General features: G+C 59.6%; 55 protein-coding genes. 37 read left to right on the top strand and 18 right to left on the bottom strand.

What is annotated here, in order from left to right; translation table 11 throughout:
- The first annotated feature begins 32 nt into the window (after window positions 1–32).
- On the top strand, window positions 33–896 hold the full coding sequence (locus ACNA0I_RS22980) for a LysR family transcriptional regulator (RefSeq protein WP_415808352.1): 864 nt from the start codon (window positions 33–35) through the stop codon (window positions 894–896).
- A gap of 24 nt (window positions 897–920) precedes the next feature.
- On the opposite strand, the gene ACNA0I_RS22975 is transcribed toward ACNA0I_RS22980, so the two are convergent.
- Both ACNA0I_RS22975 and ACNA0I_RS22970 read right to left on the bottom strand, forming a co-directional pair.
- Complete coding sequence (locus ACNA0I_RS22975) at window positions 921–1,796, bottom strand: sulfurtransferase (protein WP_415808351.1); 876 nt, start codon at window positions 1,794–1,796, stop codon at window positions 921–923.
- Between the two features lie 93 nt (window positions 1,797–1,889).
- Window positions 1,890–2,744 (bottom strand): DMT family transporter, encoded by an 855-nt coding sequence (locus tag ACNA0I_RS22970; RefSeq protein ID WP_415808350.1) that lies wholly within the window; start codon window positions 2,742–2,744, stop codon window positions 1,890–1,892.
- A 145-nt stretch (window positions 2,745–2,889) separates the two neighbouring features.
- On the opposite strand from ACNA0I_RS22970, the gene htpX reads away from it, so the two are divergent.
- Window positions 2,890–3,771: a protease HtpX gene (gene htpX, locus ACNA0I_RS22965; protein ID WP_415808349.1), complete on the top strand. Its 882-nt coding sequence runs from the start codon at window positions 2,890–2,892 to the stop codon at window positions 3,769–3,771.
- 163 nt (window positions 3,772–3,934) lie between these two features.
- Here htpX and ACNA0I_RS22960 read toward each other — a convergent pair whose 3' ends face one another.
- Both ACNA0I_RS22960 and ACNA0I_RS22955 read right to left on the bottom strand, forming a co-directional pair.
- A complete protein-coding gene (locus tag ACNA0I_RS22960; RefSeq protein ID WP_415808348.1) occupies window positions 3,935–4,924 on the bottom strand; it encodes a quinone oxidoreductase family protein in 990 nt (329 codons plus the stop codon).
- A 55-nt stretch (window positions 4,925–4,979) separates the two neighbouring features.
- Window positions 4,980–5,930, bottom strand: coding sequence for a DMT family transporter (locus ACNA0I_RS22955; RefSeq protein WP_415808347.1), 951 nt, complete (start codon window positions 5,928–5,930; stop codon window positions 4,980–4,982).
- A gap of 154 nt (window positions 5,931–6,084) precedes the next feature.
- On the opposite strand from ACNA0I_RS22955, the gene ACNA0I_RS22950 reads away from it, so the two are divergent.
- From ACNA0I_RS22950 to ACNA0I_RS22925, 6 genes are all read left to right on the top strand, one after another.
- On the top strand, window positions 6,085–6,942 hold the full coding sequence (locus ACNA0I_RS22950) for a DMT family transporter (RefSeq protein ID WP_415808346.1): 858 nt from the start codon (window positions 6,085–6,087) through the stop codon (window positions 6,940–6,942).
- Between the two features lie 77 nt (window positions 6,943–7,019).
- On the top strand, window positions 7,020–7,523 hold the full coding sequence (locus ACNA0I_RS22945) for a MarR family winged helix-turn-helix transcriptional regulator (protein WP_415808345.1): 504 nt from the start codon (window positions 7,020–7,022) through the stop codon (window positions 7,521–7,523).
- Window positions 7,524–7,664: 141 nt separating this feature from the next.
- On the top strand, window positions 7,665–9,083 hold the full coding sequence (locus ACNA0I_RS22940) for an efflux transporter outer membrane subunit (RefSeq protein WP_415808344.1): 1,419 nt from the start codon (window positions 7,665–7,667) through the stop codon (window positions 9,081–9,083).
- Window positions 9,084–9,103: 20 nt separating this feature from the next.
- Window positions 9,104–10,297, top strand: a complete 1,194-nt coding sequence (locus ACNA0I_RS22935) for an HlyD family secretion protein (protein WP_415808342.1) — start codon at window positions 9,104–9,106, stop codon at window positions 10,295–10,297.
- Window positions 10,294–11,883 carry a DHA2 family efflux MFS transporter permease subunit gene (locus tag ACNA0I_RS22930; protein ID WP_415808341.1) on the top strand — a complete coding sequence of 530 codons (1,590 nt, stop codon included), beginning with the start codon at window positions 10,294–10,296 and terminating at the stop codon, window positions 11,881–11,883. Before ACNA0I_RS22935 ends, ACNA0I_RS22930 begins: the two co-directional genes overlap by 4 nt.
- A gap of 153 nt (window positions 11,884–12,036) precedes the next feature.
- On the top strand, window positions 12,037–13,110 hold the full coding sequence (locus tag ACNA0I_RS22925; RefSeq protein WP_415808340.1) for a tartrate dehydrogenase: 1,074 nt from the start codon (window positions 12,037–12,039) through the stop codon (window positions 13,108–13,110).
- 180 nt (window positions 13,111–13,290) lie between these two features.
- Here the strand turns inward: ACNA0I_RS22925 and ACNA0I_RS22920 are convergent, their stop codons facing one another.
- On the bottom strand, window positions 13,291–14,223 hold the full coding sequence (locus ACNA0I_RS22920) for a 2-hydroxyacid dehydrogenase (RefSeq protein WP_415808339.1): 933 nt from the start codon (window positions 14,221–14,223) through the stop codon (window positions 13,291–13,293).
- A 187-nt stretch (window positions 14,224–14,410) separates the two neighbouring features.
- Window positions 14,411–15,940 (bottom strand): helicase HerA-like C-terminal domain-containing protein, encoded by a 1,530-nt coding sequence (locus tag ACNA0I_RS22915; protein WP_415808338.1) that lies wholly within the window; start codon window positions 15,938–15,940, stop codon window positions 14,411–14,413.
- Window positions 15,941–16,207: 267 nt separating this feature from the next.
- Between ACNA0I_RS22915 and ACNA0I_RS22910 the strand changes: the two genes are divergently transcribed.
- The 7 genes from ACNA0I_RS22910 to ACNA0I_RS22880 all read left to right on the top strand — a co-directional run bounded on the left by ACNA0I_RS22910 (window position 16,208) and on the right by ACNA0I_RS22880 (window position 21,834).
- On the top strand, window positions 16,208–16,939 hold the full coding sequence (locus tag ACNA0I_RS22910; RefSeq protein WP_415808337.1) for a YebC/PmpR family DNA-binding transcriptional regulator: 732 nt from the start codon (window positions 16,208–16,210) through the stop codon (window positions 16,937–16,939).
- 139 nt (window positions 16,940–17,078) lie between these two features.
- Window positions 17,079–18,380 carry a phosphoribosylamine--glycine ligase gene (purD, locus tag ACNA0I_RS22905; protein ID WP_415808336.1) on the top strand — a complete coding sequence of 434 codons (1,302 nt, stop codon included), beginning with the start codon at window positions 17,079–17,081 and terminating at the stop codon, window positions 18,378–18,380.
- Window positions 18,381–18,501: 121 nt separating this feature from the next.
- Window positions 18,502–19,413, top strand: coding sequence for an oxygen-dependent coproporphyrinogen oxidase (gene hemF, locus ACNA0I_RS22900; protein ID WP_415808335.1), 912 nt, complete (start codon window positions 18,502–18,504; stop codon window positions 19,411–19,413).
- A gap of 20 nt (window positions 19,414–19,433) precedes the next feature.
- Window positions 19,434–20,060, top strand: coding sequence for a nicotinate (nicotinamide) nucleotide adenylyltransferase (nadD, locus tag ACNA0I_RS22895; protein WP_415808334.1), 627 nt, complete (start codon window positions 19,434–19,436; stop codon window positions 20,058–20,060).
- Between the two features lie 84 nt (window positions 20,061–20,144).
- Window positions 20,145–20,549, top strand: coding sequence for a ribosome silencing factor (gene rsfS / locus ACNA0I_RS22890; RefSeq protein ID WP_415808333.1), 405 nt, complete (start codon window positions 20,145–20,147; stop codon window positions 20,547–20,549).
- A gap of 152 nt (window positions 20,550–20,701) precedes the next feature.
- Window positions 20,702–21,172 (top strand): 23S rRNA (pseudouridine(1915)-N(3))-methyltransferase RlmH, encoded by a 471-nt coding sequence (rlmH, locus tag ACNA0I_RS22885; protein ID WP_415808332.1) that lies wholly within the window; start codon window positions 20,702–20,704, stop codon window positions 21,170–21,172.
- Window positions 21,173–21,204: 32 nt separating this feature from the next.
- Complete coding sequence (locus ACNA0I_RS22880) at window positions 21,205–21,834, top strand: Maf family protein (RefSeq protein WP_415808331.1); 630 nt, start codon at window positions 21,205–21,207, stop codon at window positions 21,832–21,834.
- Between the two features lie 85 nt (window positions 21,835–21,919).
- Here the strand turns inward: ACNA0I_RS22880 and ACNA0I_RS22875 are convergent, their stop codons facing one another.
- On the bottom strand, window positions 21,920–22,909 hold the full coding sequence (locus ACNA0I_RS22875) for a Bug family tripartite tricarboxylate transporter substrate binding protein (protein ID WP_415808330.1): 990 nt from the start codon (window positions 22,907–22,909) through the stop codon (window positions 21,920–21,922).
- A gap of 227 nt (window positions 22,910–23,136) precedes the next feature.
- A complete protein-coding gene (locus ACNA0I_RS22870; protein WP_415808329.1) occupies window positions 23,137–23,790 on the bottom strand; it encodes a DsbA family oxidoreductase in 654 nt (217 codons plus the stop codon).
- 263 nt (window positions 23,791–24,053) lie between these two features.
- On the opposite strand from ACNA0I_RS22870, the gene ACNA0I_RS22865 reads away from it, so the two are divergent.
- From ACNA0I_RS22865 to ACNA0I_RS22830, 8 genes are all read left to right on the top strand, one after another.
- Window positions 24,054–24,971, top strand: coding sequence for a LysR family transcriptional regulator (locus ACNA0I_RS22865; RefSeq protein ID WP_415808328.1), 918 nt, complete (start codon window positions 24,054–24,056; stop codon window positions 24,969–24,971).
- A 114-nt stretch (window positions 24,972–25,085) separates the two neighbouring features.
- The gene (locus ACNA0I_RS22860; protein WP_415808327.1) at window positions 25,086–26,429 is read left to right on the top strand and encodes a 3-isopropylmalate dehydratase large subunit; all 1,344 of its coding nucleotides are present in this window, start codon (window positions 25,086–25,088) and stop codon (window positions 26,427–26,429) included.
- Between the two features lies 1 nt (window position 26,430).
- On the top strand, window positions 26,431–26,949 hold the full coding sequence (locus ACNA0I_RS22855; protein WP_415808326.1) for a 3-isopropylmalate dehydratase small subunit: 519 nt from the start codon (window positions 26,431–26,433) through the stop codon (window positions 26,947–26,949).
- Window positions 26,950–27,002: 53 nt separating this feature from the next.
- A complete protein-coding gene (locus ACNA0I_RS22850) occupies window positions 27,003–28,007 on the top strand; it encodes a Bug family tripartite tricarboxylate transporter substrate binding protein (protein WP_415808325.1) in 1,005 nt (334 codons plus the stop codon).
- 2 nt (window positions 28,008–28,009) lie between these two features.
- Window positions 28,010–29,029, top strand: a complete 1,020-nt coding sequence (locus ACNA0I_RS22845) for a phosphoglycerate dehydrogenase (protein ID WP_415808324.1) — start codon at window positions 28,010–28,012, stop codon at window positions 29,027–29,029.
- A gap of 37 nt (window positions 29,030–29,066) precedes the next feature.
- Window positions 29,067–29,936: a fumarate hydratase gene (locus ACNA0I_RS22840; protein ID WP_415808323.1), complete on the top strand. Its 870-nt coding sequence runs from the start codon at window positions 29,067–29,069 to the stop codon at window positions 29,934–29,936.
- Window positions 29,933–30,574, top strand: coding sequence for a fumarate hydratase C-terminal domain-containing protein (locus tag ACNA0I_RS22835; protein WP_415808322.1), 642 nt, complete (start codon window positions 29,933–29,935; stop codon window positions 30,572–30,574). The genes ACNA0I_RS22840 and ACNA0I_RS22835 overlap by 4 nt, the downstream gene beginning before the upstream one ends.
- 71 nt (window positions 30,575–30,645) lie before the next feature.
- A complete protein-coding gene (locus ACNA0I_RS22830) occupies window positions 30,646–30,972 on the top strand; it encodes a putative signal transducing protein (RefSeq protein WP_415808321.1) in 327 nt (108 codons plus the stop codon).
- Between the two features lie 46 nt (window positions 30,973–31,018).
- Here ACNA0I_RS22830 and ACNA0I_RS22825 read toward each other — a convergent pair whose 3' ends face one another.
- The 4 genes from ACNA0I_RS22825 to ACNA0I_RS22810 all read right to left on the bottom strand — a co-directional run bounded on the left by ACNA0I_RS22825 (window position 31,019) and on the right by ACNA0I_RS22810 (window position 34,685).
- A complete protein-coding gene (locus ACNA0I_RS22825) occupies window positions 31,019–31,642 on the bottom strand; it encodes a dihydroxyacetone kinase subunit L (protein ID WP_415808320.1) in 624 nt (207 codons plus the stop codon).
- Window positions 31,642–32,640 (bottom strand): dihydroxyacetone kinase subunit DhaK, encoded by a 999-nt coding sequence (locus ACNA0I_RS22820; protein ID WP_415808319.1) that lies wholly within the window; start codon window positions 32,638–32,640, stop codon window positions 31,642–31,644. The genes ACNA0I_RS22825 and ACNA0I_RS22820 overlap by 1 nt, the downstream gene beginning before the upstream one ends.
- A gap of 140 nt (window positions 32,641–32,780) precedes the next feature.
- On the bottom strand, window positions 32,781–33,761 hold the full coding sequence (locus tag ACNA0I_RS22815; protein ID WP_415808318.1) for a Bug family tripartite tricarboxylate transporter substrate binding protein: 981 nt from the start codon (window positions 33,759–33,761) through the stop codon (window positions 32,781–32,783).
- A 33-nt stretch (window positions 33,762–33,794) separates the two neighbouring features.
- On the bottom strand, window positions 33,795–34,685 hold the full coding sequence (locus ACNA0I_RS22810; protein ID WP_415808317.1) for a dihydrodipicolinate synthase family protein: 891 nt from the start codon (window positions 34,683–34,685) through the stop codon (window positions 33,795–33,797).
- 148 nt (window positions 34,686–34,833) lie between these two features.
- Here ACNA0I_RS22810 and ACNA0I_RS22805 point away from each other — a divergent pair, with 148 nt between their 5' ends.
- The gene (locus tag ACNA0I_RS22805) at window positions 34,834–35,565 is read left to right on the top strand and encodes a GntR family transcriptional regulator (protein ID WP_415808316.1); all 732 of its coding nucleotides are present in this window, start codon (window positions 34,834–34,836) and stop codon (window positions 35,563–35,565) included.
- A 69-nt stretch (window positions 35,566–35,634) separates the two neighbouring features.
- On the opposite strand, the gene ACNA0I_RS22800 is transcribed toward ACNA0I_RS22805, so the two are convergent.
- The gene (locus ACNA0I_RS22800; protein WP_415808315.1) at window positions 35,635–36,399 is read right to left on the bottom strand and encodes an IclR family transcriptional regulator; all 765 of its coding nucleotides are present in this window, start codon (window positions 36,397–36,399) and stop codon (window positions 35,635–35,637) included.
- A gap of 176 nt (window positions 36,400–36,575) precedes the next feature.
- Between ACNA0I_RS22800 and ACNA0I_RS22795 the strand changes: the two genes are divergently transcribed.
- The 5 genes from ACNA0I_RS22795 (at window position 36,576) to ACNA0I_RS22775 (ending at window position 42,879) form a co-directional block, all read left to right on the top strand.
- A complete protein-coding gene (locus ACNA0I_RS22795; protein ID WP_415808314.1) occupies window positions 36,576–37,859 on the top strand; it encodes an NAD(P)/FAD-dependent oxidoreductase in 1,284 nt (427 codons plus the stop codon).
- An 82-nt stretch (window positions 37,860–37,941) separates the two neighbouring features.
- Entirely contained in the window at window positions 37,942–38,964 is a 1,023-nt protein-coding gene (locus tag ACNA0I_RS22790) for a dipeptidase (RefSeq protein ID WP_415808313.1), read from the top strand.
- Between the two features lie 17 nt (window positions 38,965–38,981).
- Window positions 38,982–39,998 (top strand): tripartite tricarboxylate transporter substrate binding protein, encoded by a 1,017-nt coding sequence (locus tag ACNA0I_RS22785; protein WP_415808312.1) that lies wholly within the window; start codon window positions 38,982–38,984, stop codon window positions 39,996–39,998.
- 32 nt (window positions 39,999–40,030) lie between these two features.
- Window positions 40,031–41,050 (top strand): Bug family tripartite tricarboxylate transporter substrate binding protein, encoded by a 1,020-nt coding sequence (locus ACNA0I_RS22780; protein WP_415808311.1) that lies wholly within the window; start codon window positions 40,031–40,033, stop codon window positions 41,048–41,050.
- Window positions 41,051–41,115: 65 nt separating this feature from the next.
- Window positions 41,116–42,879 (top strand): gamma-glutamyltransferase family protein, encoded by a 1,764-nt coding sequence (locus ACNA0I_RS22775; RefSeq protein WP_415808310.1) that lies wholly within the window; start codon window positions 41,116–41,118, stop codon window positions 42,877–42,879.
- A 69-nt stretch (window positions 42,880–42,948) separates the two neighbouring features.
- Here ACNA0I_RS22775 and ACNA0I_RS22770 read toward each other — a convergent pair whose 3' ends face one another.
- Together ACNA0I_RS22770 and ACNA0I_RS22765 are read right to left on the bottom strand one after the other, a co-directional pair.
- A complete protein-coding gene (locus tag ACNA0I_RS22770) occupies window positions 42,949–43,392 on the bottom strand; it encodes an acyl-CoA thioesterase (RefSeq protein ID WP_415808309.1) in 444 nt (147 codons plus the stop codon).
- Window positions 43,393–43,457: 65 nt separating this feature from the next.
- Window positions 43,458–44,342, bottom strand: a complete 885-nt coding sequence (locus ACNA0I_RS22765) for a LysR family transcriptional regulator (RefSeq protein ID WP_415808308.1) — start codon at window positions 44,340–44,342, stop codon at window positions 43,458–43,460.
- 169 nt (window positions 44,343–44,511) lie between these two features.
- Here ACNA0I_RS22765 and ACNA0I_RS22760 point away from each other — a divergent pair, with 169 nt between their 5' ends.
- Together ACNA0I_RS22760 and ACNA0I_RS22755 are read left to right on the top strand one after the other, a co-directional pair.
- Window positions 44,512–45,318 (top strand): class II aldolase/adducin family protein, encoded by an 807-nt coding sequence (locus tag ACNA0I_RS22760; RefSeq protein ID WP_415808307.1) that lies wholly within the window; start codon window positions 44,512–44,514, stop codon window positions 45,316–45,318.
- A gap of 57 nt (window positions 45,319–45,375) precedes the next feature.
- A complete protein-coding gene (locus ACNA0I_RS22755; protein WP_415808306.1) occupies window positions 45,376–46,365 on the top strand; it encodes a Bug family tripartite tricarboxylate transporter substrate binding protein in 990 nt (329 codons plus the stop codon).
- Window positions 46,366–46,486: 121 nt separating this feature from the next.
- Here ACNA0I_RS22755 and ACNA0I_RS22750 read toward each other — a convergent pair whose 3' ends face one another.
- Window positions 46,487–47,497: a 4-hydroxythreonine-4-phosphate dehydrogenase PdxA gene (locus tag ACNA0I_RS22750; RefSeq protein WP_415808305.1), complete on the bottom strand. Its 1,011-nt coding sequence runs from the start codon at window positions 47,495–47,497 to the stop codon at window positions 46,487–46,489.
- Between the two features lie 32 nt (window positions 47,498–47,529).
- Window positions 47,530–48,504, bottom strand: coding sequence for a Bug family tripartite tricarboxylate transporter substrate binding protein (locus ACNA0I_RS22745; protein WP_415808304.1), 975 nt, complete (start codon window positions 48,502–48,504; stop codon window positions 47,530–47,532).
- 110 nt (window positions 48,505–48,614) lie between these two features.
- Here ACNA0I_RS22745 and ACNA0I_RS22740 point away from each other — a divergent pair, with 110 nt between their 5' ends.
- The gene (locus ACNA0I_RS22740; protein WP_415808303.1) at window positions 48,615–49,556 is read left to right on the top strand and encodes a LysR family transcriptional regulator; all 942 of its coding nucleotides are present in this window, start codon (window positions 48,615–48,617) and stop codon (window positions 49,554–49,556) included.
- A gap of 35 nt (window positions 49,557–49,591) precedes the next feature.
- Here ACNA0I_RS22740 and ACNA0I_RS22735 read toward each other — a convergent pair whose 3' ends face one another.
- A complete protein-coding gene (locus ACNA0I_RS22735; RefSeq protein WP_415808302.1) occupies window positions 49,592–50,500 on the bottom strand; it encodes a LysR family transcriptional regulator in 909 nt (302 codons plus the stop codon).
- A 127-nt stretch (window positions 50,501–50,627) separates the two neighbouring features.
- Between ACNA0I_RS22735 and ACNA0I_RS22730 the strand changes: the two genes are divergently transcribed.
- The 5 genes from ACNA0I_RS22730 to ACNA0I_RS22710 are packed head-to-tail and all read left to right on the top strand — an operon-like array spanning window position 50,628 to window position 55,913.
- The gene (locus tag ACNA0I_RS22730) at window positions 50,628–51,593 is read left to right on the top strand and encodes a tripartite tricarboxylate transporter substrate binding protein (RefSeq protein WP_415808301.1); all 966 of its coding nucleotides are present in this window, start codon (window positions 50,628–50,630) and stop codon (window positions 51,591–51,593) included.
- 32 nt (window positions 51,594–51,625) lie between these two features.
- Entirely contained in the window at window positions 51,626–52,849 is a 1,224-nt protein-coding gene (locus ACNA0I_RS22725) for a CaiB/BaiF CoA transferase family protein (RefSeq protein ID WP_415808300.1), read from the top strand.
- A gap of 1 nt (window position 52,850) precedes the next feature.
- Entirely contained in the window at window positions 52,851–53,999 is a 1,149-nt protein-coding gene (locus ACNA0I_RS22720) for an acyl-CoA dehydrogenase family protein (protein ID WP_415808299.1), read from the top strand.
- Window positions 54,000–54,001: 2 nt separating this feature from the next.
- Window positions 54,002–55,096, top strand: coding sequence for an acyl-CoA dehydrogenase family protein (locus ACNA0I_RS22715; protein WP_415808298.1), 1,095 nt, complete (start codon window positions 54,002–54,004; stop codon window positions 55,094–55,096).
- Window positions 55,097–55,109: 13 nt separating this feature from the next.
- Complete coding sequence (locus ACNA0I_RS22710) at window positions 55,110–55,913, top strand: crotonase/enoyl-CoA hydratase family protein (RefSeq protein WP_415808297.1); 804 nt, start codon at window positions 55,110–55,112, stop codon at window positions 55,911–55,913.
- Window positions 55,914–56,041 lie beyond the last annotated feature (128 nt).

Below are 56,041 nucleotides of genomic sequence, written 5' to 3'. Positions count from 1 at the left end.
CGGGCTTTTGCCTCATTGATATTCAGGACACTGTGCTCGTCGCCGAACTCAAATCTTTTTACGCTGTCGCCCGCTGGGGCACTGTCACCAAGGCCGCTGCGCAACTGGGCATCAGCCAGCCTACCGTCACCGGCCAGCTACGCCAGCTGGAGTCCCGCTATGGCATCGAGCTGTTTTATCGCCATGGGCGCAGCATGCACCTGTCCGATGCCGGCCAGCGCCTGATGCCGCTGGCTGAAAAACTGGTTCAACAGGAAACCGAGATCGATTTTTGGCTGCGTGACGCCAGCGAGCTGCGTGAAGGCCACTTGCGCGTCGGCGCCACCGGGCCGTTTTACATCATGGATACGGTGCAACGGTACAGCCAGCGGTACCCGGGTATTGATTTGACGCTCACGATCGGCAACTCGCAGGCCATGTTGCAAGCCCTGCAGGATTACCGTATCGAGGTTGCCACCTCATCGTATCTGAGCGAAGAAAAACACTTCTATCGCCGAATGATCGCCGCCGACCCATTGCGCATCGTGACGCATCGCGAGCATCCCCTTGCCCGCCGCAGCCAGGTCCAGTTATCCGACCTGTCCCACTACGCCCTGCTGCTGCGCGAACCGGGCTCGATGACGCGGAAATTGACAGAGAGCGCGCTGGAGGCCGCCGGCGTCACTGTCGGCCGCATCCTGGAAATCGGCAGCCGCGAATCGATACGCCAGGCCATTCTGTGCGACCTGGGTATCAGCCTGATTCCTTCCCGTGAAGCGCCGACACACCCCGACCTGGTCACGCTGGAAATTACCGACGCGACCATCGTGATGAATGAATACCTCTATTGCCTGCGCGAACGCCAGCCCGTGCAATTGATTGCACGGTTTCTGGAAATGGCGCCCACGGCGGGCTGAGAGACCGCGCCGTTCCCCGAATCGTCACACGTCGCGCGCCACGGGGCGGGCCGAATCACTGCACCACTCGCTCCACGAGCCCGGATACAGACGCGACCCGGTCAATCCCGCGACCTCCATGGCCAGCAGATTGTGGCAAGCCGTAATCCCCGAGCCGCACTGATGCACGATCGTCGCGGCGTCGCGATCGCCTAGCAGCGCTGTGAACTCGGCGCGCAGCTGAGCCGCGTCCTTGAACCGCCCATCTGCCTGCAGGTTTTGGCCATTGGGACGATTCAAGGCTCCCGGAATATGGCCCGCCACGGGGTCCATGGGCTCGACTTCGCCGCGATAGCGGTTCGCCGCCCGGGCATCCAGCACGGTAAAAGCCGGCGCAGCCAGGTTTGCCAGTACCGCATCGGCATCAACCGTATCGGCCAATGGCTGGCCCAACAGCGAGGCATTTTCGGTCTGCTCGGCGTGAGACGACGCGGTGCTGCCGGCGGCTTGACCCTCAGTGCTCGTAGGCAGGCCCGCCGCCGTCCATCCCTGCCAGCCGCCGTCCAGCACGGCTACCCGCTCGTGCCCCAGCCAGCGCAGCATCCACCACAAATGGGCGGCAAACATGCCGCCACTGGCGTCATAGGCGACGACGAAGGTATCCGGCCCCACGCCATGCGCGCTCAGCAACGCGGCCAGCGCCTCGCGCGTAGGCAAAGGATGACGGCCATTTTTGCCCGTGCGCGGCGCGGCGAGTTCCGTTTCGTGATTCAGATAGCGCGCCCCCGGGATATGCCCCTGCTCATATGCGTGCCGCCCCGCGGCATGATCCATCAGGTCGTGGCGCACATCGAACACCCGCAGATCGGAAGAATCCAGGCGAGCAGCGAGCTCGGTCGCGGAAATCAAGGTCGTAGTCATCCGTCTTCGCTCCGGCAAATTAAAAAAATAACAAAGCCCCCACGCTGCGCCTTCGGCTTGTTGCCCGGCGACGAAAAGTCGCCACTGCCCGTCTCACGACCCGGCGGGCATGCGCATGGTACGCCACACTGACAATAGCCCCGCGGCGATGATGAGGCCCATCCCCGCCCATGCCAGACCGTCGGGTTGATCGCCCCAGAACCCCATGCCCAGCAAGGCGGCAAAAATGATCGTGGTGTATTGCAAGGCAGCCGTCAACAGCGCCGAGCCGACACCAAAGGCCCGCGTCATCGTCAGTTGCCCGAACAGGCCCGCCACGCCGATCCCGACCAGCGATGCGTAGCCCTCCCAACCGACTTGCCCCCAACCCTCGAGCGTCAGGCCCAGCGCGCTGCTCAGGCACACCGCCAGCGAGAAAAACAGGACAGTGCGCCATTCGGGCTCACCGACGCGGCCGAGCAGGCGGATCTGCATCATCGCCACGGCAGACGTCGCCCCGGCGCACAAACCAAACAACGCCGCCATCCATTGGTCGGGGTTGATGCTGGGACGCAATATGGAAATCACCCCGGCAAACCCCAGCGCCACGGCCAGGATCCGTACCGGGTCGCGTTGCGATCCGCCCCATCCCAGCATCCAGCAGGCAATAAACAGCGGCGCCGTGTAATTCAGGCTGGTCGCGGTCGCCAACGGCAGATGCGAGATCGCAAAAAAGCCCAGCCACATGGACGCCACCCCAGCCACGTTGCGCCACACGTGCAGGCGCCAACTGGTCGGCACAATGGACTGGCGTCCGGCACGAGCCCAGATCAACAGCAGTACAACCGACGGGAATCCACGGAAAAGGACGATCTGGGGCAGCGACGCGCCGTACTCCGTGGCCATTTTCACAAATGACCCCATGAGGGCAAACATGGCCGACGCCACCAACATCCAAAGAGCCTGCATGGGGGCTACGCGATGAAAATGAAGAAAAATAGGGGAAAGCGCTACTATACTCCGGGTCCGGAAAATCAACGTTGGCCGGACGGGAACTGCCGTGCTTTTTCCCAGTCCAAAAGGCCCTCATCGCTCGCAGAGGAATACCCCAAGCATGAAACGCATTTTTCTGTTTATCGTCACCAACTTAGCCGTCATGGTGGTGCTATCGGCCACGCTCCGCATCCTGGGCGTGGACCGCATGATCACGGCCCAAGGCCTCAACGTCCAGGCGCTGCTGATTTTTTCGGTGGTGGTGGGCTTTACGGGCGCCATCATCTCGCTGCTGATGAGCAAGCCCATGGCCAAATGGAGCACGGGCGCTCAGGTGATCGACCCTAATGCTCCCGGGGGCCCCCGCGAGGCGTGGCTCATCGATACGGTGCACCAGTTGGCCGACCGCGCCGGTATCGGCCGGCCCGAGGTCGCCATCTACGAGGGTGCGCCCAACGCCTTTGCGACGGGCGCCTTTAAAAACGATTCGCTCGTGGCCGTGTCCACCGGGCTGCTCGACAGCATGACCGAAGAAGAAGTCGCCGCCGTCCTCGGCCACGAAGTGGCGCACGTGGCCAACGGCGACATGATCACGCTGACCCTGATCCAGGGCGTGGTCAACACCTTCGTCGTATTCCTGGCGCGCCTGGTCGGCTATTTCATCGACCGCGTGGTGTTCAAAAACGAACGCGGCGTCGGCATCGGCTATTACGTCACCGTCATTGTCTGTGAGATCGTCTTCGGCATCCTGGCCTCGATCATCGTGGCCTGGTTCTCGCGCCAACGCGAATACCGTGCCGATGCGGGTTCCGCTCAACTGATGGGCTCGCGCGAACCCATGATGCGCGCCTTGGCCCGTTTGGGGGGCCTGGAGCCAGGCGAATTGCCCAAGAGCTTCGAGGCCTCGGGTATCGCCGGCAAAGGCGGTCTGGCTGCTATTTTTGCCTCGCACCCGCCCATTCAGGCCCGTATCGCCGCTTTGCAGCAAATGCGCGTGGCCTGAAACGGCTCGTCAAGGTGGTCAGTAACGCTCGCTGACCACCAGCAAAAAACCGGCTTGACGTCAAAATCGTCAAGCCGGTTTTTTATTGATGAGGCACTGCAAGACCCCACGGCCCTCGCGCCAGGCCGCAGGCGCTGCGCGAGGGTCTGTGACTGCCTACCCCTTAATCCAAGGTCAGGACCGTCGCCCCAGTCGTCTTGCGCGCGGCCAACGCCGTCTGCGCCTCGCCTGCATCCTCCAGGCGATAGCGCTGGTCGATGCGTACCTTGATCTTTTTCTTCAAGACCAGGTCGAACATCTCCTTGGCTGCGGCATTCAGTTTCTCGTGCGTATTGACGTGCAGCCCCAGCGACGGACGCGTCACATATAGGCAGCCCTTTTGATTCAGCGTCGCCAGATTCACGCCCGACACGGGTCCCGACGCATTGCCAAAGCTGACCATCAGCCCGCGCGGCTCGATGCAGTCCAGCGAGGTTTCCCAGGTATCCTTGCCCACGCCGTCATACACCACCGGGACTTTCTTGCCGTTGGTCAGCTCCAGCACGCGCTCGGCCACGTTTTCACGCGAATAATCGATGGTTTCCCATGCGCCGTTGGCCCGGGCCAACTCGGCCTTTTCGGGGCTGGACACCGTGCCGATCAGCTTGACGCCCAGCGCCTTGGCCCACTGGCAGGCAATCAGGCCCACGCCGCCCGCTGCCGCGTGGAACAAGATGGTTTCATTACCCTGCAGGCGATAGGTCTGGCGAAACAGGTACTGCACGGTCAGACCCTTGAGCATCAGCGCAGCCGCATCGTCGAAATCAACGCCCTTGGGCAGCTTGACGACCTGTGCCGCCGGCACGTTGCGCGCTTGCGCATAGGCGCCGATCGGGCTCTGGCCATAGGCCACGCGATCGCCGACTTTCAGGTGCTTGACGTCCGCGCCCACGGCCTCGACCACGCCCGCGGCCTCAAAACCCAGGCCATGCGGCAAGGGATGCGGATACAAGCCCGTACGGTAATAGATATCGATGAAATTCAATCCGACCGCATGTTGGCGGATCGTGATCTCGTTGGCAGCGGGCGGCGGGACCTCGACGTCCACGAGTTTCAGGACTTCGGGTCCGCCATGTTGCTCAATACGGATTGCCTTGACGACATTGCTGGTCATACCAGCCTCCTATGTTGTGATGAATTTCCAAACTGCCCTGCGGCGACATACCGCGTCATTGCTTTGGCTCTGGACGGCGGCCGCCCATGAGTACCAATATTCCACATAACACCAGCGCGGTTCCTCCCAGCTGCCATAGCGTAATCGGCTCGTCCAACAACCACGCAGCCAGAAACAAGACCGACACCGGTCCCACCATACCCAACAGCGACGCGGTCGGCGCGCCAATCAGCGCGACCGCCCACATCAGCATGAACACCGGCATCACCGTGTTGAACGTGGCGTGTACAAACGAGTAGCCATATACGCCCAAGGGCTGGATCAACATGGATGGCGGGTGGACGACAAAGAACTGCACGATACAGGCGATGCACGATACCGTCATGGCATAAGCCACCAGCCGCGTTGCCCCCACGCGCTTGACGAGTTCGCCCGAACAAATCAGGTACACAGCATAGCTGAGCGCCGAGCCAAAAATAAACAAAGCCCCAAGCGCCACATGGGAACCGGAGCCATGCGCCAGATCCTGCGCGAACACCAGGATCACGCCCAGATACGAAACCACCATGGCCACCCATTGCCGGGGCGAAACCGGACGCTTGAGCCACCAGGCCGACAACAGCACCACCAGCGTAGGAGACAAAAACAAAATCAGACGCTCCAGGCTGGCCGTCACGTACTGCAAGCCCAGAAAATCCAGAAAGCTGGACAAGTAATACCCCAGCAATCCCAGCAAACACAGCACAACCCGCTCTCGCCCAGTCAAAACGGGCAGTTCGCCCTGGGCGGCCCGACGGGACTCGCGCCACGCCACCGCGGCAAAGAACGGCAAGGAAAACAGCATGCGAAAAGCAATCAATGTGACCGCGTCGATGCCGTAGCGATAGGTGAATTTCACGACGATGGCCTTGGCGGCAAAGAGCACGGCTCCCACCGTCGCCAGGAAGAACCCAAGGACGCGAGGCGAAACAATCGTAGTAAAGCGCAATTGAGGAGGAAGGTTCATCAGAGACTTTAAGAAGCCACGGCATTACGGCGAAGACGAACAGATCCCGCACGGCGCCTGCAGCAAAACGGCCGAAGTCACACCGCTATAATCGTCGGTTCCTAGGAACGGCGACAACCAAGCCAATCCGGTCCCCGCTCCTCACGACTCACGCATGACCCGTCAACGCGCCCTAGTTTATATCCACATTGCCGCTGTGCTGTTCGGCCTGACAGGCGTTTTCGGCGAACTCATCCAGGCCAGCGCTGCCCTCATTACGCTGGGCCGCGCCTTGTTTGCGGTCGTCGCTTTGCTCGGCTTTTCGCGGTTGCAGCGCAAGCCCCTGTTCACGTCGCTGACTCCCGTGCAATTATTCATGTTGATTATCGCCGGCTGCCTGCTGGCGGGCCATTGGGTGACGTTCTTCATCTCGGTCAAGGTCGGCGGTATTGCGGTAGCCACGTTGGGCTTTGCCAGTTTTCCAGCGTTCATCACGCTGTTCGAGGGCCTGCTGTTTCGTGAAAAAGTCCGCTTGGCGGAATGGCTGGTGCTCGGGTTGGTCACGCTCGGGCTCGTCCTGGTGACGCCGTCGTTCGATTTCGCTGACCAGGGCACGGTGGGCTTGGCCTGGGGCATTCTGTCCGGCCTGTCGTTCGCGCTACTGGCGCTCAGCAACCGGCGCTCCACCGTCGGGCTGGACGCCATGCAGGTCGCCTGCGGCCAGAACATCGTCGTGGTGCTGGCCATGTTGCCTTTTGCTGCCAGCCAGTTGCCGCATCTCGCCGGCATAGATCTGTTCTGGATTGTCTTGCTGGGCGTTTTCTGCACCGGCCTGTCGCACTATTTGTTCGTGTCCAGCCTGACAAAGCTCAATGCACGCACTGCGGGCCTCGTGATTGCACTGGAACCGGTGTACGCCATCGCCTTTGCCTGGGTATTGTTCTCGCAACAACCCAGCCTGCGCATGATCGCGGGAGCCATACTGATCGTAACGGCGATCGTGTGGTCGGGGCTGCGCAAGGCGGCGCATTAGACCCTTATACGCCTTGGCCTGTTAACGCCGCCATTTTCTGCATTGACAATTATTGCCTAGGCAATAAAATACGCTCCATGAACGCCCCCCGCTCCGCCCCCGATGACGGCACGCCTGTGCACTACCGCGCTACGTCGCGCTGTACCTCTGACGACAATGTCGGTTTCATGATCAAGCAGGTCTATCACTCGCTGACCCGCCTGCTGGACATGGAAACCGCTCCGTTGGGGCTGACAGCCATCCAATGGCGCCCCATCGCCTTGATTGCGCGCGGCACTGCCGACACGCCGGCCGAGCTGGCGCGCTTGAACGGTGTCGATACCGGCGCAATGACTCGCACCCTGGACCGCCTGGAAAGCAAAGGGCTGCTGCGCCGGATACGCAGTCACGAGGATCGCCGGGTCGTCAAGATCGAGCTCACCGAACTGGGCCATGAAACGGCAAAAGCCATTCCTGCCTGTATTGCCCGCGTGTTGAACCATCATCTGCGAGGCTTTTCCAACGAGGAGCACTCGCAATTGCGGCACTTGCTCTGCCGAATGCTGGCCAACGGCTCGGACGGAAAATCCCCCGAACCCTGATTTCACGCAACACCAAACCCTGGATCGAAATGGGGATATTCCTCTCACCAGGTTTTTTTTACGCCATAATACTTGCCTAGGCAAATACAGTTTAATCAACAATATTCAGCAAAACGTCAGATTGACTACTCCCGACAACTGATGAAACCTCTACTCCCCGTGGCGCTGCTGCTGGTCCTGGCAGGCTGCGCATCAATGGACCCGACCACCGAGCCCGTGGCCCCGCTCGAGGCCACACAGCTCGGCTTGCAGAACGCGTCTGTGTCTTGGCCTGACACCCAGTGGTGGCACCGCTATGGCGATGCGCAATTGAATACGCTGGTTGATGAGGCCTTGGCCAACAGCCCGTCCATGACATCGGCGCAGGCCCGCCTGGCTCAGGCGAATGCAGTCGTGCGCGGCGCACGCGCGCCGTTGATGCCGCGCGTCGATGCGAACTACTCCCTCAGCCGCGAGCACTTACCCGAAAACTACATTTACCAGGCGCCCATGGCGGGATCTGTCGTTTCGGATAACCGGCTTGCGCTGGACTTTAGCTATGAGCTGGATTTCTGGGGCAAAAACCGCGCCCGGCTCAATGCCGCGATTTCACAACGCGCGGCCGCCGAAGCTGACACTCAGGCAGCGCGAAACGTGCTCGCCCGCGCTATGGTGCGCAGCTATTTGAATTTGCAGAATGCATTTGCGCAGCGACAAGTCCTGCAGCGCATCCTGCAGCAACGTACCGATGTTCTGCAACTGACGCGCGATCGCCAACGCGCAGGCCTGGACACACAAGTCGAAGTCAAGCAGGCCGAATCATCGGTCGCCGCAGCCAAGGTCGATCTGACGCAGACAGAAAGCAATCTGGCCCAACTGCGCAACCAGGTCGCCGCGCTGGCCGGCGCTGGTCCGATACGTGGCCAGTCCTTGCAACCTGTCGTCCTGTCGGCTCGTGCGGGTGTCATACCAGAGAACGTACCGCTCGACTTACTGGGCCATCGCCCGGACATCACCGCTGCACGTTGGCGCGCCGAGGCGGCCCAACGCCAGATCGAGGCCGCCCGCGCCGAGTTCTACCCGAACATCAATCTAGTGGCTTTTGCCGGATTTCAAGCCCTCGGGACCGGCAATCTGCTGGACGCCGGCAGCCGCACCGCCGGCATTGGCCCTGCCATCACGTTGCCGATTTTCCATGGCGGCGAACTCAATGCCAACCTGGCGGGCCGCAAGGCAGACGCGGACGTGGCGGTCTCGGATTACAACCAGACCGTGCTGGACGCCGTGCATCAGACCGCCAATGCTATCGATGGCCTGCGCCTGATCGACCGCGAAATCGACCAGCAACACCAGGCCCGCGAAGCCATCGATGCCGCCTATGACCTGGCCGTGCAGCGCTACCGGGCAGGCATGGGCAACTACCTCACGGTGCTGATCGCTCAGACCGGCGTACTCACCCAGACCCGGCTGGATACCGACGTGCGCTTTCGCGCCTACCAGCTCGATGCCGACCTGGCCTATGCCCTGGGTGGGGGCTACGCGCCCACCGCCGACACACCGGCAGCCTCTTCTTCTCATTGACCGACCCGGACCCCGACGTCATGACCGCAACTCCTGTAACTCATCCTGCCCGCAAACGCCTGCTGTTGATCGCCGCTGGCGTGTTCATTGTGCTGGCCGTTCTGTATGCCATCTGGTGGGTCTTGTTTGGCTCTCATGTGGAAAGCACCGACGATGCCTATGTGCACGGCAACCTGGTGCAAATCACCCCGCAGGTTCCGGGAACCGTTATCGCTATCGAGGCGGGCGACACCGAACACGTCTCGGCCGGCCAGGCCGTGATCCGGCTGGACCCGGCCGATGCCGAAATCGCCCTGCAACAAGCCCAGGCCCAACTGGCCCAGACCGTGCGCCAGGTCCGCACCCTGTACGTGCAAAATGACTCCCTGGCGGCCGATGTCAACGTTCAACGCGCCAACATCGAGCGCGCGCAGGCTGACCTGAAACGCGCGCAAAGCGATCTGCAGCGACGCCAGACGCTGGCCAAATCGGGTGGCGTCAGCGGCGAAGAACTGCTGCACGCACAGACCGAACTGAAATCCGCACAATCCGGCCTGGCGCAAGCTCAGGCCACACTGGCCGCCGCTCAGGCCCGATTGGCCACCAACCAAGCGCTGACCAACGGCACGACCGTCACCGATCATCCAGATGTCCGGCAAGCCGCTGCCAAGCTGCGTGACGCATGGCTCGCCCACGCCCGCACGGTCCTGCCTGCCCCCGTCGATGGCCTGATCGCCCGCCGCAGTGTCCAGGTCGGCCAGCGCGTCGCCCCTGGCAATACCCTGATGAATGTCGTCCCCCTCGACCAAGTCTGGGTTGAGGCCAACTTCAAAGAAGGCCAATTGCGCCACATGCACCCAGGCCAAAGCGCCACGCTGATCTCCGATCTGTACGGTGACGACGTCGTCTATCACGGCACCATCGTCGGTCTGGATGCTGGCACGGGCAGCGCGTTCTCGCTGCTGCCCGCACAGAACGCCACGGGCAACTGGATCAAAGTCGTGCAACGCGTACCGGTACGTATCGAACTCGATCCCGAGGAGCTCAAAGCCCATCCCTTGCGCGTCGGACTGTCGATGGACGTAGAGGTGGACATCAGCCAGAAAGAGACGTCATCCGGCGCACAAGCCAAGCCGCGCCACGAACCCGCCTGGTCAACCCATGTATTCACCGATACCCAGGCTGGTGCAGACGCATTGATCGACAAAATCATCAAGGCCAATCTAGAACCATGAGCGCTCCCCGTTCCTCTGGACAGCCCAGCGCGCCGCCCCCTTTGGAGGGGGCTACCCGCATCATTGGCTCCATCGCGCTGTCGACTGCGGTGTTCATGAACGTGCTGGACACCTCGATCGCCAACGTCTCGATCCCGACGATTTCCGGGGATCTGGGGGTCAGCTCCAGCCAGGGCACGTGGGTCATTACCTCGTTCGCAGTCGCCAACGCCATCACGGTACCACTCACAGGTTGGTTGACGCAGCGGTTCGGCCAAGTCCGCTTATTCATCATTTCCACCTTGCTGTTCGTACTCTCGTCATGGCTGTGCGGGTTCTCGCCATCACTGGAGGCATTGATCGCCTTTCGCGTATTGCAAGGCGCGGTCGCCGGGCCCATGATCCCGCTGTCGCAAGCGCTGATGCTGTCCAGTTTCCCGAAATCCAAAGCCGGCATGGCGTTGGCCATCTGGTCTATGACCACCCTCGTCGCCCCTGTCGCGGGGCCACTGTTGGGCGGCTGGATCTCGGATAACTACACGTGGCCGTGGATTTTCTATATCAACGTTCCCGTGGGATTGCTGGCCGCATGGATCAGTTGGCGGATATACCGCGACCGCGAATCCCCCACGAGAAAACTCCCCATCGACAAGCTCGGCCTGGTGTTGCTGGTGATCTGGGTGGGATCCCTGCAAATCATGCTGGACAAGGGCAAAGAGCTCGATTGGTTTGCCAGTCAGACCATCCAGTTGCTTGCCTTAGTGGCAGTTGTCGCATTCGTCTTCTTTTTGATCTGGGAGCTCACCGACGCGCACCCCATTGTCGATTTACGCTTGTTCAAAGAACGCAACTTCACCGTCGGGGCGGTGACGCTGGCGGTGGCCTATGGCGTGTTCTTTGGCAACGTCGTGCTGTTGCCGCTCTGGCTGCAAAGCAATATGGGCTATACCGCGACCTACGCGGGCCTGGTGACCGCTCCCGTCGGTATTCTGGCGATTTTACTGACGCCATTCGTGGGCAAAATGCTGGCGACCCGGGATGCCCGGCTCATCGTCACCGTTGCGTTCATCGTATTCGCGCTCGTGTGCTTCATGCGCTCGAACTTCAACACCGATGTCGACATACGCACCTTGATGATTCCGACGGTCATCCAGGGGGCCGCGATGGCTGCGTTCTTTGTGCCATTGACCTCGATTACCTTGTCAGGCCTGGAACCATGGCGCATTCCTGCTGCATCCGGGCTATCGAATTTCGCCCGGCTGACCGCCGGCGCGTTCGGCACGTCGATCGCCACGACGCTATGGGAAAATCGCGCCACGCAACACCATGCTCGTTTGACCGAAATCGCCAGCCCTGGCCATCAGCCGTTTGACCAAGCGCTCGATACGCTGCAAAACGGCGTAGGGATGTCGCATCAAGCCGCCCTCGCTCGATTGGACGGTCTGATCAATACACAGGCGTTCACCATGTCTGCCGTGGATGTGTTCTACGCCTCGGGCGTGATTTTCATTCTGCTGACCGGACTGGTGTGGTTTGCGCACGGCCGCAAGAAAACCGCGGCAGGTGGCGACGGCGGGGCTGCCGAAGCGGCCGCAGGCGCTCACTGAGGTCCCGAACGACACACAGAAGCCCGACAGCGATAAACTGCCATCTTTGTGTGCATAAAACGTGGAACACAACGGGCGGGGCCAGAAACCTCTGGCCCGCTGTAGACTCCCGCTCGCACACCCCATCAGTCGAACAACATCTGGAGAACAGTGGTGGCAGGAACCAAGCACAAAATCGCAGTCATCGCCGGCGACGGCATCGGCAAAGAAGTCGTTCCTGAGGGATTGCGTGTCCTGGACGCGGTGGCAACGCGCTTTGGCATTGATTTTCAGTGGGATCATTTCGACTGGAGCTGCGACTACTACGCCAAGCACGGCAAAATGATGCCTGACGACTGGGCGACCCAGATCGGCGGGCACGAAGCGATTTTCTTTGGCGCCATTGGCTGGCCCGCCACTGTCCCGGATCACGAGGCGCTGTGGGGCTCGTTATTCCAGTTCCGCCGCCATTTCGACCAATACATCAACCTGCGCCCCGTGCGCCTGATGCCCGGCGTGCCCTCGCCCCTGGCCAATCGCAAGCCCGGTGATATCGATTTCTTTATCGTCCGCGAAAACACCGAAGGCGAATACTCCAATAGCGGCGGCCGCCTGTTTGCCGGCACCGAGCGCGAAGTCGTCATCCAGGAAAGCGTCTTTACCCGCATCGGCGCCGATCGCGTCTTGAAATTCGCCTTTGACCTGGCGCAAAAGCGCGGCAAACACCTCACCGCAGCCACCAAGTCCAACGGCATTTCGATTTCCATGCCCTGGTGGGACGAGCGCGTCGCAGACATCGCTACCCAGTACCCTGACGTGCGTTGGGACAAATATCACATCGACATCCTGTGCGCACACTTCGTGCAGCACCCGGACTGGTTCGACGTGGTCGTCGCCTCGAATCTGTTTGGCGACATCCTGTCTGACCTGGGCCCGGCCTGCACCGGCACCATCGGCATCGCACCGTCAGCGAACCTGAACCCGGAACGCAAATTCCCGTCCTTGTTCGAGCCCGTGCACGGTTCGGCCCCCGACATCTACGGCAAAGGCATCGCCAACCCGATCGGCCAGATCTGGAGCGGCGCGCTGATGCTCGATTTCCTGGGCTACCCGGACGCTTCCAAGGCCGTGGTCAGCGCCATTGAAACCGTACTCGCCGAAGGCCCGCGCACCCGCGACATGCAGGGTACCGCGTCCACGGAAGAAGTCGGCAAAGCCATCGCCGCGATCATCGCTGCTGGCAAATAAACCGCATCAGGCCGGATATCCGGCCATGCGTACGCCTCGGGCACGTGGATAAAACGTCTCGCAGAAATTGGAATGACGTTCCATTTCCGGAGGACACCTCATCCACGTGCCCGAGGCGTTTCATCGCCCTCGTCCGGGCTTCCAATCGTCACCGCCCAGCGGCGATCACGAACGCTACGGTCAATAACCGCGCTCGCGCGCAATCAAGCCCGTCAATGGTTGACCCTTGAAAAAGCGCTCGATCTTGTCGACCACCTGCGCTAGCGTCTCATGTTGCAAGGTGATTGCCGAAACATGCGGCGTCATGGTGACTGCAGGATGCGTCCAGAACGGATGATCGGCAGGCAAAGGCTCTTGGCGGAACACATCCAACGTCGCTCCCTGTACATGCCCCGTCTTCAGCAGTTCAAGCAGATCCTCTTCGACGAGATGATCGCCGCGCCCCATGTTGACGATGTGCGCCTGCGGCAACAACTGCTCTAGCGTCTCGCGGCGCAAGATATCTCGCGTATCGGGCGTCAGCGGCAAGGTGTTGATCAACACCCGCGTACGCGCCAGAAAGGCGGGCAATTGCTCCAGTCCCGCAAAGCTTTCTACTCCTGCGGGCACTTTGCCGCTGCGCGACCATCCTGCCACGGGATAGTCCAACGCGGCCAGCGTCTGCGCGACCTTGGTTCCCATGACCCCGGTGCCCAACACGCCAATCGGCCATGCTTCACGCCGCAATTCGGGCAACGGTTGCCACACGAGCGCACGTTGCTGCGCGACATAATCATCGAACTGCCGGCTCGCACGTGTCACCGCCCAGACGGCATACTCTGCCATCTGCACGGCCATGCCGGCGTCTTCGAGGCGAACGAGAGGCAGATCGGCCGGCAGCGAGGGCAGTTTCAGCAGCCCATCAACGCCCGCGCCCAGGTTAAATACCACTCGCAGTTTGCGCTCACGCTCAAAAAACTCGGCTGGCGGCGACCACACCACCGCAACGTCGGCATCCTGTGGCGGCAAACCGGCGTGCCACAGCGCCACCTCGGCATGCGGCATCGCCGCAGCCAGCGGCTGGACCCATTTTTCCTGCGCGGCACTATTCGTCGAAACAACCAGAACTTTCATTGCAAGGCCCTCGTATCAGCATCAACCCTCTATGCTGCCATAGTCTTGCAATACGACCCGGCTGAGCATGGATCCTCGCGCAGGCAAATCTGGCCCCGCTGAGCATGGATCCCCACGCAGGCGAATCTTGTCCGCGGGCACAAATCACGCCGGCGCCACGCGTCAGCGCAGCGCTCGGCCCCCGCAATCAACGCCGCTTCGATCCCAGCAACGACCCTAGCACCCCGCGCACCAACTGCCGAGCCATAGAACGTGCTGTGCTCTTGACCACCGACTGCACCACGCCGTCGCGCTTGCCACCACGTGGGCCGGTAGAACCAAACAGCAGCTCGTTCAAGCCGTCCATCACGCCGCCAGACTCACTCTGGTCAGCCGACCCTTTCTGAGCGCCGGCAGTCTTGTCCGCCGCAGATCCCGCCGCAGCATCTGCGACATCGGTGCTGGCACGGGCCGTCAAGACCTCGTACGCCGACTCGCGGTCGATCGCTTTGGCATATTTGGCAGACATGGTGGGATCCTGACGCAGCGCCTGACGCTCCGCATCCGTGGCCGGGCCGATACGGCTGCCCGGCGGCATGATCCATGCGCGCTGCGTGGGTTCCGGCCGGCCCTTGGCATCGAGCAGCGACACCAGGGCTTCGCCCACGCCCAGTTCCGTAATGGCCGCTTCGATATCCAGTCCCGGATTCGGACGCATGGTTTCTGCCGCGGTTTTGACGGCCTTCTGGTCACGTGGCGTAAATGCCCGCAGCGCATGCTGCACACGATTGCCCAACTGCCCCAATACCGTATCCGGAATATCCAAGGGATTCTGCGTCACGAAATACACGCCTACCCCCTTGGACCGCACCAGACGCACAACCTGCTCGATTTTGTCCAACAGCGCCTTGGGCGCATCGTTAAACAGCAAATGCGCTTCATCAAAGAAAAACACCAGCTTGGGTTGTTCCACGTCACCGACTTCGGGCAGTTTTTCGTACAGATCGGCCAACATCCACAACAGGAATACGCTGTACAGACGTGGCGCCTGCATCAACTTGTCGGCTGCCAGAATATTGATGATGCCGCGCCCCTGCGCGTCGGTGCGCATCAGATCTGCCACGTCCAGCATCGGTTCGCCAAAAAACAGCTCGGCGCCTTGCGATTCCAGGGTCAGCAGGCTGCGCTGGATCGCGCCCACCGATGCCGAGGACACGTTGCCATATTTGGTCTTCAGCTCCGCGGCCCGATCGGCCACGTTTTGCAGCATGGCGCGCAGGTCCTTCAGATCCAGCAGCAACTGTCCTTCGTCGTCGGCCACGCGGAACACCAAGGTCAACACGCCCTCTTGGGTGTCGTTCAGCTCGAGCATGCGCGACAACAGCAGCGGCCCCATGTCAGAGATCGTGGCGCGCACGGGCAAGCCCTGCTCGCCAAACACATCCCATAGCACGGCGGGGTTCGCCCCCCAGACCGGCTCGGGCAGATCGTTGTTCTTCAAGCGTTCCTGCAGCTTGGGCGACGCCCCCCCTGCCTGGGAAACCCCCGTCAGATCGCCCTTGATATCAGCCAGGAACACCGGCGTACCCATGCGGGAAAAGGCCTCGGCCAGTACCTGCAAGGTGACGGTCTTGCCCGTTCCTGTCGCCCCGGTAATGCAACCATGGCGATTCGCCAGCGCGGGCAACAAGGCCAGTTGAGTCTCGTTATTTTTTGCAATGACAATGGGATCAGGCATCCGTGCTCTCCGGCAAGCAAAACTAGGGCACCGCACCGCGCCTTCGGCTCACTGCCCGCAGGGGCGCTGGCGGCACAAAAACAGTGACGCAAGTGTAGAGCGTTCGCCACGTCTTGTGCGGACTTCGGAGGTGGGAAAACGGCAGGAATTGTCAATCACCGGCCGTGCATTGGTCTGGCATGGGCAAAGAAGGCACATCTGGCCGCTCCGTCTGTTCGTCAACCACGGTAAAATGCCGGTTTTGCCGACATTTTCATCTGGGACACCATGGCCGGACACAGTAAATGGGCCAATATTCAGCACCGCAAAGGCCGCCAAGACGCCAAACGCGGAAAGCTCTGGACCAAAATCATTCGTGAGATCACCGTCGCGGCACGTGCCGGCGGCCCGGATCCTGACAGCAATCCGCGCCTGCGGATGGCCTGGGACAAGGCCACCGACGCCAATATGCCCAAGGACAACATCCAACGCGCCATCCAGCGCGGCGCAGGCGGTGCCGATGGCGCCAACTACGAAGAAGTCCGCTACGAGGGCTACGGCATCGGCGGCGCTGCCGTCATCGTCGACTGCATGACCGACAACCGCACCCGTACCGTTGCCGAAGTCCGCCACGCATTCTCTAAAAACGGCGGCAACCTCGGCCAGGAAGGCTCCGTTGCCTTCATGTTCAAACACTGCGGTCAATTCGTGTTCGCCCCGGGCACCCCCGAGGACACCGTCATGGAAGCCGCCCTCGAAGCCGGCGCCGAAGACATCACCACCGATGACGAAGGCGTCATCGAAGTCATCTGCGCCCCGACAGACTACGCTGCCGTGCGCCAGGCATTCGAATCGGCCGGCCTGAAGGCCGAGGTCGACGGCATCATCATGAAGCCGCAAAACGAGACCGAGCTCACCGGGGACGACGCCGTCAAGATGCAAAAACTGCTCGACGCGCTGGAGGGCCTGGACGACGTGCAGGAAGTCTATACCACCGTTGTGTTTGACGAAGCCCAGTAGTAACCGCCATGCCCCCAGGGACATGCGTCCCCGGGCGGGTCTGCAGTAAAAACCGACCGGCGAAACGGGGCGACCCGTCAGCCTTTTGTGCCAAGCCTGTGGCGGCAACGCCCTGGCCTCTTTAAGAAGTCATCGAAAAATGAAACTCCTGGTAATCGGCTCTGGCGGCCGCGAACACGCCTTGGCTTGGCGCCTGGCCCGCTCGCCCCGTGTCCACAAGGTCTATGTCGCGCCCGGCAATGGCGGCACCGAGCAGGGTGACCTGCTGCAAAACGTGCCCCTCACCAGCCCTAAGGATCTGGCTGACTTCGTCGAGCGCGAAGGGGTTTCTCTGACGGTCGTCGGCCCCGAGGCGCCCCTGGCGGCCGGCGTCGTCGATGTTTTTCGTGAACGCAAACTGAAAATCTTCGGCCCGACCAAGGCCGCGGCACAGCTGGAAAGCTCCAAAGACTACGCCAAGGCCTTCATGGTGCGCCACGGGATTCCTACGGCCCGCTACGAAACCTTCACTGATCCGGCCAAGGCCCACGCCTACGTCGACCAGGAAGGCGCCCCCATCGTGATCAAGGCAGACGGCCTGGCCGCCGGCAAAGGCGTCGTCGTGGCCGCCGATCTGGCCGAGGCCCACGCCGCCATTGACGCCATGCTCGGCGACGGCAGCATGGGCGAGGCCGGCGCCCGCGTCGTCATCGAAGAATGCCTGGTCGGCGAAGAAGCCAGCTTCATCGTCATGTGCGATGGCCGCAACGTCCTGGCGCTGGCCACCAGCCAGGACCACAAGCGCCTGAAAGACGGCGATGCCGGCCCCAATACGGGCGGCATGGGCGCCTATTCCCCCGCCCCCATCGTCACGCCGGAACTGCATCACCGCATCATGCGCGAAATCATTCTGCCCACCGTTCAGGGCATGGCGCGCGACGGCATTCCCTACACGGGTTTCCTGTACGCCGGCCTGATGATTGCTCCGGGCGACGATCCGGATCGCGCTATCAAGACGCTGGAATTCAATTGCCGCATGGGCGACCCCGAAACCCAGCCCATCATGATGCGCGTCAAAAGCGACCTGCTCGATGCGCTGGAACACGCCGTCGAGGGCACGCTCGACCAGGCCGACATCACCTGGGATCGCCGTACCGCCCTGGGCGTCGTCCTGGCTGCCCACAACTATCCTGGCACACCGCGTAACGGCGACACCATTGCGGCGCTGCCGGCAGAGACCGAAGACTGCGCCGTTTTCCACGCGGGCACCCGCCTGGAAAATGGCCAATTGAAAACCTCCGGCGGCCGCGTGCTTTGCGTCACCGCCTTGGGCGACTCCGTCCGCATGGCGCGCGAGCGTGCCTATGCCGCCGTGGACGGCGTGCAATTCGATGGCCGCCAATACCGGACGGACATCGGTTGGCGCGCACTGAAGCCGTCCCAGCAAAAGGCCAAACCTTAATCAAACGCAAAGCATTGGTGACCCCACAGGCTTAAGCTATCCAGGTCACGCGGCGACCGCCGCGTCCCACACCGCTGACGATCGTCGTCAGCAATCAGCCTGAATCCCATCTGGACACCGCATGAGCAATATCCCCGTTTCCGACGTACGAGACTACCTGACCGGCCTGCAAGCGCGCATCGTGCAAGCGCTCGAGCAAGCCGGCGGCGAGGATTTTCGCACCGACGCCTGGCAGCGTGCCGAGGGCGGCGGCGGCGTATCTCGCTTGATCGAAGGCGGTCAATTGCTCGAAAGAGGCGGCGTGTTGTTCAGTCATGTCGAGGGCACCCAGTTGCCCCCCTCCGCCAGCGCACATCGCCCCGAGCTGGCTGGCCGCCCGTGGCAAGCCATGGGCGTGTCGATGGTGCTGCATCCGCGCAACCCCTACGTGCCCACCGTACACATGAATGTGCGCATGTTCACGGCCGCGGCACGGCCTGGCCAAGACGAAGACGACGTATTCTGGTTCGGCGGCGGCATGGATCTGACGCCCTACTACCCGTTCGAAGACGATGCACGGCATTTCCATCAGGTCTGCCACGATGCGCTGGCGCCCCACGGCGATACGTACTATCCCCGCTACAAACGCTGGTGTGACGAGTACTTTTTCCTGAAACACCGCCAGGAAAGCCGCGGCATTGGCGGCGTGTTCTTCGACGACCTCAACGAGCCTGGTTTTGACGCCTCGTTCGCGTTGCTGCGCTCGGTTGGCGACGCGCTTTTGCCTGCCTACCTGCCCATCGTCGAACGCCGCCGTCATACCCCCTACGAACAGGCCCAACGCGATTTTCAGGCCTATCGGCGCGGACGGTATGTCGAGTTCAATCTCGTGTTTGACCGCGGCACGCTATTCGGACTCCAATCCGGTGGCCGCACCGAGTCGATTTTGCTTTCGATGCCGCCCATGGCACAGTGGCGCTATGACTGGCATCCCGAGCCCGGCACACCAGAATCCGAGCTCGCTGCCTTCCTGAAACCCCGAGACTGGGTGTAATCCCGGCGCCACCGTCCATCATGCCTGTCCATCCAGAACGCGAACCCCGTATTGGCCTGCTGGGCGGCAGTTTCGACCCCATTCACCTCGCGCACCTGGCGTTGGCTAGAGCCGCCCTGCGTGAACTGCACCTCACACAGGTGCAATTCATCCCCGCTGCCAACCCATGGCAGCGCGCGCCCCTTAACGCCGCGCCCGAGCATCGTCTGCGCATGATCGAGCTGGCGATCGAGGGCGAGCCCGGCATGGCCGTCAATCCCATCGAAATCGAACGCGGCGGCGCTACCTACACCGTCGATACCCTACGCGCCCTGCCGGCTGGCGCCCGTTACGTCTGGATCCTCGGCGCCGATCAGCTGACTAATTTCTGCACGTGGCATGAATGGCAAGAGATATCGGCCCGAGTAGACCTGGCCGTCGCCACACGCCCCGGCACGCCGTTGATTCCCCCCGACGAACTGACGCATTGGCTAGCCAGTCAGGACCGCCAAGACCGCCCAACACGCCAGCTGACCACCCTGCCCTTTACCCCCATGGCGATCTCCGCCTCTGACATCCGTGCCAGACTGGCTCGCGGCGACGCAACGGAGGGCCTTCTGCCCTCGCCGGTAGCCAGTTACATCGCCGCTCACGGCCTCTATCGCTGATTCCAATAGTCCGGCACAGCAACCAGCCTCCTTGCTGCCCTCGCCCGGCTCCACCAGTTCCCCTCGCGGGTTATATTTACATCCATGGATATTCAAAAACTACAACGCGCCGTCATTGACGCCCTCGAAGACGTCAAAGCCCAAGACATCAAAGTCTTTAACACGACGCACCTGACCAGCCTGTTCGACCGTGTCGTTATTGCCAGCGGGACGTCCAACCGGCAAACCCGCGCCCTGGCCTCCAGCGTAGCCAATTGCGGCCGTGCCCTGGACCTGACCGGCATCACCGTCGAAGGCGAAGACACCGGCGAGTGGGTCGTCGTCGACTTGGGCGACATCGTCATCCACGTCATGCAGCCGGCCATCCGGCAGTACTACAACCTCGAGGAAATCTGGGGCGACAAGCCCGTTCGTGTCAAACTGCTGCCGGGGTCAGGCGCCCCCGTACATGCCGCTGACCGCGATACCGGCGACGTCGACGAGGGCTGAAATCCTCGTTAGCCTGCTCGTTACGGCGCGCCTCGCCACAGCCTGATGCTCGTGCCCGAACCCACCGTAGCCGTAAACTGAATCTGCCGTAGCCCGAACTCACCGCTCGTCGAACGGCATCGTGTGAGTTCTCTCCAGCCAGAGGCCATCACGTGAAACTCATCGTCATTGCCGTCGGCAACCGCATGCCCGACTGGGTCGAAACCGCCTGGGACGACTACGCGAAACGCTTGCCTGCCGACTGCGCCCTCGAACTGCGGGAAATCAAACCCGAGCCGCGCACGACGGGTAAAACGCCAGCACAAATGATGGCGGCAGAAGCCCGCCGTATCGAGGCGGCCATTCCCCCTGGCGCCCTGAAACTCGCACTGGATGAGCGCGGGCGCGACCTGACCACCATGGCACTGTCGCAACGCCTTGAGCAATGGCGCGGTGACGGCCGGGACGTGGTGTTCCTGGTAGGCGGCCCGGATGGCCTGGACGCCTCGCTCAAGGCCGCCAGCGACGGGCAAATACGCCTGTCTTCGCTGACCTTGCCACACCCCATGGTACGTGTCGTACTGGCAGAACAGCTATATCGCGCCTGGGCCATCATGACCAATCACCCCTATCATCGAGCTTGAAATTGCCTGGCGCCAGATCATCCGACGCACTCATGGCCAACCCTGGCCCGACTCCCAACACCATGACCCCGCAGATCTATCTAGCCTCGGCCAGCCCGCGCCGCCGCGAACTGTTGACCCAGATCGGAGTAGCCCACACAGTATTACAAGTCCCCGCGCCTCCAGGGGAAGACGAGCCGCAGCATACCGGCGAAGCGGCAGCGGACTACGTCAAACGCACGGCACGCGAAAAAGCTGAGCGCGGACAGCAATGGATGACATCCCAATCACTACCAGCGCTGCCCATCCTGGCGGCCGATACCACTGTCATCCTGCGCGACGAGGTCTTGGGCAAACCCACCGACCGCGCCCACGCCATCGACATGCTGAGCCGCCTGTCCGGTACCACTCATCACGTTCATACCGCCGTCGTACTGTGGCACAACGGCCAACTGCACGAAGACGTATCAATCTCCGAAGTCCATATGCGGACATTGAGCGCCGACGATATCGCCCGCTACTGCGACAGCGGCGAACCCTTTGGCAAAGCGGGTGCGTACGGCATCCAGGGCCTGGCAGGCACATTCATCGCCCATCTCTCCGGCAGCTACACCGGCGTCATGGGCTTGCCCGTATTTGAAACGGCGAACCTGCTGCGCCGCGTGGGCATATTGCTGCCGTAGCCTCATCAGAGCCGTCCCAATCAAAAATGGCCAGCCTGCGCGATCCGCAGGCTGGCCATTTTTTGTTCAGATAACCGCAGCAGAATTACTTTTCCGCTTTCGCCCCGGAAATCTGCACCAGTTCCGCTGCCTCCACCATTCCCTTTTGCACCATGTCCCAATACGCATCGATCGACATAGGTTCAGCCGGCACCGAACCTAGATCTACGAACTTCTTACGCAGTTCGGGATCTTGCAGCGCTTTGGTCAAGGCTTCATTCAACTTGATCAAGACCGGACGCGGCGTCCCGGCAGGCGCCACGAGCCCATACCAGGAATCCATGTAAAACCCTTTGACGCCTGCTTCATCAAACGTCGGCACATCCGGCAACGCGGCGATCCGCGATTTCGCTGTGATCGCCAGCGGACGCACTTTGCCCGAGGCGATCGGCGCCATCGCACCCGTAGTGATGATCATATCGATACGGCCCGCCATCACATCCGTCAACGCGGGCGCAGTGCCCTTGAACGGTACATGCAAAATATCGATCCCGGTACGTGTCTTGAAACTCGCTCCCGCCAGATGCTGCGACGAGCCCACTCCGCCGGAGCCGTAGGTCAATTTCCCCGGATTCGCTTTCGCATAAGCCACATAATCCTGAACCGTTTTGAACGGGGAATCCAGCGGCACCAACATCGTCGAAGGCGAGGTATTGATCAACCCTACCGGCGCAAAATCCTTGATCGGGTCATACCCGATATTGTCGTAGAGCGCCGAATTCAGTCCATGCGAGGCGACAGTCGCCAGCATGATGGTGTAGCCATCAGGCTGAGCGCGCGCAGCAGCCACCGAGCCAATATTGCCGCCTGCCCCCCCTTTGTTGTCCACGACAATGGACTGGCCCAAATGCTTGCCCATTTCGGCCGCCACCATGCGGCCTACGCCGTCCGCCGGCCCGCCAGCCGCCCAACCGATAATCATCGTGACGGGTCTGCTCGGATAGCTGTCCACCGACTCTGCCTGAGCGGACAAAGCGGACAGACCGAGAGCAAGTGCCAATGCAACCTGTTTATAACGACGCAATAGTGTGGTCATAGTAAAAATGCCTGATCAGAAAAACCGAAATGGGAACAGAAAGGATCGCTACGATAGCGCAATCCCCCAGCGGCGTACGGTCGCCACGATGAGCTGACAATGTCAGCAGCATTGCGCCACGACATCACACTGACGCAAGCAAACCACAGACGCGTAGCGATACCAGCCGGTCTGACTACGACACCATCAAATCACGTATTACGTCGTTAAAGACGAAGCGCTAGCCCTCACGTCTCCGACGCGACCTGGCGCAACGCCTGCTCGAACGCCTCGGGCGGCTGCCCGCCAGACACCAGATACTTATCATTAATGATCACTGACGGCACAGAGGTAATCCCCAAGTCCCGCCATTTCGCCTGCTCCGCACGGACTTCATCCGTATAGCGTCCAGACGCCACGACATCGCGAGCGGCCTCTGCATCCAGCCCCGCGTCTTGTGCGGCTTGCACCAATACCTCGGTCTCGCTGGTGTCGTAGTTATCAAAGTGATAGACCTTCAGCAGTTGCCGTTTGAGCGCGACTTGCTGCTCCTGCCCCAGCGTGCCTGCCCAATACAGCAATCGGTGCGCGCCGAACGTATTGTAGGAACGGCTCTCTTCGGTCTGATGCATCGGCATCCCCACCGCCGCCGCGCGCTCTGCGATCACCTTGCGGTTCTCTTGCAAACGCGCCTGGTCAAAGCCGTACTTTTTCATCAAACGCTCGCCCGTATTCTGCCCGCCCTTGGGCATATCCGGATTCAGCTCGAACGGCTGCATATGAATGTCGAACTGCGCCTCGGAGCCAATGCGGTCGATAGCGATCAACAACCCGCCCAGCCCTACAGCGCACCATGGACAGGCGACATCGGATACGAAATCGATTTTGATTTTTTGGGACATGAATGGCTCCGGACAATGCGCTGATGGAGTAAATCTCGGCATCACATACCAAGAAACGAGCTTGACCAGTATATAAGGACTCTGCCGAGATTCCAGGCACAGTAAAAAGTTGTTAACGTTGAAGGTACGGATAATTGAGACAGAAGGCGGCAGTTTTCCCCAAAGACAACACGCCGAGGTACGCAAAAACGCCGCCCATCGATGCTCACGACCCGCCTGCGAGCGATTCACAATGCTTGTGGCTCACGTGGACGACAAAGAATATGCATATCGACTTCCTTGGCATTCAAGCGTTCTTGGCAATTGTTGAAACTGGCAGCTTTCAACTGGCCGCAACAGAACTCAGCTTGTCCCAAACAGCGGTCAGCCACCGTATGCGGAAGCTGGAAGAAACACTCGGCGTCAAGTTGATTGCCCGTACGACACGCGACGTCACGCTCACCGAAGCTGGCCGCGCGTTGCTTCCCACCGCGCGCAGTGCGGTGAAGGAGCTTGGGATGTCTTGCGACGCCATCCGCAAACACGGTCAAAATGCGCCCGATTGGCTGGCGTTTGCTTGCCTCCCTAGCCTGAGCCACGGACTGGTAAGTCCTTTACTCCTGGCAGCCAAAGACCGTTGGCCGGACGCACTCGTCAGAGTCTTCGATACCTCGGTCCGAGAGATAGTCGAGCTACTCGAGTCACGCGTCGTGTCGTTTGGAGTGTCGGTGCTGCAACAGGGCTATGGTGATTTACAGGTCGAGCCGATAGGCGACGAACATTTCGTACTCGCGTGTCCGCCGCAGCACCGGTTTGCCCAACAACCGAACGTCGATTGTTCCACCCTGGAAAACGAGCCCATGATTCGCATCAGCCTGACTTCGGGTAACAGCGCGACCATCGACAGCGCACTCGGCCGCCTGCGTGAGCGCTTGCGTTGGCGTTATGAAGCGCTCCATAACGCCATGGCCCTGGATATGGTGCGCGCCGGTCTGGGACTAGCCATCGTGCCGCGTCTCTTCGTCCCGCCCAACTCCGGCGTCGCTGTCGTGCCTATCAGGGCGCCGATCGTCAAACGGACGCTGTGTCTGCTGTCCCGCGGAAACGATACGCCGAGCACACAGGAGCAATGGCTGCGCAATCAGGCAATGGCTCTATTGAAGATGCATCTGACAACGAAAGAAGATGATTCGTATGCATGAATAGCGCACAACTATTCATTTGATCTTACTGAGGGGCATATCTAGACTTTCTCCCGAACAAATCCGCCTGTGCGGAACCGGCTGCCAGCCGCAGCCGATAACGGAGACTGCCCCATGCCCCCTCACGTCGGCGAACCGCCTGCCGCCCCTATTGCGCGCCGCGGACAAACCATCGCACAGAAAATCATCGCACGCCATGCCGGGCGCGACCACGTCGCGGTGGGCGAGTATCTCAGCTGCGTTCCAGACCATGTAGTAACGCAGGAACTTTATTGGCCCACGCATAAAGAGAACCTCGAAAAAATCGGCATCCAAAGATTTGCTCGACCCGACAAGGCCATTATCGTCATCGACCATACCTCTGCAGCCGCCGTAGGCTCTCGGCACGCCGCAACCCACAAGCTGCTCAAGGAACTCACCGAGAAATTCGGCATCGAGAATTTCTTTGGACCCAATACCGGCCTGCGCCATCTGGTGCTCGTGGAACGGGGATTTGCCAGACCCGGCTCGCTGGTGTTCTCTGACGAAGGAAATATCGCCAGCATTGGCGCTGTCGGCGCATTGAACATACCGACATCCGCCGATATTCTCGTGCCCTTGCTAAAGGATGAGAACTGGCTTCGCGTTCCGAAGACCGTTCGTATCAATCTTTCCGGTCAGCTGGCATTCGGCGTCTCTGCCCGCGATGTCGTTCAATCCATCATCCGAGATTATGGCAGCGGGGAATTCCTTCAATGCTGTGTTGAATATGGCGGTCCCGGGCTGCAGGGCCTCACGCTTGACGACCGCCAGACGATTCTGGCCTCGACCTTTCACACGATGTCGGACACCGCTATCATGGAAGTGGACGATATGGCACTCGCCTATGTCGAGGAACGCGCAAACGGCCGCCCCTACGAAACCATTTTCAGCGATCCCGATGCGCAGTACGAACGCATCATCGACATCGACCTGTCCTGCATTCAGCCATTAGTCACTGTACCGCCCGAACTCACCGGAGCTCAACCGGTGTCCGCGCTCGCCGGTACCCCTATCCATCAGGCAACCATTGGATCGTGCGCCGGCAATCGGCTGCAGGACATGCGTGACGCGGCCACCATCCTGAGCGGCCGCACGATTGCCCGAAAAATCGCCCTGTACATCTCGCCAGGTAGTCAGAACGTGTACGCACAGGCTGCCCGCGAAGGGCTGCTGGAAGTGTTTGCCACCGCTGGCGCAACCGTACTCTCCCCTGGCTGTAATACCTGCTGGGGTTATCTCGGCGTGTTGAACGAGAACGAAAACTCCATATCCACCCATCAATTCAACTACCAGGGCAGAAATGGCGCGGAAACCGCCCGCATTTTTCTGGCCTCACCTCTGACCGTAGCCGCCTCCGCGGTCTGCGGGGAAATCGTAGACCCACGCATTTTGTTGGGAGAAGCACATCCCTCGAACACACTGATGAAAGTGAGCTGATATGCAAGACACCCAACTGAAGGGACGAGTCTGGAAATTCGGCGATCAGGTCTCCGGCGACGACGGGATCATTGACTTTTCCGCTGTGCGTGATGGCTTTGGCAAGCCTTTCGATGCGCCACTACTGCGGTCCATGTGTTTTCGCAGGCTCAATCCACGGTTTCCATCGGAAGTACAAGAGGGCGACATCGTGGTGGCCGGCAAGAATTTTGCCCACCATAACCATATCGAAGTCAGTGCAGCCATCAAACTCTCCGGTATTTCAGTGGTTATCGTGGAATCCTGCGAATCCGGGTTTGTCAGACGTGCCTTATCCCAAGGCTTGCCGATATTGACCGTCCCCGGCATCACGGCTCAAGTCAGCGACGCAGACATCATCGAGGTCGATCCGGCCAGTGGCCTGATCACCCTGGCCGACGGTACGACACTGTCGGCGCAACCATTTTCTGAGCGAATGCTGGCCATCTGGCGAGCAGGCGGCCTGGTCCGAGCCCTTCAAAACGAATTTCAACAACACTGAAGGCTCTCATCTGCGATTGCATGGACCCTATCAATAATATCCATGGAGACAATATGCAAATCAAGTACTCGGCATTTTTGCCAGCCAGCGTGCGGCGTGTCGCTGCCGCACTGCTATGTGGCGCCGTGGCGGCCTCGCCATTATTGGCACGCGCAGAATACCCGGACAAGGTGATCCGTCTCGTGCACCCTTATGCAGCAGGCGGCGCGGGCGACCTGCTGACTCGCGAACTTGCTGACGGCCTGAAGACGGCTTTCAACGGCGCAGCCGTCATTACCGACAACAAACCAGGTGGCGGCACCATCGTAGGCGCCGTCGCAGTGGTCAATTCGGCGCCGGACGGCTACACCGTATTGATGATCGGTCCGGCCACACATGTGATCATGCCCCTTATCAATCCCAAGATCCCCTACAACGCCAAGAAGGATTTCGAGCTGGTGGGCATGTGGAGCGTCATCGGCAGCATGGTCTCTGTAAATGCCGAAACGCCCGTACATTCGCTGAAGGAACTGATCGACTATTCCCAGAAAAATCCTGGCAGCTTGAATTATTCGAGCGCAGGCGCGGGAACCGGCCCACACCTGGCTGGCGAGATGTTCAAGGACCTCACCGGGGCTCGCATCACCCATATTCCGTACAAGGGGGCATCGCCGGCCGTGATGGCTCTGGTCAGTAACGAGGTCCAGGTGTCGTTCGTCAACATCCCGCCGCAAGTGCCCTTCGTGAAGAACGGAAAGATCAGGCCCCTGGCGGTGTCTACGCCCCAGCGCTCCCCCTTGTTACCTGACGTTCCCACCACTGCCGAGGCCGGAATGCCCGGGTTCATTTCCGAGTCCTGGTACGGCGTGGCTGTCCCCGCCGGCACGCCTGCGGACATCCGTGCCAAGCTGCTGCAGGGCATGCAGGCTGCCGCCGCCGACCCGGCCCGTCGAGAGCGGCTGGCGGCGGCCGGCGTCGAATTGCGGGTGACCGATGCGGCAGCGCTGGCCCAGTACATCGACTCGGAAGAGCAGCGTCTCAAGCCCGTGCTCAAACGTCTCGACATCAAGATGGAGTGATCATGCAAAAGCAAATCGGCAATGGCGCCCCCGGCCGGGTACTCGTCACAGCCAAGAGCGTGGCCCAGTCCCCGAAAGCCATCGCTTTAATGCGTGAAGCGGGCCATGAAGTCATCGTCCAAAACACGCCGGCCCCAATCGATCAGGCCTGGCTGGTAGAACAGGTACGGGACATCGACGCGCTGGTGTTCGCCATGGAGCCCATGGACGCAGCCGTAATCGGAGCAGCCAACCGGCTCAAACTGATCGCCCGGCCGGGTGTCGGCTACGACAACGTGGATCTGGAGGCCGCGACCCGCAAAGGCGTGATCGTCAGCATCGCGGCCGGGACCAACGACCAGAGTGTCGCCGATTTCACCTTTTCCCTGATGCTGGAAGCTATGCGCGGCGTTTCCCGCGCGTCGACGAGCGTGCGAGCACATGGATGGGAGCGGTTCACAGGAACCGAGGCCTGGCGCAAGAAAATCTGCGTCGTGGGTCTGGGCCGCATTGGCCGAGGTGTGGTCAAACGCGCTCGCGGCTTCGACATGGAGGTGCTCGCCGTCTGTCCGCGGCTGGACCTGGAGTTCGGCCGGGAACACGGTGTACGTTTCTGCTCGCTCGATGACGCGTTGGCGCAAGCAGACATCGTGACGCTGCATCTGCCTCTCGATCACGCCACCCGACACATGATCAACGCCCGTACGCTGGCACAGATGAAACGGGGTGCTTATCTGATCAACACCTCGCGCGGCGGTTTACTGGACGAAGAAGCCGTTGTGCAAGCCATCCGCAGTGGCCACCTGGCAGGTGTAGCCGTCGATGTCCTGCAGCAACAGGGGGTAGGCAGTCCTAGTTGCCTGATCGGTGTCGAAGGCATCACCGTCACGCCCCACATGGCCACCTTTACGCACGAATCCATAGAGCGGGTGGCGATGTCCGTGGCTGAGAGCGTCATCACCGCACTAGCCGGCAGAATGCCGCGCCATGTGATCAATCCCACAGCGTGGGATCGATCCGTACTCGAGGAGTCAATGCCGTGAGGCGAGCTCATCCATCTTTTTCGGTCAAGGCAGCATAATGTCCATCCAACCCGAAACCATTCGCCGTGTCACAGCAACGCTCTACGACCGCTCGCTGCGCGGAATTCCGTCCGATACCCGTTCAGCCCTCCTCGCACTGGAAGCCACTGATCGCAGCGAAACCGCCAGGCACACGCTGCGCATCATGGTAGAAAGCGCAGACGCGGCGGCACGCGACAATCACTTCATTTGCTCGGACGCCGGTGTGCCGGTGTTCTTTGTGCGGGTCGGCACCCAGGCGCGCTTCGCGGGTGATGTCCGCCAGGCCATCACCGACGGCTTTGCGGACCTGGTAGGCAACATCCAACCTCCCCTGCTGCCCCACGTCACCCACCCGCTCACGCTAGAGCGGGGCCATGCTGGCAAGGGCATGCCGATCACTACCTTTGACCTCGTCGATGGCAGCGACTGCGTGGACATCACCTGTAGCCCCAAGGCGCTGGGTTCGGGACGGTGGGAAGCGTTGGAAATCTTCAGTTTTCCCGATCTGGCGACTATCGAGCGATACGTCATCGACACCGTCTGCAAGGCGGGTTCGCAGCCCTGCCCGCCAGTGGTCATCGGCGTAGGCGTGGGCGGCTCTTTCGACTACGCCGCCAAGATGGCAAAAGAGGCCACTTTGCGCCCCATCGGAGAGCGCCATGCCGAACCACTGGTCGCCGACATGGAACGTCGATTGGCTGCAGCCATCAACAAAACCGGTTTCGGCCCCATGGGGACGGGCGGCGACAGTACCGCCCTATCAGTCAACGTGAACTACTGTGCCGGCCATGGTTTTACCCCGGTGGCCGTGGCTTTCAACTGCTGGATCAACCGGCGCACCCGCGCGCGGATCTACAACGACAACCGAGTGGAAATCGTAGAATGAGCATACGCACGCATCGTATGAATTTCCCGCTGTCGGCCGAGGACGCACGCTCGCTTCGTGCCGGTGACCAATTGATCTTGGATGGCGAAATAGTAGTAACGGCCGGCCTGCCCACGCACCAGCGCCTGCTAAAAACGCTCGACGGGGCCGAACCGCTACCGCTGGAATTGCACGACGGCTGCCTGTTTCACATCGGCAGCTACAGCCAGGAGGCAGCCGACGGCGGTTTCCAGGTGCTCTATATCAATCCCACCACGAGCACCCGCTTCAATCCGTACATGCCTACGCTGATCCGCCAGCTGGGTTTGCATGCCGTGGGCGGCAAGGGCGGGCTGGATGCGGCGTCAGTCGAGGCGATGAAAGAAACCGGCTGCGTTTATCTTTCCTTTCTAGGAGGAGGTTGCACGCTGCTGTCTCAAGCGCTGCGCGGCGTAGTGGAAATCGGCTGGCCTGATATGCTGACCCATTACCGTGTAGTGCGCCTACGGGTCGAAGGGCTAGGGCCAGTCACCGTAGCCATAGATGCGCACGGAAATAGTTGCTATGCCGATGCACAAACGCAGGCCAGCACCTCCATGGATGCCATCCTGTCGGAGCTGGACGCCGGCCGTGCTGAATTCTGCAAGAACCACCCCTAGTCTGCATGCCCCCTTGAATCAGACCTCGCTTGCTTTATGATTGACGCGTCTGCCATCATCCGGACGCACCCATGATTCGACTAATGCGGGCCCCCGATTTAATGCTGGCTCAACACTGGGTCAATCTATTGACCCAAGCCGGCATCCCCTGCCATCTCACAAACCGCTACATGCAAGGCGGCGCCGGGGAAATCCCTGTGGATCAGTGCGGCCCAGACATCTGGCTGGAGAACGAGCACGACAAAGCAGCCGCCATGCAGATTGTCGAGGGGCCTGTAAAGAACGAACTATTCGGCGCGAGATTCAACTGGCAGTGCGACGATTGCGGAGAATGGCTGGAGCCGCAATTCACGACTTGCTGGCAATGCGGCGCGGCACGCCCGCCGGGTGACGAGTAGTTCGGATTCATCCAAGAACGGCGTGGGCGTTAAAGTCGTGCGTGCTTTAACCAAGCACATCACGCTTTACACAAATCCCCTCCACCATCCTCAACAGTGCCACCATTCCTGGATCATCCATGCCGACAGTGCGCTCGGCAAACATACGAGCGCGCCCGATCCGATTCGGCTTGCCACGGAATTCATCGAGCGCCCGCTGCACAGCATCACGGGCGAGCGGCAATAGACAGCCCTCGTCAGCCGATGTTTGCAAGGCCACATAAATCGCCTGGAGCCCGTCCAGAACTGTTTTGTCTCCCAGACTAGCGCCTCCTCTGGCAGACAGCGTCTCAATCACGGTGTTGAGCAGGTCCACGATATCTTGTCGGCTCAGGCTCGTTTTATTGCGGCTATATTTCGCCGCGGTCATAAACGCCACTGTCAAAAGCGTCCCGAAACTCGAGCCTGACGCTCTCGCGCAGGCCTGCGCCAGCTTTTTAAATGCCCCCTCCAAATCATCAGGGAGACTGCCTAGTTCCTGCTCAATTAGAACGGCACATTTCTCCAGCGTAGCCCCGAGATCGGCATCACCCAACCTGCCATCCAATTCATTCAACTCCGGCGCGGCCGCACGCATCGCGACGCACCAACCGGCCATGGACGATTTCAACTCAGGCTGAGACAACATCATCAATACACCCTCCAGAAGGGACAATCCGCCGGCGCCGTCAATAACCGCTCGAGCTCATCGTCCAGCTTCATCAGCGTCAACGACGCACCCGTCATTTCCATAGATGTTGCATATCGGCCGACCAACGGCTGCACGATATCAATCCCCTTTTGTCGCATCACGGCAGCCACACGCCGGAACAAGATATACAGTTCTTCTGCAGGAGTCGCACCCAGACTGTTGACGACGACGCCAACCTGATCCCCCTGACGAAGGTCCAACTCAGGCATCAAACGGCTGAGCATCTCATCGGCCAGCTCATCGGCAGTCTTCAGAGGTCCACGCCAGAGTCCCGGCTCTCCGTGGATCCCCATGCCGAACTCCATCTCGCCATCCTGAATCGTGAACGACGGCTTGCCCGATTCTGGCACCACGCACGGCGTAATCGCCACACCGATAGAACGGCAAGCCTCATTTGCCTTACGCGCAAGCCGGGTTACCTCCTCCAGCGACGCCCCCTCGGCAGCTTTCGCGCCAACCACCTTGTAGACCAACACCAGCCCCGCCACGCCGCGACGCTTGTCTTTCTGATCGGCTGGCGCGCTCGCCACATCATCTGTCACACGCACAGACGCCGTAGCAATCCCCTCCAGCTCAAGCATCTCTGCCGCCATATCGAAATTCATACGGTCGCCACCGTAATTGCCGTATAGCTGCAAGACCCCCGCGCCCCCATCCGCAGCACGTGCTGCCTCCATGCAATCCGCCATCCGAGGACCGGCAAAGACATTGCCCACAGCGCAACTGTCCAGCAAGCCCTCGCCGACATAACCAAGAAATACAGGCAAATGCCCTGAGCCGCCTCCGGTCACGATACCGACTTTTCCGTCAACGGCGCCTTGGCTGCGTGCGATCACTCGCCCGTCTTCACCCATCCGTTGCAATTCAGGATGCGCAGCACACAGCCCCTCCAGCATTTCGTCGACATAGTGTTGAGGATTGTTGAGAATTTTCTTCACGGGATATTCAATATGGATGTAGTGTGAACACTGGGTGGCACCAGCAATCATGAGCGCAAGATCGCAGCATCGCGCTGGATTACGGCTTGAGACAGGCCGCGGACACAGCCTGCCTCAATCACCGCCGATGTGACGCAACCTCAATCGACTTTCAGACGGCCGTCTTTTGCCGCCTGCGCCGCGACGGCATACTCCGCATTCAACACCTCGGTGAATTCCTGCGGCGTGCTGGAATAAGCCACACTGCCAAGCTCAGTTGCGCTCTTGATGGCTTGTGGATCTTTGACTGCCTGCGCGATCAGATTCGCCAATTGATCCTGCAGCGCCTTGGGCATACCGCTCGGCCCCAATATGCCCACGTACGTCGTGCCATCGACATTGCCGAATCCCAATTCGGCGATCGTCGGCACATCGGGAATAATCGGATCCCGCTCTGGGCCCAACACCGCCAACGCTTTCAGTGCACCGCTCTTTATGTGCGGCAAGCAGCTGGGCACCTGATCGAACATGGCATCGATCTGCCCGCCCAGCAGACTGATCAATGCAGGGTTCGCGCCCTTGTAGCTGAGTACCGTGAACTGCGCTTTCAATGCGCTTTCGGTCTGCAGCAACGCCAAATGATTCGGCGTTCCGGGCCCCGAGTGCGCCGCATTGACCCGCCGCGGTTCCGCGCGGGCATATTCGGCGAAATCCTTCAGGGTTTTAAAACGCTCGTCATTTCCCCGGACCAGCAACACCATTGAACTCTTGTTCACCAAGCCCAACGGGGTAAAACTGTCGCGGCTATAACTGGTCTTGACCATCTGCGGAACGGTGACAATGACCCCTGCCCCGCATAACAGCAAGGTATAACCATCCGGATCAGAGCGCGCGACCTGCGACGCTCCTATTGATCCGCCAGCGCCGCCCCTATTGTCCACCACCACAGATTGGCCAAGCACTTTTGCCAATGCAGTTGCAATCGTCCGCCCCACAATGTCAGTATTTCCACCCGGTGCAAACGGCACGACCAGCGTAACAGGCCGGCTCGGATAAGACTGCGCCCAGGCAGGCCGACCAATCGCGGCGCCCACACATAAACCCGCCCCGAGCTTGATCATGCTGCGGCGTTGAATATTCATCTGTCGTCTCCTCTCTTATTGAACGCGTATGGTTTAACGGTCAAAGCGCAGCACTGCCGCCATCGCCGCTTCGATACGTTGGCGTTGCTCGGGCGACGTCGCCGGCATCGGCGCACGTGGCAGCCCTGCTTCGCAGCCTTGGAGCGCAATCGACGTCTTGATATTCGCGGGCAAGTTGTCACCCACCAGCGCGTTCCAAAATGCCAGCATGGCGGCATGCATCTCGACAGCCTTCACGTGATCACCGGTCTTGACGGTGTTCCACAGATTGACGCATACACCAGGCAACGCAGCCGGCGTTGCAGCGATAGTGCCATGCGCACCGAGCGCGAACGACGAATAAAGCAACGCGTCCACAGCGGAATACACCTTGCACCCGTCGGGCACGCCCAGCAGCAGATCAGCCATCAGCTTCAGATCGCCCTGGCTCTGCTTGATGCCTTGAACCCCCGGCAAATCAGTCATCAACCGAATCATCTGAGCAGGATTCAGATAATTCCACGGCACCACGTTGTAGATAATGACCGGCGTATCCACGGCTTGCGTCAACGCTTTGAAATGATTGTGCGTAGCCTGCTCATCCGGCTTGAACAGATAATGCACCGGAGTCACCTGTAAGGCAGCGACCGACAGATGCTCGATGGCCTTGGCGCGATTGATGGCGTCCCGGGTGCTATTGGAAATAATCCCCGCCACGACAGGCACTTGTCCGGCCACCTCGGCAGCCGTGATTTCCATCACGCGCTTGAACTCGTCAATCGTCAGCGTGTGGCCCTCGCCGGTGCTCCCACCAGGGCAGACACCATGTACCTGCTTGTCGAGATTGAACCGAATGACCTTGCGCAATGCAGCCTCGTCAATGCTGCCATCTGCCGTAAAAGGGGTAACGAGCGGCGGAATAACGCCGGTGAGATCCAATCCCATACACACTCCGTTTGCAAAAACAATCAATAGGGGTACTATCCCTTCGCTGAGCTCGAACTATACACCAACTAACATGTTAGTTAGATGTTAGTAATAACCCGTAGATCAGGCACAATCAAATTTATATCCGGCTTGCTGTATTCGAACCATGAACACAACCTCTGTTAAACCCCGCCCGGCAAAGGCATCCAGCGGCACTGCTGCCACGCCATCGCTCAGCCAGCGCGCCCTCGCCTACCAAGGGTTTCGCCAGCAGATCATCGACGCCCGCATCCTGCCGGGCCAGTTCGTCTCTCAACGCGAACTGATGGAAATGCTGGAAATGCCGCTTGCTGCGGTCAGGGAACTCATTCCACGTCTAGAAGCGGCGGGGTTGATCAAGACCGTTCCGCAAAGAGGCCTGCAGATCGCTACGGTCGATATGAAGCTGATCCGCAATGCCTGGCAAGTCCGCACCATGATCGAGCGCGAGGCGGTGATCAATTTCTGCAGAGTCGTGAATCAGAACTCGATCAACGAGCTCATCGAAAGCCACGAGGCGATCCTCAAGCGCGCCCTTGCGTCCACACCGGACGACGCACTGGAGCGCGATGCCCAATCCGTCGACTGGGGGCTGCACGACCAGATGGTCGACGCCATCGGCAATGAAATCCTCTCGGAGATCTATCGGGTCAACAGCCTGCACGTGCGGTTGATTCGCTACGACGCCCAGTCGATGAGGCCCGTCCAAGTCGTACCCGCCATGGAAGAACATCTGGGGTTCCTGAGAGCCCTGGCTGCCGGCGATCACGAACGCGCGCTTGCGAACATGATGCAGCACATCGAGCAATCGAAACACCGTGTGCTGGAGGGCATGTTCGGACTAGAACGCGAGGCATGATAAACAGATATCGGGCTGTCCTGCGGTGAGGAAAACGCAACGCCTTGATCGCTCAATCGCGACACCGCTCTATTTGCGCTTGCTGATGACCCTCGCCGCACGCATGACCAACGGCCCCAGTTCTTGCCGCGCGCGATCCAATGACCAACGCGGCTTGGGTACGGAAATATTCACGGCTCCTATCGGCGTACCCGTTTCGTCATAGATGGCAGACGCGACGTTCACGTCCCCCGCATAAAACTCCTCATCCGCATAGCCATACTGATCATGGCGAGCTTGCTCAATCAACGCTCGCAACGCAGCCATGTCGGTGGTGGTGCGTGGCGTGTGCTTGACCGGTGTGACGGTCCTCAGCTTCTGATCGAGTTCCGCGGGCGATAAATGCGCCCATAAAGCACGCCCCGACGCAGAGGATATGCAAGGAATACTCGTGCCGACGGGCATGTACTCCGGGATATGGCGAGCCGGGGCGACCCGCATCACAAAGACCATGTTATCCCCGTCATCGGGGACGCTCAGGTTGACGATTTCTCCGCATTCCTGATTCAGCTGATGCAACACGGCATGCGCGTGTTGGAACAACGGCTGCCGATACAGATAGCTGTACCCCAGCCCGACGCCTTTGACGGTCACGCTGTAACGCTTGCTGCGCGCGTCCTTCGATAAATAGCCTGTGCGCTCCAGCGTGTACGCCACGCGCTGCGCCGAACCCATCGTGATGCCGTTGATCTGGGCGATCTCCTGCAAACTCAGCGAGGCATGGGCTCGAAACGACTCGAGTACCAACAGTCCTTTCTCCAATGACTGAATCATCAGCGCGGAAGGCTCAGACATTCAAACTCCAAAAAATGGCGAGACGCAGATAGTAGCCAGCCCCGGCCATCGCCTTTCCTAGGGAAACCCAGACGTTGCCGCAGCCGCGGGCTTGCAGTATAAATTCCAAGCATTATATCGCTATACGCTTTTATTTATCGAATAACGATAATTAACAGCAGAACAAGGGGTGAGCGTTGCAGCACAACAGCAGTCATTCAGCCGCATTTCCGGATCATGTCGAGGTCGCCATTGTGGGCGGCGGCATCATCGGAATCAGTGCCGCCTACGCCCTCGCCCGCGCGGGCGTCCGGACAGCGGTATTTGAAAAAGCGGCGCTAGGCTGTGAACAGTCGTCCCGCAATTGGGGATGGGTCAGAACGCTGGGACGCGATTTGCCAGAGGTCCCGCTGGCGATACGTTCGAACCGGATTTGGGGCGAAATCCAGGAACAAATCGACGTAGGATTTCGCCGTACAGGCATGCTGTACTTGCAGGACAGTGAGGCGGACGCCTCCTCGCACCAAACCTGGATCGACAACGCACGAGCCTATGGCACCGACGCGCGCCTGCTCGATAGTGCGGCAGCCAAACGCCTGCTGCCCCAAACTGCCCGGGCCTGGACCGGGGCCATGTACAGCGCCACTGACGGCGTTGCCGAACCCCAACTGGCGACCAACGGAATCGCCGCGTTGGCGCGCGCCGCAGGCGCTCAAATTCTGGAGGACTGCGCCGTGCGTGGCGTGGAGCAGTCCGCGGGGCGAGTATCCGCCCTGCTCACCGAAAAGGGGCGCGTCGAAACCGCCACGGTATTGATCGCCGCCGGCGCCTGGTCCAGGTTGTTTTGCGGGAACCTCGGTGCTGACTTTCCCCAGCTAAAGGTGCGCGGCTCGGTACTGCGCACCACACCCATCGATACTGGTTCGACTGCGGCGATCAACGGCAAGGACTTTACCTGCCGCAAACGTGCGGACGGCGGCTACACGGTGTCGCAATTCGGCGCGTCGATGGCAGATGTCGTGCCCGATAGTTTCAGGTTGATGCGCTATTTCATGCGCACGTGGCTGGCCAATCGCAGCTTTGTGCGGTTGAGATTCGGCAAACGTTTTTTCGAAGAACTGTCCCTGCCTCGTCGTTACCCCGCGGATCGCGAGTCGCCATTCGAACGCCATCGCCTACTGGACCCGCATCCGTCGATGCGAGGTAACGCCCATGCCTGGAAAAAATTGACTGACGCCTTTCCGGCGTTCCACAACGCTCGCATCGCGCAATCCTGGGCGGGCTACATCGATGTCACACCCGATGCGATGCCCGTCATGGACGCCGTTCCCAATGTGCCCGGCCTGTTTCTGGCATCGGGGTTTTCCGGTCATGGCTTTGGTATCGGACCCGCCGCTGGCGAGGCCATGGCGCAGCTCATTCAAGGCAAACAGACCACCGTTGACTTGAAGCCATTCCGCTATGACCGATACCGTCACTAGCCCATACGTTTAGCGCCATGCTGGCGCCCCGCCCTCATTCGTTCAGTCCAAATAATCATCTCAATAGCAAGGGAATTAGTTCATGGTCAGCCACACCGCCGATTTGCACCGTCAAGCCACCATTGTCGATGGCCTGGTTTTCTTCAGTGATGGCAGTACCCGCGACATGTTGACCGGCGGCGTGAGCGCCATCAATGTCACGATCAGCGACATGGGCGCCGATTTCGAGCAGGCACTCAAGGACGCCATGTTATGGCGGCAACGTTGTGCGGCGCTTGATAGCCCCTGGCTGCTTGTCGAAAATGCCGCAGACATTGCACGCGCCAAGCAGACTGGCAAACTCGGCCTGATCATGGGTTGGCAAAATGCCAAGCCTCTCGGCGATCAGATCGATCGTGTCGCGCTTTTTCACACACTCGGTATTCGTGTCATTCAGCTGACCTACAACGAGGCAAACCTGATCGGCGACGGATGCCTCGAAAAACGTAATGCAGGCTTGAGCGACCTGGGACTGAATATGGTCGACGAGATGAACCGCGTCGGCATAGCGATCGACCTGAGTCATTGTGCGCCCCAGACTTGCCTCGACGCCGCGGCACGCAGCACTCGGCCCGTCTTTCTGACCCATGCCAACGCCAACGCAGTGATCAAGCGCCCGCGCAATAAATCGGACGACGTCATCAAGGCAGTAGCATCCACGGGCGGCGTGATCGGCTGCAGCATTCACGCCTACCTCAATTGGAATGGCGATCCAAAAAAACAACCATTGCTGTCGGACTTCGTCGCGAACGTCAAATATATCGGAGACCTGGTCGGCTACGAGCATGTGGGCATAGGCACCGACTATCCGTCCGTCGACACGTATGAGGCCGTGCGTCACGTGATGGTGATGTCGCGTACCAAATACGCCAGATCCGGTGGAGACTTCTCTGATGCCTTCGGCGATGTGATGGAAGCACGATACCCCGTCGAGATGCCTACCCCGGCACAGTTTCCCGCCTTTACCGAAGCGCTGCATCAGGCCGGGTTGACGGACAGCCAGATTCTGGGCGTGCTGGGCGGCAATTTCGCCCGCGCATTTGCGCAAGCCTGGGCTGCCAACTGAAACTTGCGGAGATCAACATGACATCGCTCGTCAGCAGCATTCGCCATGCGGCGCCACAACAGTCCAGCGCCCGTTGCGCCAGCATTACCGCCGCCTTGGTCGCCACTATGGCTGCACTCGCCCCTATCACGGGGTTCGCAGCGGATAACTACCCCACGCGCCCGGTGCATATCATCGTGCCTTATCAAGCGGGCGGATCGACGGATACCGTCATCCGCAAATTTGCCGAGCTGGCTGCGCCCAAACTGGGGCAATCCATCGTTATCGAGAATCGGGGCGGTGCAGGCGCCACACTCGGCGCGCGCGCCATCAAAACTGCAGAACCCAACGGCTACACGCTCGCTATCCTGCCCAGCCCCGTATATCGCATGCCGCACATCCAGGATATGGGCTATGACCCCACTCGCGACTTCACCTATATCATGATGCTCAGCGGGTATACATTGGGTGTTGCGGTACCTACGGCATCGCCTCATAAGACATGGGGCGAATTCATCAGCTTTGCCCAACAGCATCCGAACGAGATCACGTACGGCACGGCGAGCGTGGGCAGCGCCTCGAATGTCATGATGGAACAAATCGCGACCCGCAACAGCTTGACGTGGCGTCACATACCATACAAGGGCGAGTCCGATGTCATCACGGCAGTACTGGGCGGCCAAGTCACTGCATACGCCGGATCAACAACGGTACAGCCCTTGGTGCAGGCTGGAAAAATGCGTATGTTGGTGACCTGGGGCACGCAGCGCAGTGCGCAATACCCCCAGACTCCCACCTTGCACGAACTGGATGGCACCCCGCCTGCCAATGCGCCTTTTGGTATTGCAGGACCCAAAGGCATGCCGCCCGAAACAGTCGCCAAGCTCAATGCCGTATTCAAAGACATCGCAGAATCTGATGCCTTCAAACAAATCCTGACGCAGTATGGACAGGAACTGGTCTATATGAATGGCGAGGATTACGCTGCCTATGCGAAAGAGCAGTATCAGCAAGAAGCCGAGATTGTTCAGAAACTGGGATTGGCTTCGAAATAGCCGCCTGCCCCCCACGCATTCAGGAGATCACCATGACGACTCGTTCAGCTGTGTTCTTGAAACTGCCATCCAGTATCCGTCGCACCGCATGGCTCACCGCATTTGCAGCGCTATTGACGACATGCCTGCCAGCCACCATCCAGGCAGCCGAATCCTGGCCTGAGCAACCGATACGCCTGATCGTCGGCTACCCGCCCGGTGGAGGCACCGACACCGTGGCGCGCGTCTTGGCACAACAGTTGGGCAAAGAGCTCAACCAGACCGTCGTGGTCGAGAACCGGGGCGGCGCCAGTGGAACCATCGCCGCCCAGCAAGTCGTCAGGTCCGCGCCCGATGGCTATACCGTGATGTTCGCCACCGCATCGCCATTGACAGGCGCGCCGCTGACCGTAAAAGGGCTTACTTATGATCCGATGAATGATCTCGTGCCCGTCACACGCATCGGCGGAGGCCCATTCATCCTGGTCGCGAACCCGAAATTTCCGCCCAATAATCTGCGCGAACTGGTCGACTACGCCAAAGCGCATCCCGGCGTGGTGAACTACGCCTCGCCGGGCATCATGACCGCCAATTATTTCTTTTCCGAACAACTGAATATGGACGCGGGCATTCAAACCGTGCACGTTCCCTATAAAGGCAGTTCAGCCCTGTTGAACGACACCATGGCGGGTCAGGTGCAATACACCCTGGATACCCCGGGCACGACATTGCCTCTGATCAAAAACGGCAAACTCAAGGCGCTGGCCGTATTCAGCGAACAACGCCTGGATCGAGCGCCAGACATTCCGACAGCAAAAGAAAGCGGCTTTCCACAGTTGGTAGGCGGCTCGTGGTACGGCCTGCTCGTAACGAAAGGCACGCCTCCTGAAATCGTCGATGCCTTGTACAAAGCCACCAAGCGTGCACTGCAGAATCCCGAAGTCCGGCGCACAATGATGGATCGTGACGTCATTATCGAGGGCAGCTCGCCAGAGGAGTTTCGGAAATACCTGACCGCGGAATTCGACCGTTGGAAATCGGTCACGCAAAAACTCGGCATCACGCCGCAATAGCCGCACATTGATACCGTCTGTACTTGCCGAAGACGATAACGCTTGACTACCTACTAGAGATTGCCATGTCCACGACGACATACGCTCCCGACCTCACTGCCGGCAGCGCCCCCTCATCGATGCGCCCCACCCTGGCTGGCCTGAACCACATGATATCGGCCGGCCACTATCTCGCCACGCAGGCGGGTATGGATGTTCTACAGCAAGGCGGCAACGCCATCGATGCCGGTGTCGCAGCAGGCATTGCGCTAGGGGTAGTCCAGAGCGATATCGTCAACGTTGGCGGCGTGGCGCCCATCCTGGTTTACGAAGCCAAATCAAATAAAGTGTGGAGCATTTCCGGTCTGGGATATTGGCCTCGCGCTACCCGCCTGGAAACATTCATGCAGAAATTCGGCGGGACCATTCCCGCTGGCGTTTTGCGTACAGTCATTCCCGCCGCCCCGGACGCGTGGATCACGGCGCTGGAGCGTTTTGGCACAATGCGCTTTGGCGAGGTCGCCGCCGGCGCCATACGGCTGGCTCGTGAGGGCTTTGTCATGTATCCCCTGATGGCAGAGGTGATAGCCGACAACGCCAGGAACTACGCCCGCTGGGCCTCGAGCGCTGCCGTCTACCTGCCTGGCGGAAAGCCTCCTGTCGCCGGGTCTATCTTCCGCCAGACAGATCTCGCGGCCAGCCTCCAATACATGGCGGACGAAGAGCGCACCTGCCAAGGCAACGGGCGTCTGGCAGGTCTCGCAGCCGCACGCCGCGCTTTTTACGAAGGCGATATCGCAACCGCGATGGTGAACTATCACAAGCAGGAAGGCGGTTGGCTGACCCGTGAGGACTTGCGCGACTTCTCCGTCGAAGTCGACCCCGCGCTGAGCATCGATTTTCGAGGCACGCAGATACATAGCTGTGGATTCTGGTGCCAGGGCCCATCGCTGCTGCAGATGCTGAACATCCTGGAATCGCGAGACTTGCGGGCGCTCGGTCATAACTCGGCGCCGTACATACACCTGCTGACCGAAGCCATCAAGCTGGCATTTGCAGATCGGGAAGTCCATTATGCCGACCCGCGTTTCGCCACTGTGCCGCAACAGGACCTCCTGTCCAAAGCCTATGCCGCTGAACGTCTTGCCATGATTGCAATGGATCGTGCCGGCCCCGACATGCCGGCGGCCGGCAGCCTGCCACACAATCGTCCGATCAATATGCAGCCGGCAACGGCGGACGATACGGCCCGTACCGATCCGCGACTGGATACATCGTATGTCGCCGTCGTAGACAAAGAAGGCAATGCATTTTCCGCCACACCCAGTGATGGTTCGTACAACACACCGATTATTCCTGGCACAGGGTTATGCGCCTCCGGCCGCGGCAGCCAGTCCTGGGCAGACCCGCAGCACCCTTGCCAGGTCGCTGCGGGACGCCGCCCTCGCCTGACCCCCAATCCATCCTTGGCAATCAGGCCGGGACAATATGTCATGCCCTTTGGCACGCCCGGCGGAGATGTGCAGTGCCAAGCGATGTTGCAAACCTTCCTGAATATCGAAGTATTCGGCATGGAACTGCAACAGGCTATCGAAGCCCCCCGCTTTGCAACATTCAGTTTTCCGTCGTCGTTTGAACCCCATAACGCCATGCCCGGCCGTCTCATGATCGAGGACATCGTGGACCGCAGCGTCGGCGATGAACTGACGGCGCTAGGCCACGCCGTGCAGTGGTGGGCGGACCGCAGTTGGCGCGCCGGCGCCATGTGCGCGGTGAAATATGACCAACAGACAGGCATTCGATGGGGCGCGGCGGACCCGCGCAGACCGGCGTATGCCAGTGGTTGGTGACGTAAAAAAAACTTAAACGGCGGATCAAACAGCAGCGCTATTCAAATCAGAAAATGGATGTGAGCCAACTCAAACGCCAACCTTCAACAATGGCTCAAGCGCAGCCAGAAAATCAGCCGGAATCGATGCTGGCCGACGAGTTTCCTTGTCGACATAGACATGCACAAAGTGCCCCGCCGCACGCGTCTCTGTGTCGCCTACTTTAAAGATACCAACCTCGTATCGAACACTCGATCGCCCAATATGCGCCACACGCAGGCCTGCCTCGAGCGCATCGGGAAAGGACACCGATGCGAAATACTGGCAACCAGTTTCAACGACCAGACCAATCGTACTGCCCGATGTAAAGTCGAGCACGCCACGCTGGATCAGGTAGTGATTGACCGCCGTGTCGAAGTATGAATAGTAGGTCACGTTATTGACATGACCATACACGTCGTTGTCCATCCATCGCGTCTGGATCGGGACAAAGACCGGATAGTCGTTACGGCTGGTGGGTTGTGGTCTGCTCATACTATCTGGCTCAATGAGGGGAAAGTAAAAAAGATGCCTGCCAAAACGCCGGCGTCACGTCGTCGCTACGCGACCGGCGAGCTTTTCAGATGCAGCATAAACGTGCGCGCGAGCTCGGTCTGTGGCCGCAGCGTACTCCACAGCAGATAGCTATGCACCTGAACCTCAGGCGTCAATGGCCGGCTTGTCAGCCCCGGCACCGGCAACGCGTTCAACAGACTCGATTCGACCAGCGCGACGCCTGCACCGTGAAAGGCCAGCACTATGCCCGTCATCGACGTCGCGACTTCGACCTGTATGTTCGGAGGCGGATTCAAGAATTCAGCCAGACAACGGCGCAGCAATGCTTGAGGCACATAAGTAATCACCGGATAAGGAGACAGATCCTCAACAGCAATCGACTCGAGTGCGGCCAGCGGATGCGTCTCAGGGAAAATACAGCTGAGCTCCGCATGCCCCATGGGCAGCGACTGCACGCCCTCGTGCTCTCCCGGTGCGAAAGCGACACCGAGATCTATCTGCTCATTAATGAGCTTTTCTGTAATCAGATTCGAGTCCATCGATTGCAGCGAAATGCGAACCTTTGGACGTATCTTGACGAACTCGACGACGGCCTGCGCCAACCATGCATTGGCAATCGGCGAGCTGGCTGCGATAGACAGCGATCCCCGAATGCCTTCGGCAAGATCCTGGCTAAAGCGTTCCAAACCGGCAACACGCCCGAAAATATCCTGCACCTCCGGCAAAAGCGCGCGCGCCTCCGGAGTCGGGACCAGTCGGCCTCCTTGACGCCGAAACAACGTGAATCCCAGGCGCTGCTCAAAGTGTTTGATCGTCGCACTGACTGCAGGCTGCGTCACGTGTAACAACGCCGCCGCGCCCGTGATCGACCCGGACATCATGACAGCATGAAACGCCTCTAAATGGCGTAATTGAATGCGAGCAAGCATAGCGAACCCGACGTCTCCATAAGCCACGTTTATGACCGGCACTATTTATGTGATTGGTCACTATCTTAGAGCACTGCCTAGAATCCAGGCATTCATCAGCCTCAGCAGACGGACGGCACAACCCACAGCGCGTTGCCCGGCCTCTGCCACAGACCTACCAGGAGCCCTCATGTCCTCAACACAGGAAACCGTCTACCGTCCCAAGCAAGAGAACCTGTATTTCCCGAAATATCCGACATTCGACTCCATCGAGGCAGAGCGCTGGCACCGCCGTCAGCGTCTGGCTGCGGTCTGTCGCGTATTTGCGAAGTTCCGCTACGAATACGGTTTTGCAGGCCATGTCACGGTCAGAGATCCGGAACATCCCAACCTGTATTGGACCAACCCCTTTGCCATGGACTTCGGACGTGTGCGCGCCAGCGACATGATGTTGGTAGACCATGCTGGCACCGTCCTGGAAGGTACATGGGCGGTCAACCGGGCGGGCTTTGTCCTGCACTCCGCCATTCACGAAGCCAACCCGGATGTGATGGCCTCATGCCATGCCCACACCACTAACGGCATGGCATGGGCCGCGTTGGGACGGCCATTGGACCCGATCACTCAGACCGCTTGCGGATTCTACGAAGACCAGGCCCTGATTACCGAGGAAGCTGGCGCAGTGGTGGTGGAGGATGCCAAGGGTCATGCTGTCGCGCATGCCTTCGGCAACGCCAAAATCGCGATCCACCAAAATCACGGTCTCTTTTCAGCGGGACGGGAAACGATCGAAGAAGCGGCCTGGTGGTTTATTGCCGCAGAGCGCGCCTGCGAAATTCAGCTCAAAGCGGAGGCCACCGGCAAGCCGCTAAAAATGATCAATCGCGAAGCGGCCTTGCACTCGAAAAATCACTTGGCGACGCCTTTTATGGCATGGCTGTACTTTCAGCCTATCTACGATGCCATCGTGCGCGAACAGCCCGATTGCCTGCTGTAATCACGGGCCCTCGAAGTGGGCCCCGAACAACAATAAATGAAACAAAGGAGAATAACCATGGCATTCCCCAGCCGCTCAACGCTGTTCGTCGCAATACTCGCCGGAGCAGGCCTCTGTACACCTGCCTGGGCAGCATGGCCCAACGATAAACCCATCGAACTCGTCGTAGGCTTCGCCGCGGGCGGAGAGACGGACGTATTGGCACGCACGCTGGCACCGTTCATGCAAAAGCATTTGTCCAATGCGGCCAACATCGTCGTCGTCAACAAGCCTGGTGCATCCGGAGCAATAGCGAATTCCTACGTGCAGCGCGCACCGAAGGATGGCTACACAGTGGCGATGGTCAATACGCCACCGATGAACTTCATGCCCTTGGTGCAATCTACGCCCTACGATCCAGACCAGTTTGCATTGATCGGCCGCGTCGTCAGTGATCCCACATTGTTAGTGGTACGTGACGACAGTCCCTATACCTCTCTCAAAGCGCTTGTCGCAGCGGTGAAAACCAAACCAGAGAGCGTCTCGATCGGCCAGAACGGACTCGGCAGCAACGGCGGTGTCGCACTGAATGTCCTGATGCTGGAAAGCGGCGCGTCGTTTACCGAGGTGCCATTCGGCGGCACCGGCCAATCAAAGATCGCGTTGATGGGCAAACATGTAGACATGATTTTCGCCAGCCATACTGCTGTGCCTGATCCGGCAGGAGAGCAGACCAAACTGCGCATCCTGGCGCAGTTCGTGCAGGACCGTGCCCCCATGCTGCCAAACGTACCTACCGCGAAAGAAGAAGGATTCGATGTCGTTGTTCCCTCGGATCGCGGCTTGGCCGTAGATAAAGGCGTGCCATCCGATATTCGGGATCAATTGCAGACCGCATTGGAAGCGGCATTGAAAGACCCAGGTTTTCTCGAATCGGCAAAAGCGTTCTCAGCCATCCTCGCCTATAAAGCCGGACAAGCATGGCAAGAGGATATCAATGCAGCGAAACCTTCGTTGAACCGGCTGGCAGCCGAACTCAAACAAAGCGGCCGCCTTCCGGCGCAGTAATGCATGGCGCTATCCACGTAATATGGCGGGCCCGCATCAGGTTCGTTTCGGTCAACACGCCCGATACAAGGAATGTTGACCGAAACGCTGATCCAACGTGAACGCCGAGAATGTGCGGATGCTATTGCAGCGATCGCGGCGCGCTGGCCATACGCACACACAAATCAAAAGCGCGCTGTAAACCCTGTACGTTGGCGACACCTTTACCGGCAATATCAAAAGCACTACCGCTAGCTGAAGTCGCCACCGGCACAGGCAGGCCGCCATGCAAAGTGACACCATGATCAAAGCCCATGAGCTTCATGGCGATCTGCCCCTGGTCGTGATACATGCAAACGACAGCATCAAAATCGCCTCGCCGCGCGCGGATGAACACGGTATCAGACGGATAAGGTCCGGATGCGATCAAACCCCGCGCCGCCGCTTCGCTCACTGCGGGGCCGATGAGATCGATCTCTTCTCTGCCAATAGAACCGCCATCCCCCGCATGCGGGTTCAGTCCACACACCGCGATACGCGGTTCGGACAGCCCACTGCGACGCAACGCATCGTCAATCAGGTTGATCGCTTCGATCACCCCTTCGGTACTGAGATGATCAGCCACCTCACGCAACGGAACATGAGATGTGACGCGTGAGGTCCACAAGGCATCGGTAATATTGAATTCGCAGACGAACTCAGAAACACCAAAACGCTCTTGCATATGACGGAGTTCGTCCTCTGCCTCGAGCCCGCCCAACTTCAGGGAATGCTTGTTCAGCGGCGCAAACAGAATACCTGATGCCTGGCCGGCCGACACCAGCTCGATGGCACGCTCCAACGCCAGAAAGGCGGCTCTCCCGGCGAGCTCGGTCGACTGGCCACGCTCGGGAAGCCGGCCGCCCAATGCGTCAATTTCCAGCAGTGCAACTTGACCCGAAACCGGACGGATGTCTTTGATATCACGGACTATCGTGGTGTCGATACGAACGCCAGCCACACGCTGCGCATCCTCCCAAACGCATGCGTCTCCGACGATAAACAGCGGAAAACGATTCAGGTTGTCAGGATTGGATAGCAGTCGAGCGGCCATCTCAGGGCCGACACCGGCGGGGTCACCGAGCAGTACGGCGAGAGGCGGAACAGCAGACATAGAATTTGCGGACATAGAATGAGGCTTTAGGGTTATTGCGCTTTGAGGCCCGCATTGGCGACGAGTTTGCCATAGCGGTCGAATTCTTCTTTGTTGAACTGAGCAAACTGCTCGATGCTCATCGGACGGATCTCACCGCCCAAGGCAGCAATACGCTCGCGTGCCTCGGGCGTCTGAAGAACAGCCTGCAGCGCATCGCTCAACTTCTGGACAATAGGTGCCGGCGTACCTGCCGTCGTATAGAGCGCATACCATATGCTTACATCGGCGCCTTTAACACCCTGCTCGGTCAGGGTCGGAACATCGGGCAACTCGGCCGCTCGGCTCTGCGCGCTGACAGCCAACGGACGCAGCTTGCCGGATCGGATCTGAGGCATTGCCGAGGATGAACTGTCGAAGATCATCTCGATCTGTCCGCCTATCAGGTCGATCTGAGCCTGGGCGCTGCCCTTGTAAGGCACGTGGTCCAGACGTAAACCCGTCGCCGCAGCAAAGGCTACGCCACTCACATGCTGGGTGCTGCCCATGCCCGATGAACCATATCGAAAAGGCTGAGACTGCTGACGCATGGCCTGCAACAGGCCATCGACATTCTTATAAGGCGAACTCGCAGACACCACCAGCACGCTCGGCATGACGGCGACCAAACCGATAGGTTGCAAGTCTCGTAGCGGGTCATATTTCAGCTTGAGGATATGCGGTGCAATGGCTTGCGCCGTTGTCGTTGCCAGCAGCAACGTCAGTCCATCCTTGTCCGCACGCGCGGCAACGTCGGCGGCGATGGTGTTAGACGCACCAGGACGGTTCTCCACCACAACCGACTGATCGAAATCCTTGCCAAAGCGTTCGGCCAAGAGACGAGCCAAGATATCCGTGCCACCGCCAGGGGGAGAGCCGACCAGGATGCGTACCGGTTGGGAGGGGTAGTTTTCTGCCGCAGCAACATGACAGGACCACATTGACACGACGGCAGCACATGCGACCGCCGCACGGGAGAATACATTCATGTTTGTCTCGATATCGTCATTGGTATGCCGCGCAGAATAGCAAGCCGCAACATTCCCAATCCAATCGCTTTTTAGCGCCTGGCCATATATTTTTGTATATCATGACGGGCATGACTGCCCTCACCGATGCCCAACTGCTGCTGCGTCTGCGTACCCGCCAATTGCTGTTGATTCGCCTGCTGGACGTCGAACACCACCTTGGCCGTGCGGCCATTGCACTGAACATCAGCCAGCCTGCAGCCACCAAGCTGCTGCAACAGGCGGAAGAGACGCTCGGCGTTCGCCTATTTCAGCGAAGCGCACGCGGCATGCTGCCCACGACCGCCGGCGAAGTTGTCGTGCGCTATGTGCGCACGCTATTCAGCGATTTCGGAATCATGCGCGAGGAACTGGCCGCCCTTACCTCCGGGCTAAAAGGTCATTTGCGCATCGGCAGCGTACCCGGGGCTGTTCCCTCTCTCGTGGCACCGGCCCTGATCGAGTACAAACGCCGGCACCCAAACGTGCAAGTAGGGGTGATCGAAGACACCAGCAACGTTATCGTGCATCTGCTGGAACGCGGCGAAGTCGACCTGGTGTTAGGACGTCTCACCGACCAGCATGTGGCCGGCGGCTATGACGTCAGCCCGTTGTCGGAGGAAGCCTTAGTGGTGGTCGTCCGTCAAGGCCATCCCTTGCTTGCCCAGAGCAGCGTCTCACTCAAGGAACTGATCTCTGCCAACTGGATCATGCAGCCGCCAGGCGCACCCCAGCGCACCCGCTTGGACGCGGCACTGCGCGAGGCCGGCATCACGCGACAACTCAATATCACCGAGACCTCGTCGACGGTCTTGACGACGGCCTTGCTGCAGATCTCCGACATGGTGGCCGTGATGCCCACGTCGTTAGCCGCGCATTATGGGCGACTCGGCGCATTGCGCGCATTGCCGCTGAACACGCCCATGCGCTTGCCGGCCATCAGCCTTATCACGCCAGCGGGCAGACCTTTGAGCGCCGCGGCCGCCCATTTTGCTCCGCTGGTCAGAGCATTGGCACAGGAAGGCCTGAACTGAGTCGCAGGCAGGGGTTATCTTTTGTACTGGTCGGACTACAGCCACAACTCATTCGGAATCGAAAAGTCGATCGCAGGCAAGATGAGCGTCTTCATTAAGTGCGTCATGGGGCGTATATCATCACGCAGCCAGATGAAGTTGTAGTCCAGCGCCGGCAGCGCCGGCTCACTAGACAGCGTGACCAGCTTGCCGCGTTCGACGAGCGGTTGCACGTACTCGCTCGGCAGAAAACTCAGCCCCATGTTTGACACCGTCAGACCGGTGATCGTCGTCAGGCTGTTGCAAACGATGGCTCGTTGGACTTTCAGGTTATGTACAGTCAACCAACTGTTGAACACCGTAGCCAATCCAGACTCCGGAGGATGCGTCAGAATATCCAGGCGGCCGAAATCCTCACCCACCAGCCTTTGGCCTGCCCGGACGAACCTTGGCGACGCCACCCATGAAAACGGGACCTGGGCGACTACCTGGCTATCGATGGACGAACTGACCGGTGTGCCCGCAATGACCGCAAAATCCAGCTCGCCGCGCTGAACCAGGCGTTCCAGCTGACGGGTCAGCACGACCTGAGGTTCGAGCACCAGTTTAGGGTACGACGCGCGCACTCTATCAACAAAGCGCGGCAGCCATGTCGAGGCGGAGAGCTCGCTGATACCGAACTTGCATGTGCCCGTCAGCGCCCGCTCATCGAACGCATCATCGCTACGACCGATAGTCTCAATTACATCCAACGCGGCCCGGCAACGCGGCAACAGCCGTTGTCCAGCCTCGGTCAGCACCGCTTTTTTTGCGCTCCGGTCAAACAAGTCGCGATCCAGCTCACTTTCCAGATCCGCAATACGTTTGGACAAAGAGGATTGGGTGATATGCAACCGGCCTGCGGCGATACCAAAACTGCCCAACGTGGCGGCCCAATAAAAGGCCTCGATCTGTTTCAGCGTCATTCCCGGCTCAACACATTCGGTTTTTGAATATATCGAATTTAAAAATAATCGCTTTTCTTGCGACATGCAACTGCCTACTCTTTGCGAGCCGGAAACACCGGCACATAAAACGACAATGGAGAGACAAATGAAAAAGCACCGATGGCATTGCTTATTGGCGGCCCTGAGTCTGGCGGTTGTTCAGAGTACGGCCCTCGCCGCCTGGCCGGATGATCGCCCGATCGAAATCTTGGTGGGATTTGCTGCCGGTGGAACCACCGATGTCATGACGCGCACCTTGGCGCCTTATATTCAAAAACATCTGGGCGGGAAATCCCAACTGGTGATCGTCAATCGCCCAGGCGCATCGGGCGAGCTGGCGGTGTCCCATATGCAACGCGCCAATCCCGACGGCTACACCATGGCCGTCGTCAACCTTCCTGGATACTTCTTTCTGCCCATGTACCGGAAGGCGGCCTACGACCCCGATCAAATCGAGTTGGTCGCCCGCATCGTATCCGACCCCACCGTGCTAGTCGCGCGCAAGGACAAGGGCCCGCATGACCTTAAACAAATGATCCAGCAATTGTCTGCACAGCCGGGGACATTGTCGGCTGGCCATAACGGCATCGGCACCAATGGTCATCTGGCCATGCTGAGCATGCAGGATGCCGCAGAGGTGCGATTCAATGCCATTCCCTTCAAAGGCACGGCAGAACAAAAAGTGAATCTCGGAGGCGGCCATATCGATTTGGCTTTTGTTTCAGCCTCGGAAGTGCAGACGCCCGACGCCGAGGCGGTGCCCCTGCAGCTCTTGGCGCAATTCGTCCCGCAACGCCTGCGCTCGCTGCCTCAGGTACCGACCACGTTCGAAAGCGGACTACAGGTGGAAATGACGGCCGAGCGTGGCTTTGCCATGCCTCAGGGAGTTCCTCCTGCAATCATTGCGCGCCTGCAAAAAAGCATCAAAGAAGCCATGTCAGATCCCGAGTATCTGCAAGCCGCCAAGGTCGATGCGCCGTTTCTCGCTTTCTTACCGGGCGACGAGTGGGAAAAACGCATCACCGAAGAACGAGAACGCTATCGCAAGCAAGCCGACGCAGTTCAGCAATAGACCTCTAATCTTTTTTTCGTAGGAGCCGCTTGATGTCCGGAGCGCTTTCTCATTTGCGAGTCATTGATCTTTCTCGAATCCTGGCGGGCCCGTGGGCCGCACAAACGCTGGCCGATCTCGGCGCAGAAGTCATCAAGGTCGAACGTCCAGGCTATGGGGATGACACCAGGGGATGGGGGCCGCCTTTCCTGCAGGATGACCATGGCCGGGACACCTCTGAAACCGCGTATTTTCTATGCGCCAACCGCGGCAAACGATCAGTCACCATCGATATTGCCACGCCCAAGGGTCAGGAAATTATTCGCCGCCTGGTCGCCACAGCTGATGTAGTCATTGAAAACTTCAAAGTGGGCGATCTGGCACGCTATGGGTTGGATTACGCCTCGCTTTGCGCGATCAAACCAGACCTCGTGTACTGCTCGATCACGGGCTTCGGGCAAACCGGGACAATGAGCGGTCATGCAGGCTACGACTTCATGATCCAGGGCATGGGCGGGTTGATGAGCCTCACCGGAGACGCTGACGATGTACCTGGCGGCGGGCCTAAAAAAGTCGGCGTTCCTGTAGCAGATCTGATGACAGGCATGTACGCGTGCGTCGCTATTCTCGCCGCGCTTGCCCGTCGCGATCGCGAGGGTACAGGCGAACACATCGACATGGCGCTACTCGACTGCCAGGTCGCCATGCTTTCGAATCAAGCGCAAAACTACTTGATTTCGGGACGCGTGCCCAAGCGCTATGGCAACGCCCATCCCAACGTGGTGCCCTATCAGTCTTTTCCCAGCGCGGACGGCCATATCATCCTGGCGATCGGCAACGATGGACAGTTTCAACGATTCTGTGGCTTGGCGGGACTCGATCATTTGGCCACTGACGCCCGCTTTCGTACCAATGCCGACCGCGTCACCCACCGTGATGAACTGGCGCCGCTAATTGCCGATGCCATGCGCGGGCGCACGACTGCATCCTGGTGTGAAATCCTCGGACGCCATGCTGTGCCGTGCGGCCCCATCAACCAGCTCGACCAGACCTTCAACGACGAGCAAGTCCTGCATCGCGGCATGCGTATGAACATGCGCCATCCGGTAGGGGCAACCGTCCCGCTGGTTGCCAATCCCATACGATTTCGCGCCCATCCGATCGAGTATGGAGATGCCCCGCCCCTACTGGGCCAGCACACCGACGCGGTACTTATGGATGTGCTGGGCATGTCGAATGCCGAAGTCGATCATCTTCGTTCTCAAGGGGTGCTCTAGCATGTGGTCCAACAGATTCATGCCCATCGGCCTGCCGCCGGCAAGCGAGACGTTGCGCGAAGAAGTACGCGAGTTTCTTCATGAAACCTTGGGCGCCCAATTTCGCCCAACCTCTCGCATGATGTCCTGGATGGGTTTCGATGCGGAATTCACTCGCGCTCTGGGCCGCAAAGGCTGGATCGGCATGACATGGCCTCGCGAATACGGCGGACAGGCTCGCAGTGCACTGGACCGCTATGTATTGGCCGAAGAACTGATGGCTGCAGGTGCGCCGGTACTTGCCCACTGGACAGCAGATCGCCAAAGCGGCCCATTGATTTTGCGGTATGGCACCGAAGCTCAAAAACAACGATTCCTGCCGCCCATCACGCGAGGCGAATCGTACTTCTGCATCGGGATGTCGGAACCCGACTCAGGCTCGGACCTCGCGGCTACCCGCACACGAGCCCAGGCGGTGGTGGGTGGTTGGCGCATCAACGGTACCAAGCTCTGGACGACCAACGCCCATCGTTGCCAATGGATGATCGCCCTCGTCAGAACAACGCCAGGAAGCGAAAGACACGAGGGTCTGTCTCAGATCATCATCGACCTAAGGGCGCCTGGCGTCACCGTTCGCCCTATCCGCGACCTGGCAGGCGATGCACACTTCAACGAAGTGGTCTTCCAGGATGTCTTCGTTGCCAACGATCAGCTCATCGGCACAGCTGGCGATGGATGGGCCCAGGTGATGGCGGAGCTATCGTTTGAACGCAGCGGTCCAGAGCGATATTTAAGCGGGGCAGCTCTGTTGACGGTCATGATTGGATGGGCTGCCAAACACGGCGATTCACGCGCGATGGAAACCATAGGCAAACTCATGGCGGATGTCGTAACGCTGCGTCAGATGTCGTTGACGATTGCCAGCCGCCTGGAGCGCGGCGAGGATCCACAAGTCGAAGCCGCCTGCGTCAAAGACCTGGGCACGCTGTTTGAACAAGCGCTACCCGAAGCCGCGCACGCCCTATTCGATATCGAACCCCGTGTCGGCAGTGGCTCCGAGGGTGCACAGGTACTGGCTTATCTCACACAAGTCACACCTTCCTTTTCTCTACGCGGTGGTACTCGCGAAATCCTGCGCGGCATCATCGCTCGCGGACTGGGAGCTAGATAATCATGGACGACATTCAATCCATGCTGCAAGACAGCGCGAACGCTTTGTTCAACGACATGGTCACGGCAGTTGCCCTCGAACGCGCGGAATCGGGTGAATTCCAGCAAGAGCTGTGGAACGCCGTCGTCAGCCAAGGGTTCACGTTGGCGATGTGTTCCGAGCAAAGAGGGGGCAGCGCCATGTCATGGGCACAGGTGTATCCGCTGCTGCACGCTGCCGGCCGATATGCGTTGCCTGTGCCATTAGCCGAGACGCTGTTGGCCAATTATCTTCTGGAAACAGCGGGATGTGCCGAGACCGATGGAGAAATGGTCATGACGATTGCGTCGGTACCCGTCGATGCCATCAAGCCCCTACACAATACGACAACCATCACAGCATCGCTGACGGACATTCCTTTCGCACATCAAGCTCAGCGCATCGTTCTGAACACCGAGATCCAAGGCGTGCCTTACATAGGATGGATAGACATGAGCAATACGCCAGGATCGAACACCTCTGCCCCACTCACGCAGACAGAATTGAATATCGCACGCGAGCCTCGTGACACCCTGCAATTACAAAACCTACCCATACAGGAATGGCGTGCGGCTCCTTGCCTCGGGCGTGCCGCCACCATGCGTTATGGCGCCATGCTGCGCGCAGCTCAAATGGCCGGAGCCATCGAGCGCATTCTGGATCAAACCGTCAATTACGCCAGCGAGCGCATTCAATTCGGCAGGCCTTTGGCGAAATTTCAAGCGATCCAGCATCACATTGCAGAACTGGGCTGCGAAGCCGCAGCCGTTGCTAGCGCAGCCGCCTACGCCTTTGAACGAGCCGATCACGGCACAGCGGATCTCGCTATTGCCGCGGCCAAAATCCGCGCTGGCCGGGCTGCAGGCAAAGCGGCGTCCTTGGCTCACGCGGTCCATGGCGCGATCGGCTTTACCTATGAGCACAGCCTGCAATATGCCACACGTCGCTTGTGGTCATGGCGCAGCGAATTCGGCTCGCAAGGCTGGTGGGCACTCAGATTAGGACAAGCAATATGTGCCGCCACGCCCGAATCGTGGTGGCCCATCGCGACGTCTGATGAATTCGCACTCAATCTCTAACTGGAGGCTATCGATGACAGATTTTCTGATAGAACAACGTGACGAGCACGGTATCGTCACCCTGACCATGAACCGCCCCGAACAACGCAATGCGTTGTCCGAAGAACACGAAATGTTGGAGTTTGTGCAAACCTGCCATCGTCTAGAACGCGATGACACGGTACGCGCTGTCGTGCTTACCGGTGCTGGGTCTGCGTTTTCTGCTGGCGGCAATGTCAAACACATGCGCGATAAGAAAAGCTTCTCTGCAGGATCACCGATACAGGTTTGCGATGCGTACCGCCGTGGTATCCAGCAAATCCCATTGGCGCTTTATCATCTGAATGTTCCAACGATTGCTGCCATCAACGGCCCTGCCATCGGTGCCGGCTTGGACCTGGCCTGCATGTGTGACATACGCATCGGGTCAGATAGTGCGCTGTTTGCGGCGAGCTTCATCAAGCTGGGCATAGTCCCTGCCGACGGCGGCGCCTGGCTACTGTCGCGCGTGCTAGGCGCGCCTAAAGCATTGGAACTGATGCTCACCGGAGATCGCATCAATGCTGATGAAGCCCAAAAAATCGGCCTAATCACACGCGTGGTCGCAAGCAATGATTTGCTTACCGAGGCGCATGCGCTCGCACGACGCGTTGCTCAACAACCGCCGCTGACGCTGCGCCTGACGAAGCGTTTGCTGCGAGAAAGCCAGTTTGCATCACTGCAATCGTCATTAGAACTTGCTGCGGCTTATCAGGCACTGGCCCACCATACAAAAGACCACGACGAAGCGGTAGCGGCATTTCTAGAAAAACGCTCGCCGAGCTATCACGCGCAATAAGAGCTCGCCGCCACAAAGACAAAACCCCTCGCAGCGCTAGCTGGAGGGGTTTTGAGGATAAGAGCCTGACGATGACCTACTTTCACAAACGAATGTTCACTATCATCGGCGCGAAGGCGTTTCACTGT

This window comes from Bordetella muralis (assembly GCF_965139205.1).
GTDB classification, from domain to species: Bacteria; Pseudomonadota; Gammaproteobacteria; order Burkholderiales; family Burkholderiaceae_B; genus Bordetella_A; species Bordetella_A muralis.
Note: the sequence above shows the minus strand (reverse complement) of the source record. Positions and strands in the feature narration are given on the sequence as shown.

What these genes read in the sequence shown, in the direction of transcription:
- ACNA0I_RS22740 (WP_415808303.1), top strand. Translation starts at nt 48,615, where the DNA reads ATGACTGCCCTCACCGATGCCCAACTGCTGCTGCGTCTGCGTACCCGC.
- ACNA0I_RS22750 (WP_415808305.1), bottom strand. Translation starts at nt 47,497, where the DNA reads ATGTCTGCTGTTCCGCCTCTCGCCGTACTGCTCGGTGACCCCGCCGGT.
- ACNA0I_RS22805 (WP_415808316.1), top strand. Translation starts at nt 34,834, where the DNA reads ATGAACACAACCTCTGTTAAACCCCGCCCGGCAAAGGCATCCAGCGGC.
- ACNA0I_RS22935 (WP_415808342.1), top strand. Translation starts at nt 9,104, where the DNA reads ATGACCGCAACTCCTGTAACTCATCCTGCCCGCAAACGCCTGCTGTTG.
- ACNA0I_RS22815 (WP_415808318.1), bottom strand. Translation starts at nt 33,761, where the DNA reads ATGAATATTCAACGCCGCAGCATGATCAAGCTCGGGGCGGGTTTATGT.
- ACNA0I_RS22975 (WP_415808351.1), bottom strand. Translation starts at nt 1,796, where the DNA reads ATGACTACGACCTTGATTTCCGCGACCGAGCTCGCTGCTCGCCTGGAT.
- hemF (WP_415808335.1), top strand. Translation starts at nt 18,502, where the DNA reads ATGAGCAATATCCCCGTTTCCGACGTACGAGACTACCTGACCGGCCTG.
- ACNA0I_RS22850 (WP_415808325.1), top strand. Translation starts at nt 27,003, where the DNA reads ATGCAAATCAAGTACTCGGCATTTTTGCCAGCCAGCGTGCGGCGTGTC.
- purD (WP_415808336.1), top strand. Translation starts at nt 17,079, where the DNA reads ATGAAACTCCTGGTAATCGGCTCTGGCGGCCGCGAACACGCCTTGGCT.
- ACNA0I_RS22875 (WP_415808330.1), bottom strand. Translation starts at nt 22,909, where the DNA reads ATGACCACACTATTGCGTCGTTATAAACAGGTTGCATTGGCACTTGCT.
- ACNA0I_RS22950 (WP_415808346.1), top strand. Translation starts at nt 6,085, where the DNA reads ATGACCCGTCAACGCGCCCTAGTTTATATCCACATTGCCGCTGTGCTG.
- ACNA0I_RS22790 (WP_415808313.1), top strand. Translation starts at nt 37,942, where the DNA reads ATGGTCAGCCACACCGCCGATTTGCACCGTCAAGCCACCATTGTCGAT.
- ACNA0I_RS22800 (WP_415808315.1), bottom strand. Translation starts at nt 36,399, where the DNA reads ATGTCTGAGCCTTCCGCGCTGATGATTCAGTCATTGGAGAAAGGACTG.
- ACNA0I_RS22720 (WP_415808299.1), top strand. Translation starts at nt 52,851, where the DNA reads ATGTGGTCCAACAGATTCATGCCCATCGGCCTGCCGCCGGCAAGCGAG.
- ACNA0I_RS22775 (WP_415808310.1), top strand. Translation starts at nt 41,116, where the DNA reads ATGTCCACGACGACATACGCTCCCGACCTCACTGCCGGCAGCGCCCCC.
- ACNA0I_RS22730 (WP_415808301.1), top strand. Translation starts at nt 50,628, where the DNA reads ATGAAAAAGCACCGATGGCATTGCTTATTGGCGGCCCTGAGTCTGGCG.
- ACNA0I_RS22745 (WP_415808304.1), bottom strand. Translation starts at nt 48,504, where the DNA reads ATGAATGTATTCTCCCGTGCGGCGGTCGCATGTGCTGCCGTCGTGTCA.
- rsfS (WP_415808333.1), top strand. Translation starts at nt 20,145, where the DNA reads ATGGATATTCAAAAACTACAACGCGCCGTCATTGACGCCCTCGAAGAC.
- ACNA0I_RS22725 (WP_415808300.1), top strand. Translation starts at nt 51,626, where the DNA reads ATGTCCGGAGCGCTTTCTCATTTGCGAGTCATTGATCTTTCTCGAATC.
- ACNA0I_RS22855 (WP_415808326.1), top strand. Translation starts at nt 26,431, where the DNA reads ATGCAAGACACCCAACTGAAGGGACGAGTCTGGAAATTCGGCGATCAG.
- ACNA0I_RS22915 (WP_415808338.1), bottom strand. Translation starts at nt 15,940, where the DNA reads ATGCCTGATCCCATTGTCATTGCAAAAAATAACGAGACTCAACTGGCC.
- ACNA0I_RS22835 (WP_415808322.1), top strand. Translation starts at nt 29,933, where the DNA reads ATGAGCATACGCACGCATCGTATGAATTTCCCGCTGTCGGCCGAGGAC.
- ACNA0I_RS22860 (WP_415808327.1), top strand. Translation starts at nt 25,086, where the DNA reads ATGCCCCCTCACGTCGGCGAACCGCCTGCCGCCCCTATTGCGCGCCGC.
- ACNA0I_RS22780 (WP_415808311.1), top strand. Translation starts at nt 40,031, where the DNA reads ATGACGACTCGTTCAGCTGTGTTCTTGAAACTGCCATCCAGTATCCGT.
- ACNA0I_RS22785 (WP_415808312.1), top strand. Translation starts at nt 38,982, where the DNA reads ATGACATCGCTCGTCAGCAGCATTCGCCATGCGGCGCCACAACAGTCC.
- ACNA0I_RS22960 (WP_415808348.1), bottom strand. Translation starts at nt 4,924, where the DNA reads ATGACCAGCAATGTCGTCAAGGCAATCCGTATTGAGCAACATGGCGGA.
- ACNA0I_RS22865 (WP_415808328.1), top strand. Translation starts at nt 24,054, where the DNA reads ATGCATATCGACTTCCTTGGCATTCAAGCGTTCTTGGCAATTGTTGAA.
- ACNA0I_RS22830 (WP_415808321.1), top strand. Translation starts at nt 30,646, where the DNA reads ATGATTCGACTAATGCGGGCCCCCGATTTAATGCTGGCTCAACACTGG.
- ACNA0I_RS22760 (WP_415808307.1), top strand. Translation starts at nt 44,512, where the DNA reads ATGTCCTCAACACAGGAAACCGTCTACCGTCCCAAGCAAGAGAACCTG.
- ACNA0I_RS22810 (WP_415808317.1), bottom strand. Translation starts at nt 34,685, where the DNA reads ATGGGATTGGATCTCACCGGCGTTATTCCGCCGCTCGTTACCCCTTTT.
- ACNA0I_RS22770 (WP_415808309.1), bottom strand. Translation starts at nt 43,392, where the DNA reads ATGAGCAGACCACAACCCACCAGCCGTAACGACTATCCGGTCTTTGTC.
- ACNA0I_RS22825 (WP_415808320.1), bottom strand. Translation starts at nt 31,642, where the DNA reads ATGATGTTGTCTCAGCCTGAGTTGAAATCGTCCATGGCCGGTTGGTGC.
- ACNA0I_RS22940 (WP_415808344.1), top strand. Translation starts at nt 7,665, where the DNA reads ATGAAACCTCTACTCCCCGTGGCGCTGCTGCTGGTCCTGGCAGGCTGC.
- ACNA0I_RS22870 (WP_415808329.1), bottom strand. Translation starts at nt 23,790, where the DNA reads ATGTCCCAAAAAATCAAAATCGATTTCGTATCCGATGTCGCCTGTCCA.
- ACNA0I_RS22920 (WP_415808339.1), bottom strand. Translation starts at nt 14,223, where the DNA reads ATGAAAGTTCTGGTTGTTTCGACGAATAGTGCCGCGCAGGAAAAATGG.
- ACNA0I_RS22970 (WP_415808350.1), bottom strand. Translation starts at nt 2,744, where the DNA reads ATGCAGGCTCTTTGGATGTTGGTGGCGTCGGCCATGTTTGCCCTCATG.
- ACNA0I_RS22710 (WP_415808297.1), top strand. Translation starts at nt 55,110, where the DNA reads ATGACAGATTTTCTGATAGAACAACGTGACGAGCACGGTATCGTCACC.
- ACNA0I_RS22845 (WP_415808324.1), top strand. Translation starts at nt 28,010, where the DNA reads ATGCAAAAGCAAATCGGCAATGGCGCCCCCGGCCGGGTACTCGTCACA.
- htpX (WP_415808349.1), top strand. Translation starts at nt 2,890, where the DNA reads ATGAAACGCATTTTTCTGTTTATCGTCACCAACTTAGCCGTCATGGTG.
- ACNA0I_RS22880 (WP_415808331.1), top strand. Translation starts at nt 21,205, where the DNA reads ATGGCCAACCCTGGCCCGACTCCCAACACCATGACCCCGCAGATCTAT.
- ACNA0I_RS22955 (WP_415808347.1), bottom strand. Translation starts at nt 5,930, where the DNA reads ATGAACCTTCCTCCTCAATTGCGCTTTACTACGATTGTTTCGCCTCGC.
- ACNA0I_RS22755 (WP_415808306.1), top strand. Translation starts at nt 45,376, where the DNA reads ATGGCATTCCCCAGCCGCTCAACGCTGTTCGTCGCAATACTCGCCGGA.
- ACNA0I_RS22840 (WP_415808323.1), top strand. Translation starts at nt 29,067, where the DNA reads ATGTCCATCCAACCCGAAACCATTCGCCGTGTCACAGCAACGCTCTAC.
- ACNA0I_RS22945 (WP_415808345.1), top strand. Translation starts at nt 7,020, where the DNA reads ATGAACGCCCCCCGCTCCGCCCCCGATGACGGCACGCCTGTGCACTAC.
- ACNA0I_RS22735 (WP_415808302.1), bottom strand. Translation starts at nt 50,500, where the DNA reads ATGACGCTGAAACAGATCGAGGCCTTTTATTGGGCCGCCACGTTGGGC.
- ACNA0I_RS22910 (WP_415808337.1), top strand. Translation starts at nt 16,208, where the DNA reads ATGGCCGGACACAGTAAATGGGCCAATATTCAGCACCGCAAAGGCCGC.
- ACNA0I_RS22765 (WP_415808308.1), bottom strand. Translation starts at nt 44,342, where the DNA reads ATGCTTGCTCGCATTCAATTACGCCATTTAGAGGCGTTTCATGCTGTC.
- nadD (WP_415808334.1), top strand. Translation starts at nt 19,434, where the DNA reads ATGCCTGTCCATCCAGAACGCGAACCCCGTATTGGCCTGCTGGGCGGC.
- ACNA0I_RS22930 (WP_415808341.1), top strand. Translation starts at nt 10,294, where the DNA reads ATGAGCGCTCCCCGTTCCTCTGGACAGCCCAGCGCGCCGCCCCCTTTG.
- ACNA0I_RS22715 (WP_415808298.1), top strand. Translation starts at nt 54,002, where the DNA reads ATGGACGACATTCAATCCATGCTGCAAGACAGCGCGAACGCTTTGTTC.